The organism is Streptomyces sp. CLV115 (assembly GCF_038448545.1).
GTDB lineage: Bacteria > Actinomycetota > Actinomycetes > Streptomycetales > Streptomycetaceae > Streptomyces > Streptomyces sanglieri.
Map to the genome: position 1 here is coordinate 1 of NZ_JBCEWQ010000039.1, position 56,812 is coordinate 56,812.

At 71.8% G+C, this 56,812-nt stretch carries 50 protein-coding genes; 12 read left to right on the forward strand and 38 right to left on the reverse strand.

From position 1 onward, the window contains the following. Positions 1-56 precede the first annotated feature (56 nt). Together AADR41_RS16055 and AADR41_RS16060 are read right to left on the reverse strand one after the other, a co-directional pair. On the reverse strand, positions 57-1,667 hold the full coding sequence (locus tag AADR41_RS16055) for an FAD-dependent oxidoreductase (protein WP_342282068.1): 1,611 nt from the start codon (positions 1,665-1,667) through the stop codon (positions 57-59). Positions 1,668-1,705: 38 nt separating this feature from the next. Next, positions 1,706-2,812 carry a LacI family DNA-binding transcriptional regulator gene (locus AADR41_RS16060; RefSeq protein ID WP_342282069.1) on the reverse strand — a complete coding sequence of 369 codons (1,107 nt, stop codon included), beginning with the start codon at positions 2,810-2,812 and terminating at the stop codon, positions 1,706-1,708. A 152-nt stretch (positions 2,813-2,964) separates the two neighbouring features. On the opposite strand from AADR41_RS16060, the gene AADR41_RS16065 reads away from it, so the two are divergent. Further along, positions 2,965-3,939: an acetylxylan esterase gene (locus AADR41_RS16065; RefSeq protein WP_342282070.1), complete on the forward strand. Its 975-nt coding sequence runs from the start codon at positions 2,965-2,967 to the stop codon at positions 3,937-3,939. A gap of 16 nt (positions 3,940-3,955) precedes the next feature. Here AADR41_RS16065 and AADR41_RS16070 read toward each other — a convergent pair whose 3' ends face one another. The 14 genes from AADR41_RS16070 to AADR41_RS16135 all read right to left on the reverse strand — a co-directional run bounded on the left by AADR41_RS16070 (position 3,956) and on the right by AADR41_RS16135 (position 20,422). Next, complete coding sequence (locus AADR41_RS16070) at positions 3,956-4,906, reverse strand: ABC transporter substrate-binding protein (protein WP_342282071.1); 951 nt, start codon at positions 4,904-4,906, stop codon at positions 3,956-3,958. Continuing rightward, positions 4,903-5,598: an ABC transporter permease gene (locus tag AADR41_RS16075; RefSeq protein WP_446751056.1), complete on the reverse strand. Its 696-nt coding sequence runs from the start codon at positions 5,596-5,598 to the stop codon at positions 4,903-4,905. The genes AADR41_RS16070 and AADR41_RS16075 overlap by 4 nt, the downstream gene beginning before the upstream one ends. Then, positions 5,577-6,254 carry an ABC transporter permease gene (locus tag AADR41_RS16080; RefSeq protein ID WP_342282073.1) on the reverse strand — a complete coding sequence of 226 codons (678 nt, stop codon included), beginning with the start codon at positions 6,252-6,254 and terminating at the stop codon, positions 5,577-5,579. The genes AADR41_RS16075 and AADR41_RS16080 overlap by 22 nt, the downstream gene beginning before the upstream one ends. Before the next feature lie 130 nt (positions 6,255-6,384). Next, entirely contained in the window at positions 6,385-6,831 is a 447-nt protein-coding gene (locus AADR41_RS16085) for a nitroreductase family deazaflavin-dependent oxidoreductase (RefSeq protein ID WP_342282074.1), read from the reverse strand. A gap of 132 nt (positions 6,832-6,963) precedes the next feature. Continuing rightward, positions 6,964-8,562, reverse strand: coding sequence for a helix-turn-helix domain-containing protein (locus AADR41_RS16090; protein WP_342282075.1), 1,599 nt, complete (start codon positions 8,560-8,562; stop codon positions 6,964-6,966). A 118-nt stretch (positions 8,563-8,680) separates the two neighbouring features. Continuing rightward, the gene (menC, locus tag AADR41_RS16095; RefSeq protein WP_342282076.1) at positions 8,681-9,787 is read right to left on the reverse strand and encodes an o-succinylbenzoate synthase; all 1,107 of its coding nucleotides are present in this window, start codon (positions 9,785-9,787) and stop codon (positions 8,681-8,683) included. Further along, positions 9,784-10,641: a GNAT family N-acetyltransferase gene (locus tag AADR41_RS16100; protein WP_342282077.1), complete on the reverse strand. Its 858-nt coding sequence runs from the start codon at positions 10,639-10,641 to the stop codon at positions 9,784-9,786. The genes menC and AADR41_RS16100 overlap by 4 nt, the downstream gene beginning before the upstream one ends. After that, positions 10,638-11,783, reverse strand: coding sequence for a M20 family metallopeptidase (locus tag AADR41_RS16105; protein WP_342282078.1), 1,146 nt, complete (start codon positions 11,781-11,783; stop codon positions 10,638-10,640). The genes AADR41_RS16100 and AADR41_RS16105 overlap by 4 nt, the downstream gene beginning before the upstream one ends. A gap of 1 nt (position 11,784) precedes the next feature. Next, positions 11,785-13,155: a serine hydrolase domain-containing protein gene (locus AADR41_RS16110; protein ID WP_342282079.1), complete on the reverse strand. Its 1,371-nt coding sequence runs from the start codon at positions 13,153-13,155 to the stop codon at positions 11,785-11,787. A 23-nt stretch (positions 13,156-13,178) separates the two neighbouring features. Next, positions 13,179-15,095, reverse strand: coding sequence for a S9 family peptidase (locus AADR41_RS16115; RefSeq protein ID WP_342282080.1), 1,917 nt, complete (start codon positions 15,093-15,095; stop codon positions 13,179-13,181). Beyond that, entirely contained in the window at positions 15,092-15,910 is an 819-nt protein-coding gene (locus AADR41_RS16120; protein ID WP_342282081.1) for an ABC transporter ATP-binding protein, read from the reverse strand. The genes AADR41_RS16115 and AADR41_RS16120 overlap by 4 nt, the downstream gene beginning before the upstream one ends. Continuing rightward, positions 15,907-17,823 (reverse strand): dipeptide/oligopeptide/nickel ABC transporter permease/ATP-binding protein, encoded by a 1,917-nt coding sequence (locus AADR41_RS16125; protein ID WP_342282082.1) that lies wholly within the window; start codon positions 17,821-17,823, stop codon positions 15,907-15,909. Before AADR41_RS16125 ends, AADR41_RS16120 begins: the two co-directional genes overlap by 4 nt. 2 nt (positions 17,824-17,825) lie before the next feature. Next, complete coding sequence (locus AADR41_RS16130; protein ID WP_342282083.1) at positions 17,826-18,812, reverse strand: ABC transporter permease; 987 nt, start codon at positions 18,810-18,812, stop codon at positions 17,826-17,828. Beyond that, positions 18,812-20,422 (reverse strand): ABC transporter substrate-binding protein, encoded by a 1,611-nt coding sequence (locus tag AADR41_RS16135; RefSeq protein ID WP_342282084.1) that lies wholly within the window; start codon positions 20,420-20,422, stop codon positions 18,812-18,814. The genes AADR41_RS16130 and AADR41_RS16135 overlap by 1 nt, the downstream gene beginning before the upstream one ends. A 308-nt stretch (positions 20,423-20,730) precedes the next feature. Here AADR41_RS16135 and AADR41_RS16140 point away from each other — a divergent pair, with 308 nt between their 5' ends. After that, a complete protein-coding gene (locus AADR41_RS16140) occupies positions 20,731-21,297 on the forward strand; it encodes a DUF4291 domain-containing protein (RefSeq protein ID WP_342282085.1) in 567 nt (188 codons plus the stop codon). 2 nt (positions 21,298-21,299) lie between these two features. On the opposite strand, the gene AADR41_RS16145 is transcribed toward AADR41_RS16140, so the two are convergent. The 3 genes from AADR41_RS16145 to AADR41_RS16155 all read right to left on the reverse strand — a co-directional run bounded on the left by AADR41_RS16145 (position 21,300) and on the right by AADR41_RS16155 (position 24,057). Next, positions 21,300-22,316, reverse strand: coding sequence for a hypothetical protein (locus AADR41_RS16145; protein ID WP_342282086.1), 1,017 nt, complete (start codon positions 22,314-22,316; stop codon positions 21,300-21,302). A gap of 75 nt (positions 22,317-22,391) precedes the next feature. Continuing rightward, on the reverse strand, positions 22,392-23,408 hold the full coding sequence (locus tag AADR41_RS16150) for a phosphotransferase (RefSeq protein WP_342282087.1): 1,017 nt from the start codon (positions 23,406-23,408) through the stop codon (positions 22,392-22,394). Between the two features lie 139 nt (positions 23,409-23,547). Then, the gene (locus tag AADR41_RS16155; protein WP_342282088.1) at positions 23,548-24,057 is read right to left on the reverse strand and encodes a mycothiol transferase; all 510 of its coding nucleotides are present in this window, start codon (positions 24,055-24,057) and stop codon (positions 23,548-23,550) included. Between the two features lie 212 nt (positions 24,058-24,269). On the opposite strand from AADR41_RS16155, the gene AADR41_RS16160 reads away from it, so the two are divergent. Then, positions 24,270-25,211 (forward strand): aminoglycoside phosphotransferase family protein, encoded by a 942-nt coding sequence (locus tag AADR41_RS16160; RefSeq protein ID WP_342282089.1) that lies wholly within the window; start codon positions 24,270-24,272, stop codon positions 25,209-25,211. Here the strand turns inward: AADR41_RS16160 and AADR41_RS16165 are convergent. The 6 genes from AADR41_RS16165 to AADR41_RS16190 form a co-directional block, all read right to left on the reverse strand. Continuing rightward, positions 25,198-26,313 carry a hypothetical protein gene (locus AADR41_RS16165; protein WP_342282090.1) on the reverse strand — a complete coding sequence of 372 codons (1,116 nt, stop codon included), beginning with the start codon at positions 26,311-26,313 and terminating at the stop codon, positions 25,198-25,200. The genes AADR41_RS16160 and AADR41_RS16165 overlap by 14 nt on opposite strands. 137 nt (positions 26,314-26,450) lie before the next feature. Continuing rightward, a complete protein-coding gene (locus tag AADR41_RS16170; protein ID WP_342282091.1) occupies positions 26,451-27,488 on the reverse strand; it encodes an MsnO8 family LLM class oxidoreductase in 1,038 nt (345 codons plus the stop codon). Positions 27,489-27,575: 87 nt separating this feature from the next. Further along, a complete protein-coding gene (locus tag AADR41_RS16175) occupies positions 27,576-27,767 on the reverse strand; it encodes a DUF6381 family protein (RefSeq protein WP_342282092.1) in 192 nt (63 codons plus the stop codon). 69 nt (positions 27,768-27,836) lie between these two features. Next, positions 27,837-28,295 carry a hypothetical protein gene (locus AADR41_RS16180; protein ID WP_342282093.1) on the reverse strand — a complete coding sequence of 153 codons (459 nt, stop codon included), beginning with the start codon at positions 28,293-28,295 and terminating at the stop codon, positions 27,837-27,839. A 109-nt stretch (positions 28,296-28,404) separates the two neighbouring features. After that, positions 28,405-29,229 (reverse strand): hypothetical protein, encoded by an 825-nt coding sequence (locus tag AADR41_RS16185; RefSeq protein WP_342282094.1) that lies wholly within the window; start codon positions 29,227-29,229, stop codon positions 28,405-28,407. A 161-nt stretch (positions 29,230-29,390) separates the two neighbouring features. Then, positions 29,391-30,833, reverse strand: coding sequence for a M60 family metallopeptidase (locus AADR41_RS16190; RefSeq protein WP_342282095.1), 1,443 nt, complete (start codon positions 30,831-30,833; stop codon positions 29,391-29,393). A 493-nt stretch (positions 30,834-31,326) separates the two neighbouring features. Between AADR41_RS16190 and AADR41_RS16195 the strand changes: the two genes are divergently transcribed. Then, positions 31,327-32,379, forward strand: a complete 1,053-nt coding sequence (locus AADR41_RS16195; RefSeq protein ID WP_342282096.1) for a tetratricopeptide repeat protein — start codon at positions 31,327-31,329, stop codon at positions 32,377-32,379. A gap of 5 nt (positions 32,380-32,384) precedes the next feature. Beyond that, a complete protein-coding gene (locus tag AADR41_RS16200; RefSeq protein ID WP_342282097.1) occupies positions 32,385-33,437 on the forward strand; it encodes a polyprenyl synthetase family protein in 1,053 nt (350 codons plus the stop codon). A 639-nt stretch (positions 33,438-34,076) separates the two neighbouring features. On the opposite strand, the gene AADR41_RS16205 is transcribed toward AADR41_RS16200, so the two are convergent. Next, a complete protein-coding gene (locus AADR41_RS16205; RefSeq protein ID WP_342282098.1) occupies positions 34,077-34,808 on the reverse strand; it encodes a 2OG-Fe(II) oxygenase in 732 nt (243 codons plus the stop codon). Positions 34,809-35,086: 278 nt separating this feature from the next. Between AADR41_RS16205 and AADR41_RS16210 the strand changes: the two genes are divergently transcribed. Together AADR41_RS16210 and AADR41_RS16215 are read left to right on the forward strand one after the other, a co-directional pair. After that, positions 35,087-36,088, forward strand: a complete 1,002-nt coding sequence (locus AADR41_RS16210; RefSeq protein ID WP_342282099.1) for an Acg family FMN-binding oxidoreductase — start codon at positions 35,087-35,089, stop codon at positions 36,086-36,088. Positions 36,089-36,448: 360 nt separating this feature from the next. After that, positions 36,449-38,047, forward strand: coding sequence for a hypothetical protein (locus AADR41_RS16215; protein ID WP_342282100.1), 1,599 nt, complete (start codon positions 36,449-36,451; stop codon positions 38,045-38,047). A gap of 104 nt (positions 38,048-38,151) precedes the next feature. On the opposite strand, the gene AADR41_RS16220 is transcribed toward AADR41_RS16215, so the two are convergent. Continuing rightward, positions 38,152-39,774, reverse strand: a complete 1,623-nt coding sequence (locus AADR41_RS16220; RefSeq protein WP_342282101.1) for an amidohydrolase — start codon at positions 39,772-39,774, stop codon at positions 38,152-38,154. A 21-nt stretch (positions 39,775-39,795) separates the two neighbouring features. Continuing rightward, on the reverse strand, positions 39,796-40,173 hold the full coding sequence (locus AADR41_RS16225) for a hypothetical protein (RefSeq protein WP_342282102.1): 378 nt from the start codon (positions 40,171-40,173) through the stop codon (positions 39,796-39,798). A 271-nt stretch (positions 40,174-40,444) separates the two neighbouring features. Between AADR41_RS16225 and AADR41_RS16230 the strand changes: the two genes are divergently transcribed. Further along, a complete protein-coding gene (locus AADR41_RS16230) occupies positions 40,445-40,600 on the forward strand; it encodes a hypothetical protein (protein ID WP_266727286.1) in 156 nt (51 codons plus the stop codon). Between the two features lie 67 nt (positions 40,601-40,667). On the opposite strand, the gene AADR41_RS16235 is transcribed toward AADR41_RS16230, so the two are convergent. Then, a complete protein-coding gene (locus AADR41_RS16235; protein ID WP_342282103.1) occupies positions 40,668-41,291 on the reverse strand; it encodes a TetR/AcrR family transcriptional regulator in 624 nt (207 codons plus the stop codon). Positions 41,292-41,469: 178 nt separating this feature from the next. Here AADR41_RS16235 and AADR41_RS16240 point away from each other — a divergent pair, with 178 nt between their 5' ends. Next, positions 41,470-42,654, forward strand: coding sequence for a M20 family metallopeptidase (locus AADR41_RS16240; RefSeq protein WP_342282104.1), 1,185 nt, complete (start codon positions 41,470-41,472; stop codon positions 42,652-42,654). 189 nt (positions 42,655-42,843) lie between these two features. Next, the gene (locus AADR41_RS16245; protein WP_342282105.1) at positions 42,844-43,611 is read left to right on the forward strand and encodes a DUF6193 family natural product biosynthesis protein; all 768 of its coding nucleotides are present in this window, start codon (positions 42,844-42,846) and stop codon (positions 43,609-43,611) included. 75 nt (positions 43,612-43,686) lie between these two features. Here AADR41_RS16245 and AADR41_RS16250 read toward each other — a convergent pair whose 3' ends face one another. Further along, positions 43,687-45,093: an SMI1/KNR4 family protein gene (locus tag AADR41_RS16250; RefSeq protein WP_342282106.1), complete on the reverse strand. Its 1,407-nt coding sequence runs from the start codon at positions 45,091-45,093 to the stop codon at positions 43,687-43,689. Positions 45,094-45,424: 331 nt separating this feature from the next. Between AADR41_RS16250 and AADR41_RS16255 the strand changes: the two genes are divergently transcribed. Beyond that, positions 45,425-46,459, forward strand: coding sequence for a metallophosphoesterase family protein (locus AADR41_RS16255; protein ID WP_342282107.1), 1,035 nt, complete (start codon positions 45,425-45,427; stop codon positions 46,457-46,459). 315 nt (positions 46,460-46,774) lie between these two features. Further along, positions 46,775-47,095: a hypothetical protein gene (locus tag AADR41_RS16260; protein WP_342282108.1), complete on the forward strand. Its 321-nt coding sequence runs from the start codon at positions 46,775-46,777 to the stop codon at positions 47,093-47,095. 25 nt (positions 47,096-47,120) lie between these two features. Here the strand turns inward: AADR41_RS16260 and AADR41_RS16265 are convergent, their stop codons facing one another. The 8 genes from AADR41_RS16265 to AADR41_RS16300 form a co-directional block, all read right to left on the reverse strand. Then, positions 47,121-47,801, reverse strand: a complete 681-nt coding sequence (locus tag AADR41_RS16265; RefSeq protein ID WP_342282109.1) for an SGNH/GDSL hydrolase family protein — start codon at positions 47,799-47,801, stop codon at positions 47,121-47,123. Positions 47,802-47,837: 36 nt separating this feature from the next. Beyond that, positions 47,838-48,710, reverse strand: a complete 873-nt coding sequence (locus AADR41_RS16270; protein WP_342282110.1) for a sugar phosphate isomerase/epimerase family protein — start codon at positions 48,708-48,710, stop codon at positions 47,838-47,840. 144 nt (positions 48,711-48,854) lie between these two features. Next, positions 48,855-50,282, reverse strand: a complete 1,428-nt coding sequence (locus AADR41_RS16275; RefSeq protein WP_342282111.1) for a polysaccharide lyase 6 family protein — start codon at positions 50,280-50,282, stop codon at positions 48,855-48,857. A 137-nt stretch (positions 50,283-50,419) separates the two neighbouring features. Beyond that, positions 50,420-51,853, reverse strand: coding sequence for a polysaccharide lyase 6 family protein (locus AADR41_RS16280; protein ID WP_342282112.1), 1,434 nt, complete (start codon positions 51,851-51,853; stop codon positions 50,420-50,422). Positions 51,854-51,983: 130 nt separating this feature from the next. Beyond that, the gene (locus AADR41_RS16285) at positions 51,984-53,339 is read right to left on the reverse strand and encodes an alpha-L-fucosidase (protein ID WP_342282113.1); all 1,356 of its coding nucleotides are present in this window, start codon (positions 53,337-53,339) and stop codon (positions 51,984-51,986) included. A 99-nt stretch (positions 53,340-53,438) separates the two neighbouring features. After that, positions 53,439-54,305: a carbohydrate ABC transporter permease gene (locus AADR41_RS16290; protein ID WP_259928921.1), complete on the reverse strand. Its 867-nt coding sequence runs from the start codon at positions 54,303-54,305 to the stop codon at positions 53,439-53,441. After that, positions 54,302-55,273, reverse strand: a complete 972-nt coding sequence (locus tag AADR41_RS16295) for a carbohydrate ABC transporter permease (RefSeq protein ID WP_342282114.1) — start codon at positions 55,271-55,273, stop codon at positions 54,302-54,304. The genes AADR41_RS16290 and AADR41_RS16295 overlap by 4 nt, the downstream gene beginning before the upstream one ends. Continuing rightward, positions 55,270-56,517 (reverse strand): ABC transporter substrate-binding protein, encoded by a 1,248-nt coding sequence (locus AADR41_RS16300; RefSeq protein ID WP_342282115.1) that lies wholly within the window; start codon positions 56,515-56,517, stop codon positions 55,270-55,272. Before AADR41_RS16300 ends, AADR41_RS16295 begins: the two co-directional genes overlap by 4 nt. Positions 56,518-56,812: the final 295 nt, after the last annotated feature.

Below are 56,812 nucleotides of genomic sequence, written 5' to 3' on the forward strand. Positions count from 1 at the left end.
GGGTGGGACAGGTGGAGCTGTCCCACCCGGCGATTCACGGTTGCGGCGCCTTTCGGTCAGTAGCCGCGCACGTCGGGCCAGTGGCGCTGGACCCCGTCGCGGTCGAGGAGCCGCGCGAACGCCTCGTACCGCTTGTCCTCGGACTGGACCTGCCGCGGTTCGACGCCCTCGGTCAGGCAGTGGGCGGCCAGCGCACCGGCGACCTCGCCGATGTTCCACTCCACCGGGTGGAGCCGGTAGCAGCCGTTGGTGATGTGGGTGGTGCCGATGTTCTTGCCGGCGGGCAGCAGATTGCGCACGCGGCGCGGTACGAGGGCGCCGAGCGGGATCTCGAAGGGGACCGAGCCGATGTCGATGTAGTTGTCACCTCCGGTGGAGGGGTGCAGATCGATGCGGTAGCTGCCGACACCGACCGAGTCCCGGTGCCGCGTTCCGCCGTGCGGACCGACGATGTCGATCGAGACGTCGTGCTCGGTGACGGTGGTGACGGCCTTGATGCGGCGGGACTCGCGTACGTACGGGGCCTTGGCGAGGCCGTCCTCGGTGCCGGTGACGTCGGGGCGGATCCGCAGACCGGGGAATCCGGTGCCGCCGTCCTGGCGGGGGGCCTCGGTCTGGAGCCAGTACAGCAGCGAGAGGGACAACTGCCGTGCCTCGGCGACCGCTTGGGCGGACACCTCTTCACCGGCGCCGATCAGGGGCTTGAGCCAGTAGTCGTTGAGCGGCCAGTTGACGAGTGTGATGTCGGAGCCGAAGGCGCCGGGGCGGTGCATGCCCCGGGCGAGGATGCGGCGGAAGCCCCACAGTTCCTTGTCGCCCGCGTCGGCGCTCTGGTCGGCGCTGACGGCGAGCGGGTCGATGTCCGGGTTGGGGACGAAGGTGCGCGGTACGGATTCCAGCGAGCGGGGGTCGGGTGCCTGGAAGCCGAGGAGCGGGCCGGGCCAGAAGTCGGGGCGGTAGGAGCGCCAGAAGTCGTAGTCGGTGGGGCGGTCGACGGTGTGGTTCTCGCCCTCGTGGTGGGAGAGCGCAAAGCACACGGTGATGCCCTGCTGGTTGAGCGGCTGGGCCTGTTCGGGGGCGTGCGGTTCGTCGAACTCGCCGCGCGCCTCGGCGCCGATGGCGTGCTCGACGCCGCCGAGTTCGAGGAGTTCACCGGTCTCGGTGGCGTCGATGACGTAGCGGGCGGCGACGGTGTCGCGGTCGCCGGTGCGCAGGTTCTCCAGGGTCACGGCCCGGATGACATCGTTGTCGGCCTCGGCGGCCACGGCCCGGTGCCCGGTGAGCAGGGTGAGCCGGCCCGCCGCGCGGTGCGGTGCGAGCATCGCCTCCAGCACGGCGAGCGCGACGCGTGGCTCGTGGCAGAGCTTGCTGACGCGTCCCGCGCCCGGGTTGAGGTCGGTGAGGGCGAGGGCCTCGGAACGCATCGGGTACCACTGGCGGTAATGGGCGCGGATGCCTTCGCGCAGCCTGCGGTACGAGGCGGTGGTGCCGAACTGCTCGACCCACGGGTGCTCGTCCGGGGGGACGGCCTGGGAGGTGAGCTGGCCGCCCATCCAGTCGGTCTCCTCGGTGAGGACGACGGTGCGTCCGGCGCGGCAGGCGGCGAGCGCGGCGGCGACGCCGCCGAGTCCGGCGCCCACGACGAGGATGTCCGGTTCGGGTATCACGGGTCTCCTTGAGCTGTGCGTACGGGTGGTGCGGTCGGTCAGTGGTGTCCGGTGACGGGCGGCGGGCCCGAGGTGGCGCCGGGCCGGAAGGTGCAGGCGACCAGGGGTTCGGTGGCCTCCTCCCCCGCGACCAGCGCGGCGAGCATGCGCACCGCGGCCGCGCCGAGCCGGGTGCGGGGAACGTCGAAACCGGTGGGTTCGGGTCCGTCCGCGAGGTCGGCGGGCGGGCTGCCGAGCAGTGCCAGCGAGGCGTCGCGCGGGCACTCGATCCCGGCGCCGGCGGCGGCGCGGCGCAGGGCGCGCCAGGCGGCGCCGGTGTCGGTCTCCTCGGCGACGAACACGGTGACGCCGTCGGCGAGCCAGTCCCGCAGCCGCTGGGGGGTGAGTTCTCGTTCCGGGTCCGCGGAACGGAAGACGGCCTCGGGGCCGGCCGGGCCGGCCGCCGCCAGCCCTTCGAGGAATCCGCGCTCACGGTCGGTGGAGGCGGGCGCCTCGTCGTCCTCGCGGATCAGCACCATGCGGCGGTGCCCGAGACCGGCGAGATGACCGACGACCTCGCGGGCGGCGTCCGCGTAGTCGGCGCCGACCCAGTGCAGGCCCGCCGGCTCGTCCCGGCGGCCGAGGTGGACCACCGGGAAGCCGTCGGCGACCAGCCGGCCCAGTTCCTCGACGGGTGCGTGGCGGCCGAGGAACAGACAGCCGTCGGCGAGGCGGACCCGGTTCAGCGCGTCGGGTACGGCGGCCCCCGCGCCGCCGGTGCTCGACCCCGTGAACAGCACCAGGTCGTAGCCGCGCTCCGCGGCCTCGCGCTCCACGCCCACCAGGAACGGGTAGTACGAGTGCTGCACATCGGTGGGGAAGGTCGCGGTGAAGCTGAACACGCCCAGCAGGTTGTTGCGCGCCGCGGCGAGTCTGCGGGCCGCCGGGTCGGGTACGTATCCGAGGCTGCGGGCCGCCTCCAGCACCTTCTGCCGGGTCTCCTCCGAGATCGCGGGCCCCTGCCTCTTGTCCGCGAGGACCAGCGAGACCGTGGCCTGCGAGACCCCGGCGAGCCGTGCGACCTCCGCCTGGCGCGGACGCGCCGTACGGCCCGCCGGTGCGGGTGAACGGCCGGGCCTGGGCCGCTTCCTGGGTTCCTCCACCATGGCTCCTCATATCGATTAATGCGTATTACTAATGCGCATTAACGAGTACTGTGAGGGCCGGTCGGGCGCCGGTCAAGAGGCCGGGCCCAAATTCTTCACCGCGCACCCCCGTACGGTGTGATCAACCATCCCCGCGGAGAAGGCGGCCCCCCATGTCCCTGTTCGATCTGCCGCTCGACCGGCTGCGCGACTACCGCAGCGGTTCGGTCGAGCCGGAGGACTTCGACGCGTTCTGGACGAAGACGCTCGACGAGGCCCGGTCCCACGACCTCGACGCCCGTTTCGAGCCGCGCGCCGGCACCGGGCTGTCCACCGTGGACGTGTACGACGTGACGTTCGCGGGCTTCGGCGGTCATCCGGTGAAGGGCTGGTTCGTCGTCCCGGCGGGCGCCACGGAGCCGCTGCCGGTGGTGGTCGAGTTCATCGGCTACGGCGGCGGGCGGGGCCTGCCGCACACCCATCTGCTCTGGGCCTCGGCCGGTTTCGCCCATTTCGTGATGGACACCCGGGGCCAGGGCAGTGGCTGGCTCGTCGGCGACACCCCCGACCCGGTGGGCAGCGCCCCCGCGTACCCCGGTTTCATGACCCGCGGCATCGAGGACCCGGAGTCGTACTACTACCGGCGGGTGTTCACCGACGCGGTCCGTGCGGTGGAGGCGGCTCGCTCGCACCCGCTGGCCGACGCGGCGCGCACCGCGGCCGTCGGGGAGAGCCAGGGCGGCGGCATCACGCTCGCCGTCGGCGGGCTGATACCCGACCTCGTGGCGATCGCTCCGGACGTCCCGTTCCTGTGCGACTTCCCCCGCGCCCTCACCGTCACCGACCGGATTCCGTACCGCGAGGTGGGCAACTACCTCAAGACGCACCGCGGCCGGGCCGAGCGCGCGCGGGCCACCCTGTCGTACTTCGACGGCGTGCACTTCGCCGCGCGCGGGCGCGCTCCGGCGCTGTTCTCGACGGCCCTGGAGGACATGACCTGCCCGCCCTCCACCGTCTTCGCCGCCTTCAACGCGTACGCCCACCAGGACAAGACCATCGAGGTGTACGACTTCAACGATCACGAGGGCGGCGGGCCGTTCCAGCAGGCCGTGCAGCTGGGCTGGCTCCCGGGCAGGCTGCGGGCCTGACCGGGGGCGGCGGCGGTCAGTCGCGCGGGACGAGGTGTTCGGACTCCAGGTAGTTGCGTGCCACGTCCTCGGGCAGCCGCCGCCAGCTGTCCACCTGCTCGTTGAGCCGGGCCAGGTTGGCGGTGGTCAGCACGGTGTTGAGCCGGCCCAGCGCCTCGCGGACGCCCTCGCCGCCCGCCCGGGACCGGTTGACGACGGGGACGAGGTGGTCGGCGTTCTGCAGATGCCTGTCGTCGGCGAGCAGGACGAGGCCGAAGCTGTCGAGCGTGGCGTCGGTCGTGGTGGTCAGGACCATCTGGTCCCGGCCGTTCTGGACGGCCTGTTTGGCCTGGGTGGTGCCGACACCCTTGGGGTCCACGGCGGTGATGCGGATGCCGTACGTCTTCTTCAGTCCGGGCGCGCAGTAGGGGCGCCGCACGCATTCGTCGCCGGCGGCCAGCCTCACGGGCAGCCCGGATCCGCCCAGGTCGCCGAGGGTCTTGAGGTGGTGCTCGGCCGCGTAGCGGGCGGTGACCGCGAAGGCGTTCTGGTCGACGGCGCGCCCGGGGTCGAGCACGGTGAGGCCGCGGGGTGCGGCGAGGGCACGCAGCGCCTTCATGGTGGCGGCGAGGTCGGGCGAGCCGACGGGGGTGGCGTCGGCGCCGTTCTTCTTGGCGTTCAGCCAGTCGGCGAAGGTGGCCGCGTACTCCGGCACGACGTCGATCTGGCCGCTCTCCAGCGCCGGTTCGTAGATCTCCCGGTTGGTGACGGAGATGACCTTCGTGGAGTAGCCGGCCCGGTTCAGCAGCAGCGCGTACATCTGGGCGAGCAGATCGCTCTCGGTGAAGCCCGCGGAGCCGATGGTGAGATGTCTGCTGTCGCCCGGCGGTGCGGTGACCTCGCCCTGGTTCTCCAGGGAGGGGCCGGTGGCGCAGCCGGCCGCCGGGAGCAGCACCAGCAGGATCGGGACCGCGGTTCGTCGCCTCATCCGGACCCCTTGCTCCGGAGCCTGTCCGGGACGAGCAGCCGGCCCGCTTCGAAGAGCCCTTCGACGATCAGCGCGAAGACCGCGACGAGGACCGCCCCGGCGACCACCTGCGAGGTGGAGGCGAGGTTGAAGCCGGCCGTGATGATGCGGCCGAGTCCCCCGCCGCCGGCCAGTGCCGCGAGGGTCGCCGTCGCGACGAGCTGCACGGCGGCGATCCGCACGCCGGTGAGGATCAGCGGGAGGGCGAGCGGCACCTCGACGCCCAGCATCAGCTGGCTGCCCGTCATGCCCATTCCTCTGGCGGCGCGCACGATGTCGCGGTCGACCTCCCGCATGCCCACATAGGCGTTGGTGAGCAGTGGCGGCACGGCGAAGAGGACCAGGGCGATGATGGTCGGCCATTCGCCGTGCCCGCCGATCGGAGTGAGCAGGAGCAGCACCAGTACGGCGAAGGTGGGCACGGCCCGGCCGATGTTGGAGATGTTGACGGCGAGTGCGCCGCCCTTGCCGAGATGGCCGAGGACCAGGGCGACGGGCAGTGCGATCAGGCAGCTGATGAGCAGGCAGACGACGGTGAGGAAGAGGTGCTGGCCCAGCCGGTTCCAGATGCCGCCCTCGCCGGACCAGTTCGCGGCGGTGGTGAGCCAGGACCAGGCGTCTGCGAGGGTCTTCACGGCTGCCTCCGGGTCCATGGGGTCAGCATTCGCTGCGCGAGCAGGAGCAGCAGGTCCGCGGCGACGGCGATGACGACGCACAGGACGGAGGCGGTGAGCACCTGGGCCTTGAAGTAGGTGCTCATCCCGGAGTAGATGAGGTTGCCGAGCCCGCCGTAGCCGACGATCGCGCCGACCGTGACCAGGGAGACGGCGGAGACGGTGGCGATCCGCAGTCCGGCCATGGCCGCGGGCAGCGCGAGGGGCAGCTCCACCGTCAGCAGCAGCCGCAGCGGCCCGTATCCCATGCCGCGTGCGGCCTGCCGGGTCTCCTCGGGCACGGCACGCAGTCCGGCGAGGATGTTGCGTACCAGGAGGGTGAGCGAGTAGAGCACGAGCCCGGCGACGACGAGCGAGGCGGACAGTCCGTACACCGGCAGGAGGAGGGAGAACATGGCGAGCGACGGCACGGTGTACAGGACGGTCGTCACACCGAGCACGGGGCCCGCCGCCCAGCGCCGGTGCCGTGCCACGAGGGCGAGCGGAACGGCGACGACCAGCCCGATGAGCACGGAGGCCAGGGTGAGCTGGAGGTGCTGCACCACGGCGTCCCAGAGGATCTCGCGACGGCTGGAGAGATACGCCCGGCAGAGCCACTCGTTGCGTGCCAGGCAGTCGTCCGGGGGCGCGGTCACCCGTCAATTGGAGCGCGCGCAGCGGTGCGGGCGCACGTCCTGATCGGCTGTCCGGGGGGCCACGCCCCTTCCGGGAACGGGCCGGATGCGGGGGCGCGGGCCGGTGGGCCCGCGCCTCCCCAGGCGGCCGTCAGTGCTGCCCGGCCGCCGGTTCGAGGACGAAGACCGGGATCTGCCGGCCGGTCTTGCGCTGGTAGTCGGCGTAGTCGGGGAACGCCTCGACCGCGCGGCCCCACCACAGGTCCTTCTCCTCGCCGGTGGCCTCGCGCGCGTTCATGTCCTGGCGCAGTGGCCCGTCCTGGAGTTCCACCCGGGGGTCGGCCACGATGTTGTGGTACCAGACGGGGTGCTTGGGGGCACCGCCCTGCGAGGCGACCACCGCGTACTCGCCGTCGTGCTCGACCCTCATCAGAGGGGTCTTGCGGATCTTGCCGCTCTTGGCCCCGCGGGTGGTGAGGATGATGACGGGCATACCCCGCATCGTGGTTCCCTCGGTACCGCCGGAGCTCTCGAACAGCTCGACCTGGTCGCGGACCCACTGTTCGGGGCTCGGCTCGTACTCTCCCTGCAGAGGCATGTCATCTGTCCCATCGTCGGCTCACGGACACACGGGTTTCGTCGTGTCCCACTGCTCCGGGAAACTCTCGCACCATTCCGTCCGCCCGGCGCCCGGATCGATCCCAGTGCCACGGCGACGGAGTGAGCTGCATCAGGAGTGCGGTGGTCTCAGCCGCAGTTGCAGCATCGCTTCGAATCTCGCCTCCGGGTCGCCGAGGTCGATGCCCGCGACCACGGCCAGCCGCTTGAGCCGGTAGCGGAAGGTGTTGGGGTGGATGTGTACGGCGGCGGCGGCCGTGGGCACATCGCCGAAGGTGCTCAGCCAGGCGTCCAGGGTGTCCGTGAGGGCCGTGTTGTGCTCGGCGTCGTAGGCGCGCAGCCGTACGACCGGGCCGTCCGGAAGGTCGTCCTCGGCGGCCATCCGGTCCGTCAGCTCCTCCAGCAGCGAGGCGGCGTAGACGTCCGACAGCCGTGCGGCCCTGCGCTGGGTGCGGCCGGAGCCGAGGACCCGCAGCGCACGGTCCGCGTCGGCGCGCGAGCGGCGCAGCTCCACCGGGCGGGCGGCGAGCCGGCCGACCCCGATGACGGCGGGCACCCGGTCGCCGATCCGGCCGAGGAACGCCTCGGCGACCCGTAGCCCCTGCTCGTCCGAACCGGTGGGCAGGACCGCGTAGGTGACCCCGCCGATCGCGGCCGAGGCGGTGCGGGGGTGGATGGCGGACAGGTGCAGGGTGAGCGCCTCGGCGACCCGGTGGCCCGCGGCCACCCGGTCCGGCGCGTACTGCTCGCCGGTCACCGAGAGCGCCAGTACGCAGGCCGGCTGCGCGGACAGGCCGAGCCGGACGGCGGCCTGCGGGGCGTGCGTGCCGCCTTCGAGGACGGTGGCGAGCAGGTCCGCGCGCAGCCGGCGTTCGGCGTCCCCGCCGGTGCGGCGGCGCAGCAGGTGCAGGGCGGCCACCTTCGCCGCCTCCTGGAGCGCCTGGGTGCGGTCCGCGCTCAGCGGTGCGTCGACCACGACCCAGATCGAGCCGAGGATCTCGCCGCCGGCCCGGACGGCGATCGCGACCCGGGGCTTGTCCGAGACGCCGTCGATGTAGACGGGTTCCTCCTTCCGGTAGAGGGCCTGGAAGGCGCCGCGTTCCTCCAGGGCCCGCAGTTTCTCGGCGGGGACCTGACGGTCCAGTACGGTCGCGATCCTGGCCTCGTCGGCCTCGTCCTGTCTGCTGGAGAAGGCCAGCACCCGGCCGCCGCGGTCCTCCACGGTCACCGGACCGTCCAGCAGTCCGGCCGTCGCGTTGGCCAGGGCGAACAGGTCACCTGCGAGGGGTTCGGCGCCGTCGGCCTCTTCGGGGCCGCCCACCGTGCCCAGTTCGTCGACGGCGAGCAGCGACCGCAGCAGCGCGGCCACCTGGGCCCAGGACGCTCCGGGCGTCAGACCGAGCACGGTCACGCCGGTACGGGCGGCCGCCTCGGACACCGATCCGTACACCGGGACCGGGGACCGGACCACCACGGCCGCCGCGTCCAGCCCGGCCGCCCGGTCGACCAGGGCGGCCACCGGCCCGGCGCCGTACACCCCGACGCCGAGCACCACCGCGCCGGGCAGCCGCGCCGGCTCGTCCAGGGGGTCCTGGATCAGCACCCCGGTGACCGTGCGGGCCGGGTCCGCCTCCCCGGCCAGCACTTCGATCAAGGTCGATCCGAGATCGTTGAGGATCCGGCCGAGCACGGCCCGTGGCTGCTCCGTCATCTGCACAAGGTAATTGATCGGAGATCGTTCGCGACGGGGACGGCCGCCGCTCCGGCCCCCCGGCCCGCCCGGGGTTCGCGCAGGTCGGGCCGGGTGAGCGGGTCCTGTGCTCCGCGGGTCACCGGCCGATCCATTCCGTCGACTCGGTCACCTCGGCCAGCTGCCCGGGGATCGGGGAGATTCCGATGCCGGGTCCGGTGGGCACGTCGAGATGGCCGTCGCGCAGAGTGAACGGCTCGGTGATGTCGGTCCGGTAGTAGCGGTCGGAGGCGGAGGTGTCACCGGGCAGGGTGAAGCCGGGGAGTGCGGCGAGGGCGACGTTGGCGGCGCGGCCGAGGCCGGTCTCCAGCATCCCGCCGCACCAGACGGGGACACCGTTGGCGGCGCACACGTCGTGGATCCGCCGGGCCTCCAGATAGCCGCCGACCCGTCCCGGCTTGATGTTGACGACCGAGCAGGCGCCCATCGCGATGGCGTCGGCCGCCGAGCGGGCGGACACGACGGACTCGTCCAGGCAGATCGGGGTGCGCACCTGGCGGGCGAGTTCCGCGTGGCCCCGGATGTCCTCCTCGTCCAGGGGCTGTTCGATGAGCAGCAGTCCGTACGGGTCGAGCCGGGCCAGCTGGGCGGCGTCGGCGAGGGTGTACGCGGTGTTGGCGTCCACCTGGAGCTGTACGTCGTCGCCGAAGCGTTCCCGGACCGCGCGTACGGGGGCCACGTCCCAGCCGGGTTCGATCTTCAGCTTGATCCGGAGATAGCCCTCGTGGAGATAGCCGTCGACGGTGTCGAGCAGTGCGGGGATCGAGTCCATGATGCCCACGGACACCCCGGCCGGCACCCGTTCGGCCGTCGCCCCCAGCCACTGGCCCATCGACAGGTCGTGGGCGCGCAGCCAGGCGTCGAGGACGGCTGTCTCCAGTGCGGCCTTGGCCATCCGGTGGCCCTTGAAGGCGGCCAGTGCCGGGGCGACCGCCCACGGGTCGAGCGCCGGCAGGGCGGCGAGCGTGGGTACGAGATAGCTGCGCAGCACGTCCGCCGCGGCCGCGGTGTACTCCGAGGAGTACAGCGGATCGGCCATGGTGACGCACTCGCCGTAGCCCTCGTGGTCCTCCGTCTCGACCCTGACCAGCAGGATCTCCCGGGTGGTCATCGTGGCGAACGAGGTCCGGAACGGTGCGACCAGCGGCATCGCGATCCGGCGCAGTTCCACACCTGTGAGCTTCATGCCTGGCTCTCCTGACGTCTGTCGATCACGTACCAGCCGTCCCGGGTGAATCCGGTGACGGTGTGCCCCTCGGCCATCAGGCCGCCGAGTACCTCGCGCAGCGCGTGGCGCCATTCGCGGGCCAGGGGCGGGTCGGTCCGGCGCAGTTCCTCCGCCTCGGCGGGGATCCGGACCAGGACGGTGTCGCCGTCCCGGCGCCCGACGGCCGGGCGGCCGTCGGGTTTGGCGTCCAGGGCGACCACCGTGCGGGGGCCCGTGACGTCGGCGGTGACGGTGCGGGGGATGCCGGCGGCGGATCCGGCGGCGTGCTCGCCGGTCAGTTCCCAGCGGACCAGCAGCCGGTCGGTCTCGGTCCCGGCGTTGACCTCGTCCTGCATGGCACCGTAGAAGTCGGCGAGGTACTCGCTCGGTTCCGCGCCCAGTTTGGCGAGGTTGAAGTAGGCGTTGCGGCTGATCAGCGGGTCGAAGGTCCAGGTGACGGTGGTGATGTCGCGGGCGAGCGACCAGGCCCGCTGATGCTGCTTGACCGCGAAGCCGACGTTGCGGCCCCGGACGCTGTCGTCCACCCCGGCGATGTGCGAGTGCAGTCCGGCGCTGGCGAGGAAGCCCAGGCAGAAGCCGACCATCCGGCCGCCCCGGTCGACACCGACGACATAGCTGCCGGAGTGCGCGAAGACCCGCAGCAGCTCCGGGGTGATCAGCGGGTTTCCGGGATCGGGCCGCCAGATGCGGTCCAGCACCCGGCAGGCCTCGTGCATCTCGTCCAGCCCGTGCAGTTCCCTGAGGGTGACGCCCGCACGCTGTGCGGTCAGCTCCGCGGCTGTTGTCGCGGCGGACGCCTGCGTACCGTTCATGGTTCCACCCGGCCGGGGACGGCCGGCGGTCCGCTGATCAGCGAGGCCGTCAGGGCGGCGACGAGCGCCGTCCGCCGGGGCAGTTCGGCGACGACCACGTGCTCGTCGTCCGCGTGTGCCCCGCCGCCCACGGCCCCGAGGCCGTCGAGTGTGGGGGTGCCCACGCCGGCGGTGAGGTTGCCGTCGGAGGCGCCGCCGACGGCCACGCCGCGCAGCGGGCCGAAGCCGAGCTCCGCGTAGTGGCGGCGGGCCAGTTCGAACAGCTCGGCCGACGCTGTGGTCGGCAGCGGCGGCCGGTTCGGGCCTCCGGAGAAGGTGAGCGAGGCGCCCTCGACCACCGGGGGGAGGCCGTGCACGGCGCGGTCGACCCGGTCCTGTTCGGCGGCCGTCGCCACGCGTACGTCGACCAGCAGCCGGGCCGCGTCGGGCACCGTGTTGCGGGTGGTGCCCGAGGAGGCGACGGTCGGGGTCACCGTGGTGCCGGCCGCCGGATCGGCGAGGGCGGACAGCGCGAGCACCTGGTGGGCCAGTTCGGTGGTGGTGTTGACGCCCCGGTGGGGTTCCAGACCGGCGTGCGCGGCGCGTCCGGCGATGGTCAGCTCGTAGCCGGACATGCCCTTGCGCGCGGTCTTCAGCGCACCGCCCTCGCTCGCCTCCAGGACGAGCACGGCGCCGGTCCGGCGGGCCTCGTCCTCGATCAGGGTGCGCGAGGTCGGGGCGCCGATCTCCTCGTCCCCGGTGAGCAGGACCGAGACGCCGTCCAGGTCGTCGAGGACCGACAGGGCGTGGAACAGCTGCACCACACCGGCCTTCATGTCGAAGCAGCCGGGTCCGGTGAGCCGCCCGCCGGCCACCTCGAAGGGGTGACCGGCCAGGGAGCCCACCGGCCACACCGTGTCGAAGTGGCCGAGCAGCAGCACCCGGTCGCCGGCGCCGAAGCGCCAGCGCAGGGCGGGACGCCCCGAGCCGTCGATCCACTCGGGTGCCGCACCGGTCAGCCGGGTGCCGAGGCCGGCGACGACGCGGGCGCAGTCGGTGACCGCGGCCAGGTCGTCGCTGGGCGACTCGGTCCGGACCAGCTCCTCGATGTCGGTCAGCAGGGCCGGCAGCCCTGCCTGGAGGGCGGTGACGATCTCGGTCACGTCAGCCCACCTTGGGGGTGGCTCGGCCACCGTGGTGGATGTACGGGGTGCCGTCGGCGAGTGTGTAGAACACGACCGGGATCCAGAACTCGGATCCGGGCCGCTGCACGACGAACAGCCCGGGCTCGACGGGGTGCAGCTCGTACTCCTTCTCCGTGTCGGGGGTCAGTTCGGCCAGTGGTCCGGTGATCCGGTCCAGCATCACCAGAGCGCCGTCCCGCTCCACGATCTCCACCCGGCTGGAGAGCCGCTGGTACACGCCCACGTAGTCGGCGGGGTCCACCGCCACCGGTTCCGTGGCGGGCTCCAGGGTGGTGCGCATCGTCACCCCGGCCAGCTCCCGCACGATCTCGGCGTACAGGTCCCGGTAGAGGCCGGAGGTGTCGCCGCCGTTGGTGAGCAGGCAGATCGCCAGTTCGGCCTCGGGCAGCACCCGCAGGAAGGCGCTCTGTCCGATGGTGCCGCCGTCGTGTCCGTACACCCGGTGTCCGTCCCAGGTGTCGAGGAACCAGCCGAGCCCCCAGGCGTCGCCCAGGATATACGGGTCGGGGAGCTCGACCTGCGGGGCCTGCATGGCGGCGACGCCCTCGGCCGAGAGGATCTTGGTGCCGTCGGCGGTGACGCCGTTGTCGAGGTGCAGCCGGGCGAACTCCAGTACCTCGCGCGGCGTGGAGCAGATCAGCCCGGCCGGTCCGGCGGAGCGCATCAGACCCCAGATCGGGGCCTGCGCGGGAGGGCTCCCCAGGTGTCCGATGGCGGCGCGGTGGCGCAGCACCTCTTCCGGCAGGGTCGCGGTGTGCGTCAGGCCGAGCGGCCGGTACAGGCGCTCGCGCATCAGCTCGTCCCACTGGACGCCGGTGACGACCTCCAGCACCCGGCCGAGCAGGGTGAAGCCCGCGTTGCAGTACGACATGGTGGCGCCGAGCGGGTGGTTGGGGGTGGTGTCGCCCAGCAGCGCCACGTACTTCTCCAGGCAGTCGTCGCCCCGGCCGGTGTCGGTGAAGAGGTCGCCGTCGATGCCGCTGGTGTGGGTCAGGAGGTGCCGGAGCGTCAGCCCATCGGTCAACTCGTCGTTGGCGAGCCGCAGTTCGGTCAGTACGGAGGAGATGGGGGCGTCCAGTTCGAGGACGCCCTCGTCTACCAGGGCCATGGCCACCGTGGTGGTCCAGACCTTGGAGATGGAGCCGATCTGGAAGAGGGTGTCGGTGGTCGCCCCGATCCCGGCCTCCGTGTTGGCCAAGCCGATGGCGGTCTCCGCGACCAGTTCGCCGCGGTGCAGGATGCCGAGCGAGGCGCCGGGCACGGAGTGACGGGCGGCGAGTTCGGTGAGGCGGGTGGTCCAGCGGGCTGACAGTTCGGTGGTGTCGGTCATGTCGTACTCCGATTCCGTTTCGTTCAGCGGTTGGTGTGCGTGGTGACCCATTCGATCAGCCTGCGGGAGTAGTCCTCCCGGTGCGATGGCCGACCGTCGAGGAGGAAGAGGTGCGAGCTGCCGGGGTAGACGACCAGCCGGGCCGGTACGTCCCTGGTGCGCAGGGCGTGGAACCACTGTTCGGCCTGGCCGACCGGGCAGGTGTCGTCCGCGCCGCCGTGCAGGATCAGGGTGGGCGCGCGTACCGCGTCGGCGTGGCTGAGCGGGGAGAGTTCCGCCAGCCGGGCCGGGTCGCCGATCTCGTGCTCGGCGATCAGGTGTCCTTCTTCGGAGGTGCCGGCCATGCTCTTCAGGTCGACCAGGACGCCGCCCGGGACGACGGCGGCGAACAGGTCGGTGCGGGCGGAGAGCCAGCAGGTCAGGTAGCCGCCGTAGCTGTAGCCGGTGAGCGCGATCCGGCCGGGGTCGACGAGCCCCTCGGCGACGAGGGCGGCGACGGACTGCAGGACGTCCTGTTCGTCCGTCTCGCCCCAGGCGCCCACCGCACCGGTGTAGAACGCCTCGCCGTAGCCGTCGCTGGCGCGGACGTTCAGTGTCAGGATCGTCCAGCCCTGTGTGGCCAGTTCCTGGTGGTAGAGGTGGGCCGGGTCGGAGTGCGGGGCCCAGGCGTTGTGCGGGCCGCCGTGCACGTCCACCAGCAGCGGGCCGCCCGGGGGTGTGTCCGCGGCCCGGGTGATCATGCCGTGCACGACGGTGCCGTCCGCGATGCCGAACTCGCGTTCGGTGACCGGGTGGAGGGCGATCTCCGGAAGTGACCGGGCCATGTGGTCGGTGAGCCGCGCGGGCTGCTGCCCGGACGTCCAGTCGTCGAGGTCGAGCAGCACGACCTCGGCGAAGCGTGCCGCGTCGGAGACCACGACCGCCGCCCGTCCGGCCTTCGCGGCGACCGAGCAGCCGCTGACGCCGGTGCCGGCGGGCAGCGGGGAGGCGCTGATCCCGGCCGCGCCCACCCGGTAGAGGCGGGTGGCGCCCCGGTCGCGGGCGCAGAACACGATGTCGTCGCCGTGGAACTGCGGCAGCGCGCCCGGGTAGCCGGGCCCGCCGGGCAGGACGTTGCGGTCCAGGGCCGCGCCGACCTGGACGGGGGCGGAGCCGTCCAGCGGCTGACGCAGCAGCTCGGAGTGGCCGACGCCGAACGTGGTGCGGCCGACGACGAGCAGCGCGGATCCGTCGGGGTACCAGCTCACCGGGCCGGCGAGACCGTCGGCGGGGCCGATCCGGCGGGGCTCGGGCGCCTCCGTCCCGACCTCCACGACGTGGGCGGCCGAGGGGCCGTACGCCGCCGAGTCCGGGCCGGTCTGCGCGGGGTAGGCGAGCCGGGTGCCGTCGGGCGACCAGCTCGGGGAGCCGACGTGCCGGTCGTCCCGGGTGAGCTGTACGACCTCGCCCGATGCCACGTCCACCACGAACAGCTGCCTGCGGACCGAGCCGATCAGGCCCGCCCCGTCCGCCTTCCAGCCGAGGGCGTCGATGACGACGGGTGCGCTGTCCGCGCGCCGGCTCTCGGGGGCGGCGAAGGCGATGCGCGTCCCGTCCGGGCTCCAGACCGGGACGCCCGCCCCGGCGGGGCACCGCTCGGGGGTGATGAGCGGTACGGCCTCTCCGCCCTCGGCGGACAGCAGATGGAGCCGGCCGGCGCGCAGGAAGGCCAGTCGCGCCCCGTCCGGGGACCAGCGCGGCGCGGTGTCCGCCGGGCCGTGGGTGAGGCGCCGGGCCGGGCCGCCTCCGGCGCGTACCTCCCAGATGGAGCGGAGCGCCCGGTCGTTCCCGGCGTCCTGCGTGGTCAGGGTGTAGGCGACGCGTTCGCCGTCGGGGGACAGTGCGGGGTCGCCGGGGATCTCGAACCGGTACAGGTCTTCGATCTTGAGCGGTCGGGTCATGACGCCTCCTCGGCGAGGGCAAGGTCGGGTACGCAGGAGATGAGGTCGCGGGTCGTCGGGTGCTCCGGGTGGTCCAGCACCCGGTCGGTGGGGCCGCATTCGACCAGGTGTCCGCCGTCCAGGACGGCGACCTGGTCGCAGAGGTAGCGGACGACCGCGAGGTTGTGGGAGATGAAGAGCATCGCGAAGCCGAGTTCGCGCTGGAGCCGGCGGAGCAGGTTGAGCACCGCGCCCTGGACCGACACGTCGAGGGCCGAGGTGATCTCGTCCGCGATCAGCACGGCGGGCCGCGCGGCCAGGGCCCTGGCCAGGGCGACCCGTTGGCGCTGGCCGCCGGAGAGGGCGTCCGGGGTGAGGGCGGCCCGTGCGGGGTCCATGCCGACGAGCTCCAGGTAGTGCGCCACCTCGGCGTCGCGTGCGGCACGGCGTTCACGGGCCGGGGCCCGCCGTCCGCTCCGCGCCCCGCTCCCCGTGCCGGTTCCGCTTCCGCTTCCGCTTCCGCTTCCGCCGGACAGTGCCTCGGCCACGGAGGCGCCGACGGTCATACGGGGGTCGAGCGAGGCGTACGGGTTCTGGAACACCAGCTGTACGGGGCTTCGCCCGCGTCGGCGGGGAGCCTCGCTCCCGTCGATCAGTACCTGCCCGGACTGCTTCGGCGCCAGGCCGACGACGGCCTTGCCCAGGGTCGATTTCCCGGACCCCGACCCGCCGACCAGTCCGGTGACCGTGCCTTCCGGCACCAGCAGGTCGACGTTGTCCACGGCGGTGAAGCGGCCGTAGCGGACCGTGATCCCGCGCAGTTCGAGTGAGCTCATGAGGTGGCCCTTGCCGTGTGTGCCGTGGACGCGACGGGTCGGCCCGCCGCTGCCGTACCGACCGGGTACCAGCAGGCGACCTGCCGTCCCGGCCCGAGGTCCGTCAGTTCGGGGGTGTCTTCGTGGCAGCGTTCCCGGGCCCGTTCGCAGCGCGCCGCGAACGGGCACCCCGCGCCGGTCTCCCCCGGCTCCGGCGGCCGGCCCGGGATGGTGGCCAGCTCCGTGCCGCGGTCCGTGGTCATGGTCGGGACCGCCCCGACCAGTGCCCGGGTGTACGGGTGGGCGGCGCCGCCGAGGAGCTCGGTGACCGGGAGGTTCTCGACGACCAGACCCGCGTACATCACCAGGACCCGTTCGCAGACCTGGGAGACGACGGCGAGGTCGTGGGAGATCAGCAGCAGCGCGGCGCCGGAGTCCGCGCGCACCTCGGCGAGCAGGTCGAGCACCTGTTGCTGGACCGCCACGTCGAGCGCCGTGGTGGGCTCGTCGGCGATGATCAGTTTCGGCTTCCCCATCAGTCCCATCGCGATGACGGCGCGCTGCCGCATCCCGCCCGAGTACTCGTGCGGCCGCTGCCGGGCACGGCGTCCGGGGGTGGCGATACGGACGGCGCCGAGCCGGTCGACGGCACGCGCCGTGGCCTCGGCGCGGCTCGCTCCCAGGTGCACCTCGGCCACCTCGGCGAGCTGTCGGCCCACCCGCAGGGCGGGGTTCAGCGAGGCCATCGGGTCCTGGAAGACCATGGCGAGTTCGGTGCCGAGCCGTGGGTCCGCCCGCAGGTCGTGCCCGTCGAAGCCGAGGGCTCCGGCCGAGACCCGGCCCGGGTGCGGCACCAGGTCCGCGAGCGCCAGCGCGCTCAGGCTCTTGCCGGATCCGGATTCGCCGACCAGGCCGACGGCCTCGCCCCTGCCGATGTCCAGCGAGATCCCGCGTACCGCCTGCCGCCCGCCGGGGAACGTCACCCGCAGGTCGCGCGCCCGGACCAGAGCACCGCCGTCGTGCTCGCCGGCCGTTTCGTCCGGTGTCCCCGGCTGCTCCTGCGGTGCCGTCTCCGGTGCCTGTGGCGCCCGTCGGCCACCGGCCTGTGCGAGCACCTCGCCGACCAGCCCGAACATCAGCCCCGTCAGGACGACGGCCGCGCCGGGCGCCAGGGCGGCCGCCGGATTCACGAAGATGCGGTTCAGCTGTTCGTTGAGCAGCCGCCCCCAGTCGTACTGCGGCGGCTGTACGCCCAGCCCGAGGAAGGAGAGGCCGGAGAAGGCGACCAGGATGCCACCTGTCGCCTGGGTGGCGAACAGCACCGACGGTTCGGCGATGTTGGGCAGCAGATGACGTACCACCATCCGGAACCGGCCCACGCCGAGGATCCGGGCGGCCGCGACGTAGTCGGAACCCGCGATCGACGCCGTCAGGTTCTGTACCAGCCGCGCCATGGGCGGGACCATGGCCAGCCCCACCGCGAACACCGCGCCGGTGCTGCCCACCCCGAAGATCGTGGCGAGGAAGAGCAGGAACAGCAGCCCCGGAAAGGCCACCAGCACGCCCACGGTCGCGGTGATCAGCCGTCCGAGGCGCCGGCCCACGACCGCCGGGGCGACACCCAGCAGCAGCCCGCCGCCGACTCCGATCACGGTGGCCATCAGGGTGAGCCGCAGGGTCAGCCGGGTGGCCACCACGACACGGGCGGCGATGTCCCGCCCGAGCTGGTCCGTGCCCAGCAGATGGGCGGCGCTGCTGCCCTGGTTGATCGCGTCGGTGTCGACCTGCGCGGCCCGGTCGCCGAGCAGCACGGGGCCGAGTACGGCGACCAGCGCGACCAGCAGGCAGGCGGTGAGCGCGGCGGCTCCGATCGGTGTCCGGAGGGTACGCCCTAGCCGGTACCGCAGCGAGCTGTCATGGTCGTGATGAGGCATCGTCAACTCCCGCGGACGGTGGACTGGGGGTCGGCGACGGCCACGGCCACGTCGACGGCGAAGGTGATCAGCAGTGCGGCCGCCCCGTAGACCAGCACCACACCCTGGACCAGCGGATAGTCCTTCTCGGTGATCGCCTGGACGATCGTGGTGCCGAGGCCGGGCCAGGCGAAGACGTTCTCGACCAGGACGGTGCCGGCGAGCAGCGAGCTGAAGAGCAGGCCGCCCAGGGTGAGCGAGGAGGTCAGCAGATTGGGCAGCGCGTGCCGCAGGTAGCGCAGCCGGGCCGGAAGCCGTTTCGCCCGCGCGGTCCGCATGTAGTCCTCGCCGAGCACCCGCAGCGTCTCCACCCGGACGATGCGCGAGAGCGATGCCGCCGGTACGACGGTCAGGGCCAGCACCGGCAGTACGTAGGAGTCCACGCCGCCCCGGGAGGCGACCGGGAAGAGCGGCCAGGCCACCGCGAACGCCGCGATCAGGCCCACCGCCAGCAGGAATTCGGGCACCGCGCCCAGAAGTCCGGTGACCCCGGTGAAGGCGAGTTCACCGCGCCGCCTGCGGCCGTCCTTGGTCAGCACCGCGGCCGTCATGCCGACGGGTACGGCGATCAGCAGGATCAGCGCGAACGCCGGAACGGCGATCTGCAGGGTGGCCGGGAGCCGGCCGGAGATGATGTCGGAGACCGGCATCTGCGCGCCGATCGACTCCCCGAGCCTGCCCTGGAGGAGATTGCCGACGAAGTCGGCGTACTGCTTCAGCAGCGACTGGTCCAGGCCCAGCGACTCCCTGCGGGCCGCGACCATGGCCGGGTCGGCCGTGGTGCCGAGCGCGGCCCGGACCGGATCGCCCGGAATCAGGTGGATCATCGCGAACGCGGCCGTGACCAGCGCCGCGAGCGACACCAGCAGCCGCCAGACGCGGCGCAGGAGGAATCCGACCCAGGGGTTGCGGGCCCTCGCGCCCAGGGAGTTCATGGTGATCGTCGCCATCAGCCGGCGCTCCGGCGCAGGGTGCTCGGCACGATGCCGCTGCCGTCCACCTCGAAGGTGACGCCCTTTCCGTAGTACCGGTTGGCCTTGCTGACGATCGGCGCGATGTCGACGTGCTTGACCAGGGCGGCGTCGGCCGCTTCCCACAGGGGACAGCCGGAGTCGCCGGGCTTGGCGGCGGCGCGGGCGATGAGCCGGTGGTAGTCGGGGTTGGCCACGGAGCCGAAGTTGTTGCCCTTCGGCGGCGGCGGACCGTCGTAGAACTGGGTGAGCTGGTCGGGGAGGGTGACTCCGATGGGCGCCCAGGCGATGTCCCAGTCGCCGCCGCCGAGCGTGCTGATGATGCTGCCGGAGCCGACGGGCTTCGCCGTCGCCTTCACACCGAAGGACGTCCACTGCTGGACGGCGAGTTCGACCGCCGAGCCGACCTGGGGCCCCTGGTTGGTCGCGTAGCTGAGCCCGACGGCGAGCGGCTTGCCGTCCTTGGTCCAGGTACCGGCGCTCTTCTTCCAGCCGGCCGCGGTGAGTGCGGCGGCGGCCTGCGCCGTGTCGTGGGCGGGGAGGTTGCCCGTCACCGTGTCGCCGGTACAGGGGGTGGGGGCGATCTCGCCGATGCCGGTGGCCGGCTTGCCCTTCCCGCCGGTGGCGACGCTCCCCAGCTGCTTCAGGTCCAGTACGGAGACCAGGGCCTTGCGCACCGCGAGATCGGCGGTCGGACGGCCGGCGGCCTGGTTGAACAGGAACTGTCCGAACAGCGCCGTGGAGCTGCGGTACTTCACCTTGGCCGCGTCCAGCCGGTCCTGGTCGGCGCCGTTGATGAGGGCGACATTGATCTGACCGGCCATCAGGAGGTTGGCCGCGGTCGACTCGTTGGCGACCACCTTGACCACCACCTTGCCGGGCATGCCCGCACCGGTGGACCCGCGGGGCCCCCAGCTGTATTTGTCCCGCTTGACGTATGTGTAGTGGTCGCCCGGAACCGCTTCGGTCAGCCGGTAGGGGCCGCTCGCGTTGGTGGCCCTGGCCAGTGCGGCCGGTTTCGCCAGGCTGTTCTTGCAGAGCAGCGGCAGCAGCCGGGACATCTGCACGATGAACGGCGCGGGCTTCGTGGTGGTGACGCTGACCGTCCGGGTCGCCTTGTCGGCCTTCGCCACGGCGGTGACGGGGACCGAGAGGCCGAGCATCGGCGACTGGTTCTTCGGATCGGCGATGTGGTTGTACTCGGCTGCCACGTCCTCGGCGGTCAGCGGCGAGCCGTCCTCGCAGGTGACACCGGAACGGATGGTGAACTTCGCCGAGGTGGTCGTGGAGGACCACTTCTCCGCCACTCCCGGCACCAGCGAGCCGTCGGCACCGATGTGCACGAGCGTGTCGTACGCGAAGGAGTTCATCGCCAGTGCGGTACTGACCAGTGCCGTCGTGGGGCTGAGGCTGCCGGGGTCACCGGCGACGGCGACAACCACCGTCGACCCGTCTCCGCCACCGGCGGACGTGTCGCCGCCGCACGCGGCCGCGGTGCCGACGAGGCCGAGCACCGTGACCACCGCGGCCGCCGTCCGGGTCCTGCGGGCCGTTCTGCTGCTGGTCTCCGTGCCTGCGGTGCTGGCCATGGTCACCTCCGAGGGAGCGGCACTCCGCCGCCGAGTGAGGGAACAGTAGGCAGCGGCGAACCGTCTCCGAATGGTGGCGCCGCACAAAAAACCGGCTCCCCGACGGTGCTCCGCACCGAAGACGTACGCCCGGGTACAAGGACGGAGAGGTTCCGTCGGATTCCCGGACAGGGGGCCGGCGCCCGGACCTACGGTGGATCACCCGGTCGCCCCGGCGGTCGACCCGGCGGTCGGGGAGTCCCCGAGTACGGATTCGGGGGCACGGAAACCGGTCGTGGTGGAGTCCGGTGCCTGGCAGCCTGTGCCGCATGACCCCCCAGCACCAGATACGGGCCGACCACGACGCCCGGACGATCGTCGTCTACCAGGCGTACTCACCGGCGGTGGCCGGCCCGGCCCTGCGGGCGAAGCGCTTCGTCCCGCCGTTCTCGTTCAACCGGATGACCTGGATCAAGCCGTCGTTCCTCTGGCTCATGCACCGCAGCAACTGGGCGCAGAAGTCCGGCCAGGAACGGATTCTCGCGGTTCGGATCACCCGGGCCGGATGGGAGGAGGCCCTGTCGCAGGCGGTGCTGACGACGTCCGATCCGTCAGCTGTCGCCCAGGCCCCGGTGCACGTCCAGTGGGATCCCGAGCGCTCGCTGCGGGGAGCCGCGCTCAACCACTACAGCATCCAGGTCGGGATCGGGCGCGGTCTGATCCGCACGTTCGCCGAGGAGTGGGTCGTCGACATCACCGATGTCACGCCCACGGTCCAGAAGATCGCGGCGCTCCGGCAGGGCGGCCGGAGCGCCCAGGCCCAACGGCTGCTCCCGCCCGAGCGGATCTGTCCGGTGCCGGCGCCCGTCGCGAAGCGCCTCGGCATCGATGGGTAGAGCTACTGCATCACCTGGAGCGGGGTGTGCCCGAAGGACCGCTCGCAGGAGTAGACCTGCATGGTGTAGCCGCGGCCGATGGTGATCCGGGTGGGCTCCTGCGGCTGCGGGTGGACCACGCCCGGCGCCGCGCAGGCGGCTTCGTCCTCGACGGGCCGCCAGCTCTGCTCGTTGTCCCATTCGCAGCTGTCGACGGTCAGCAGCGGGCGGACCGGGCCGCCGCAGTCCGGGCACCCCATGGGCCACGGATCGCAGAAGCTCCAGTTTCCCCAGCCGCCGATCTTCCATCCGGGTGCCACGGACAGGGCGTACTGGTACAGGTGGTCGCGCGTCTCCTCCCAGGCCCCGACCCGTTCGGCGAGTTCCTCGTCCAGTTCGTGGGGTGCCGGGTACTCGGTGACCGTCTCCGGGTGCAGGACGCAGGGGCCGGGCAGATAGTTCTCGTCCCCGATCACCGATGGCTCGGGAGGCGTGGACAGCGCCGGTCCGGCTTCCGCGGTGTTCCGCCACACGAGACGCACCTGGGGAAGGCAGTCGTCGCCGTGGTCGAACGGGCACCACAGCACCTGGAGCAGATCGGTCCCCCGCGGGCCCGGCCACAGGCTGTCGCCCTCGGCGGCCGGGAGGTCACGTGCGTACAGCTGGGCGACTGCCAGGAGGGGAACCGGCCCGTTCTGCGCGATGCGCCGGCCGCTGTGGCCGACCCGGTCCACCACTTCCCGCTCCTGCGGGGTGAGGGTCAGGCGGTTTCCCTCCGCGCGTGCCCAGCCCGCGTCCAGGACACGGCGGCTGTCCCGCACCTCGTCGGGTGCGAAGCCGACGTGCCACGGGCCCGCGTGCTCGGGGCAGGTGGGCCATGGTTCTTCGCGCGGCCACGACAACGGTCCACCGACGGAGCTGTCCCCGGCGGCCGGCTCCCCGGGGCGCGGGTGCAGCCGCACGGCCGTGCGTGCCAGTGGCACGAGCGCCGGGAACTCCTGGGTGATGTCGACCGGTCGAGGGGGCGTCGTACGGTGCATCGGAGCAGCGTAATTGCCGGTCCTCCGGCCGGGCACACCGCCCGGCCGGCCCGGTTCGCCGCCGTGGCTCCGCCCCTACAGCGGTGGCTCGGTGAAGAGCTTCAGCAGCCAGCGCGCGCTCTGCGCGTCGCCGGTCCCACCGACAGCGCCGCACGCTCCGGGGAAGAGCCGTTCCCAGGAGCAGGCCCGTCCGATCGCCCCGAGGCGCCAGGCCAGGCTCAGCGCGCGCCGCAGTTCGGCCGTCGTGCGGCCGTCGCCCGTCCACTGTTCCAGGTAGGCGTCCCGCAGCCGGGGCAGAGCCTCGGCCCCGAAGCGCTCGCGGGCCGCGAGGGCGGGGACGAGAAAGCTGCCGAAGGGGTGCCCGACGGCCGCGTCGCCCCAGTCGAAGAACGTGAAGCGGCCCGGCTCCGGCGCGAAGAGCTGACCGTCGTGCAGGTCGGCGTGGTCGAGCGTATCGGGGATCCCCACGCCCGCGAGCTCCTCGCACCACCCCACGAGCCGGGGCCGCAACTCCTCCAGGGCCCTGCGGTCGGCGGGCTCCAGTGCGGTGTTCGCGCCGACGAGCCGGTCGAAGGTCTCCGGGAGCGCGACCGTGCGCGCGCCGGGCACTCCGAGCCGCTCGATCTCCCCGACGTGCGGAACGAGCGCGCGTTGCATCGCGGCGTACTGCCGCAGCGGCTCCTCCCAGGCGCGCGGGTCGATCGCGGCCGGGGCCACCGAGTCGAGTGCGTCGTGCAGGAGGGTGCCGCCGTCCGGCAGCAGCGACCAGCCCCGGCCCGCGTCCACGGCGAGCGGCCGGAGTACGTGTCCGGGAACCCAGCGGGCCAGCGCCTCGGTCAGCCCCGCCTCGAAGGCGCCGGCGGGCGAGTTGGCCTTGAACCACACGGGGTCGCCTCCCGCCGCGGACAGCCGCACCAGCACGGACCAGGGCCGCAGCCTCACCTTCCGTGGCCCGGTCGCCCGCAGCCCATGAGCGGCGAGCCCGCGCTCCGCCCACGCGAGGGCATCCTCCCGCCAGGTCTCCTGCTCCCAGGGCGTCACCGCGTCCGGGTACCGGCCTCGGTCCACCGAAACCGGTGCGTCGCTTCGCATCGCGCCATCCCATCACCGTGGGGGTGCGGCCTTCATCCGAATTTCCGGTGCGGCGGGCCCAGGACCGTACTCTCTCCGCACCCTCCGCTCCGCGCGTCGCACGCGGCCGGGGCCCGGGCCCGCTGCCCGAAGGCCCGGTCTACCGGCGCTCCAGCGCTCCCCGGACGAAGGCGGCCTGGCCGGCGTGCTGCAGATCGTCCGAGACGACGCTGATCAGCCGGACCCCGAGGGTGACCGGCGGCGACCACGCCTCGTCGACGATGCGGTCGAGCGCCTTGTTGTCGAGCCCACGCACGAAGGCGAGGGTCCGCTCGTGGACCGCGTCGTGGTAGCCGAGCAGCAGCTCCGCCGAGCCCACCCGCACGGCCGCGACATCCGCGCTGCTGTGTCCGTAGCCGGTGGCCCCCTTCGGGAAGGGAAGATCGAAGCGGGCGGCCCAGTCCTCGGAGAACCAGACCTGCTCGACACCGGACGCGTCGGAGACGTGGTCGTCCTGAATGCGGGTCAGGTGCCAGACGAGCCAGCCGATGGAGTTCGCCCCGTCGTCGAGACGGGTCTGGAGGTCGGCACTCGAAAGGCCCTCGACCGCCGAGTGCACCGTCTCCCGGACGCGGGTGAACGCGTCGGTCAAAAGGTCAGCGCTTTTCATGCCCTCACCATCCCCGCTGCCGGTCCCCTCCCCCGCCATCGACACGCGCCGCGCACCGCACCGCGCCCCGCCCCGGTCGCGGACGGCGGCCTCCCGCACCGCTTCGGTGTTCGCATAGGGTGGCGGCATGCTTTGACGCCTGCCCGGCAGCCGGGCACCACCGTGACCTCCGTCGTACCCGACCGTTTCCGGATCCGACGAAGGAGAGACACATGAGTGCTTCCCACCCCATCGACGTCCCCGACGCGTTCGCCGCGTCCTACAGCGGCAACGGCGGTGCGTCCGCCCGTGCCTGGATCGCCGCACTGCCCGGGCTGGCCACGGACTTCCTGGACCGGTGGAGCCTGCGGCTGGACGGCCCCTCGGCGCACGGCATGGCCTCGCTGGTGCTGCCGGTGACCCGGGCGGACGGCACGCCCGCCGTGCTGAAGCTCCAGGAGGCCACCGAGGAGAACATCGACGCCGTGCCGGGTCTGCGGGTGTGGAACGGCGACGGCATGGTGCATCTGCTCGACCACGACCCGGACACCGGCACCATGCTGCTGGAACGGCTGGACGCCGCACGTCCGTTGTCGGCGGTGGCCGACGAGACGGACGCCGTACAGATTCTCGCCGAGTTGCTGGCACGCCTGGTCGCGGTGCCCGCGCCGCCGGGCTTCCGGCGACTGGCCGACATCGCGGCGGCCATGCTCGACGAGGTGCCCGGCAGCGTGCCGCGGCTGCACGACCCCGCCGAACGGCGGCTGGTGCGTACATGCGCGTCCACCGTCGCCGAACTCGTCGGCGAACCCGGTGACCGCCTGCTGCACTGGGACCTGCATTACGACAATGTCCTCGCGGCCGAGCGCGAGCCATGGCTGGCCATCGATCCGGAGCCCCTGGCCGGTGACCCCGGGTTCGACCTGATGCCGGCGATGCACAACCGCTGGGACGAGATCGTGGCCACCGGCGATGTGCCCCGCGCGGTGCTCCGCCGCTTCGACCGGCTGACCGAGGTGCTCGGCCTGGACCGGCAGCGGGCGACCGGCTGGACACTGGGCCGCGTCCTGCAGAACGCGCTGTGGGACATCGAGGACGGCAGGACCGTGCTGGAGCCGGCCCAGGTCGCCATCGCCACCGCCCTGTTGGCCCGGCCACGCCCTACGGCAGGCTGAACCGGCGCCGCACCTCGTCGAACAGGCGGGGGTGGTCGCTGCCGTACGTGGCCGCCGCGGCGTACAGCGCGTCGAGCGCGGCGCGCAACGGCACCGGCCCCATCGCGTCGAACAGGGCGGGCACCGCCATGGCCTGCTTCAGGAACCCTTCCCGGCTGCCGTCGATCGAGTCCACGAGGGTGTGCGGGACGGCCGGATCGGCGAAGAAGCGGTCCCAGTCGTGCCGGAGTTCGTCGAACGGCGCGGGCAACTCGTCTCCGCGGTCCATGGCTTCGAGCGCGGGCGCGATCCATTCGACGCCGTTCAGACCCGCTTCCGTGTACGCACGGTGGGCGGCCCAGCGGGCGATGGACCGCTGGGCCGCCGGTCCCGCCGCGTCCACCGCGTGCGGGAGGTCGCAGTCCAGGGCCCGCAGCCCCGCCACATTGCCGCCGACGTCCCGAAGTGCCTGGCTGGGCAATCGCCCGCCCCATTCCAGGGCTTCGAGACGCTGCTGTTCGGCCGCCTCGGCCCGCGCCTGCTCCTGCGCCCGCAGGCGCCGGGCCTCGGCGCGCTCCGCCGGCGACGGGGGCGGCGGCAGAGTGCGTGCCCACTGGTGCCAGTACTCCGCGGCGCCCGCCGTCCGCTTGACGATCTCGTCGGGGCGGGGCGCCGCCGGCCAGAACTGCAGGAGGTACTGATCGGCTGCGGCCTCACCGGAGAGAATGGCGAGCTCCTCCTCGCGGGCCCGGTCCATGTCGCGTCCGCAGTACCGGACCCGGTGGTCGGTCACGGGCAGGTCGAGCGACACGAGCGGGCCGTCTCCCCACGGCATGACGACCGTGGACCCGGAAGCGGGCCGGAACGCGGCCTCCACCACGTCCTCCCAGCTGTCGTCGAGCGGAGGGGCGGTGTCGTGCACCTCGACGGTCAGCCCCACCTCCCCGGTGTGCAGGCTCGTGATCAGAAACAGATGTCCCGGCACGGCGGCCCCGCAGAGCCCGCCGGCCTGCCCGGCGAAGCTCTCCGGCAGCCCGACGGACTCCGCTTCCCCCTCGGGCCTGCTCTCCACGTAGAACTGCCCGTAAGCGACGTGCAGTTCCCCGCTGTACACCGTTCGCATGCCCGCCCCTCCACCGTCACGACATGTCCGCTCCAGCGTATGCGGGCCGGTTCACCGTGCGGTTCGAGAACCCCCGGTGACGGACCACCGGTGTCCGGTTCGAGAACCCCGGGTGACGGACCACCGGTCGCAGACCGTCACCGGGTTGCGGCGGGCGCTGTCCGGTGCGGGGTCAATCCTGCGATGCGAGCCAGACGACGCAACGAGCCGAGCAGGGCGACCCGGTCGTACGTACTGGTCGTGACGAGCACCTCGTCGGCTCCGGTCTCCTCAATGACCGATCCGAGCCCGGCGGCCACCTCGTCCTGCGTGCCGTACAGGTGGCCGCGCATCCCCTTCTCGTAGAGGACTCGTTCCTTCTCCGTCATGGTCCGCGCCTCGATCCGGTCGGCGGGGGCGAGCGGCGGGAAGGAGCCATGGGTCCTGGAATGGGCCATGGACCATGCTTCCGGGATCAGGATCCGACGGGCCTCCTCCCTGCTCCCGGCCACCGCGATCGTCCCCGCCACGACGACGTACGGCTCCGCGGCCCAGGTGGAGGGGCGGAATTCGCTGCGGTAGCGCTCGACCGCGCGCAGCAGCTTCTCCCGGCCCCGGAGGTCGCCGACCACCAGCGGCAGCCCGGCAGCGGCCGCGATGCCCGCGCCCTCGCCGGTGGCCAGCAGGAACGGCGGGATGCGCAGCCCCTCGGCGGGGAGGGCATGGACCTGCGGGTGGGAGCGCTGTGTGCCGTCCAGCCAGCCGAGCAGTTCGGTGAGCTGTCCGGGGAAGTCCTCGGCAGCCGTCCTGTCCCGTCCCAGCGCCTTGCGGATGCCGTCGGTGAAGCCCACCGAACGGCCCAGACCCATGTCGATCCGGCCGGGGAACAGGGACTCCAGCACACCGAACTGCTCGGCCACCAGCAGCGGTTGGTGGTTGGGCAGCATGACGCCGCCGGTGCCGACCCTGATGGTGGCGGTGGCGGCCGCGACTGCTGCGGCCAGCACGGTCGGCGCGGAACCGGCGACGCCCGGCACGCTGTGGTGCTCGGCCACCCAGAACCGGTGGTAGCCGAGCGCCTCGGCCTCCTGCGCGAGGCGTACCGAGTCGCGCAGTGCCTGCGGGCCGTCGTGCCCCGTACGGATGCGGGAGCGGTCGAGGACGGAGAACCGGGTGGATGCGATCGCTGAGCTCACATCGTTGTTCAACGTCCGGGGCGCGGCGGCATTCCCCCGGGTTCCCGCACGGGTGCGGGAACCCGGGGGCGCCGGGCTCTCCCGGCCTCACTTCATGGGGTAGATGTCCCCACTCGCCATGCCGCTGACCTGCTCGCTCTCCGATTCGATCCTGCGGGCCTTCTCCTTCAGGCGCCGGCGCTCCTCGGGGTCGGTGGCGCGCTCGGCCTCGTTGTTCAGGTCCTTCGCCTTGGCTCGCATCTGCTGCACGCGCTTGCGCAGCTCGTCCGACTCACTCATGATCACTCCTTGGATGTGCGGGCCCCGCCACGGAGCCGGGCGTCGTCCGTACGCTCCCGGGCCGTCGGGTCAGCCCCGGGACCGGTGCCATGGACATCTGGACGCGGCCGGGCGCGGCCGGTGGGCACGGGCCCCCAGGAAACCGAGGCCGATGCCGAGCATCCAGAAGTCCTTGGCGAGCGGGATGCCGTTCTGGGTGGGGCGAAGGCTCCCGGGCTCCCGCATCCCGGGAACCCGGAGGTACAGGCCGACCAGCCCGCCGGAGAACCCTGTCAGCGCCAGCCCGGCCAGCCGGGTCGGCACGAAGGGGGCGAGCAGCGTTCCGCCGACCGCGATCTCCGTCCACGCGAGCAGCCGGGTGAAGCGCTCCGGGTCGATCTTCTTCAGGAACGGATAGGCGACACAGGCCATGCCATGCACACCCTGGGCCGTCTCCGCGTCGGCCTTCAGTTTGCCCAGACCGGAGTTCAGGAAGAACGCACCGGTGGCGAGGCGAGGGGGGACATCGCGTGGTTCGAGAGTCGTCATGGGAGCCTCCGTCCCGTTCTGTGCCCCTCGTCGAGCTTAGCCAGTGGGAGCGGGTAGCGCTTCACAGGAGAAGGGGACCCGGCCCGGACACGGTTCTGGATTCAAGGATTCAGCCCCCTGCGGGCCCGGGAGCGGCCGGGGCCGCGTTGCCCGTGACCGCGACCTGCTGCCCCCGGCCCGTGGTCTGCGAGGCGGTGCTCAGGCAGCTTCCGGACGACGGGTCGGTGACCGTGGGAAGGCTGCCCGTATGGGCGACGCCGGCCTCGGTGCCGACCGGTCTGCCGTACGTCACCGTGATCCGCTGGCCGCAGCCCGCGGAGAGGTAGGGCTCGACGAATCCCTGATCGGCGTTCTTGAACCGGCCCGAGGCCGATGGCAGCCCGAAACTGCCGATGTGCGCCACCGCCGCCCCGGTCGCCGTCTCGACGACGTCTCCCGTCATCAGCTGCGTCGCCCCGGTCACGCCGGCCCGCTTGAGCACCAGGGAGTACATCGTCCCCGGTGTGTAGCGGAACCGGACGGCACAGCTCACTCCGGCCCCGCCGTCGGCTCCGTAGGTGCAGTGGTCGTCCGTCGTCGTGGCATCGGCGTTGAAGGAGCTGAAGACCGCCTGGAGCACGCGGTTGCCGTTCGCGTCCACGGGCTTCGGCTGGAATCCGGCGTAGGGGCGGGTGCCGCTCTCCAGGGTGGTGTAGTACGCGAAGTAGACGCCGGAGGCGTCCGGTGCGGAGTCCACGGACATCGGCAGTGTCAGTGTGGACACGGGTGTGGGCGCGTTCGTGGTCCAGCGGAGGACCGGTGTCGAGGCCCAGGACTGTCCCGCCGCGCCGACCGCGAGCAGTGCGGTGGCGGCGAGGACCGTGCCCGACCTCGTCAGGCGGCGCAGATGCCTGCGGGCGGGCGCGGCGGAGCGGGATATCAATGGCGTGTTCATGTCATCTCCTTGGCTGGTCCACTGGACTGACGACGCGCTCTCTCGTTGTGTACGGCGGTGCGGCCCCTTGCCGTGTCGGGCGTTGCGGTCCCTCGTTGTGCACGGCCGGAGCCTTCGGACCGGTGCCCCGCGGTCCACCGGGGCCGCAGGGCCGGCACCGGTCAGTCGGTGAGGCTGCTGGGGTCGACGGGCGGCTTCGGCAGCCCCAGTGCCGCGAGCGCGGCGACGCCCGCGGAGTCGATCGGGAGCGCCCACTTGTGGACGAAGAAGTCGGTGAGGTCGTATCCGGCGGTCCGGCCGGCGTAGCTCGCCAGGGCCAGGTACTGGCGGGCGTTGATGACGGGGTCGTGCGTGTAGTCGTCGACCGGGGCGTCGTGCTGGTGCTCGGCGCGTACGAGCCGGTGCAGTCTCGGCCAGAAGTCCTCGCCGAAGGCCAGCTCCAACTGCCGGAGCGGGACGAGCTTCTCGTACGCGCCGAAGCTCTGTTCATAGCCGATTCCATCGGCGCCGAGCTTGGGCAGCGCGGTCTGGAAGTGATTCAGCCCGGTCTTCGGGTCGACGGTCAGCAGGTTGGAGGCCCGACCGAGGGTGCGCTGCGCGGCCAGTGAGTAGATGTTGACGGTGACCTCGGTCAACTGGTCGGCCTGGTAGGCACCTTGCTGATGGAGGTGGCCGAGCTCGTGGTACAGACCCCAGCCACGCGTACTGAGTCCGTCCACCGTGCACAGCCGGTCCATGTAGGCGCGCGGGAAGCCGTTGTACCCGTGCCAGGCGTAGGCCCCCACCCCGCTGGGCACGACGCCGACCTCGTTGAAGTGGTAGCGGCCCGCCTTGGGACGGTTGAGCCGCCCCCTGCCGTCCAGACCGCTGATGCGCGTATGACTGTCGATGACGGTGTCGAACAGTCCCATCAGCTTCGCATGGTCCTCGTCCCGGTAGAGCAGTGCGCCTTCGCGAGTGAGGGTGAGAATCGCCCGACCGGTGATCAGCTCGACCCAGGGGATGTCGGTCTTCTCGTCGAGCTGCCGCTGGAAGGCGGCCTCATCGGTGCGGCCGAGTTCGAAGACCGCCATGCGCGGGGTGCCGGGGCCGAAGGTCACGGCGGCACGCTCACCCTCCCCCGCGAAGCTCAGATGGATCGGACCGCCGTGGACGTCCCCGACCGTGTTGCGGCCCGGGCGCAGCGGGACGGCACGCGGCTCCCGGAGCGCGGCGTCCGCGTTGTAGTAGTCGAAGGTGCCGATGTGCAACACCGGTACGCGGCCGTCGGCCGGACGGACCGTCACCGAGACGGACCTGCCCGCCGGGGCGTACCGGCCGGTGGGAATGAAGTCGCTGGACCGCAGGGCCCGGGCCAGTCGCATGCGTTCCTTCTCAGCGTCCGCAAACGCCTTGACCAGGAGCGTGTCCCCCGATCCGTTCCCGGCCCGCCGTCCGCCCCACTGCTCGGTCTGCCGGGCGGCGGCCGGGCCCGCGCCCAGCAGGGTCGCCGCGCCGGCCCCGGCGAGGGAGCCGAGAACGGTCCGGCGGCTCACGGCACGCGGGACGGAGCCCTCCGGCGTACCGGGGGCCGGGGTGGTGAACGGTGATCGGGCAGGACGCATCCGGGAACTCCCTTGAGGATCAATGGAATCGGAGGGTCGCGGGGGCTGCGCGTCAGCATGTAAGCGATTGCCATGAGGCGCAAGGGGCTCTCAAATGTTTCTGTCTTTTACTATGGCCAGGGCATGTGGCGGCGACAGTAACCGCTCACACCCGTCGGCATCGCGGGCGGAGTCGGCGAGTCGGGCGGTTCCGGCCCGACGGCCACGTTCCGGACATGGGACGGCAGCCCCGCCGCAGTGGCGATGTCGACTTCCGTTGATCGCGGAGCAACCTCGGACGCGCGACCGCCGTCTTGACCCATAGCAAGCTTGATCCACAGCAACGCGGTCGCCATGAGCGACCGTCACGAGCACAGCCACTCAGTCACGCCCGACAGCCCCGACCGACCCCCACGAGCACCCGGGTTAGCCGACCAGGCAACTATGCACCGTATGTATACACGGAGCGTATAGTCATGCCTCGTTCCGATCCGGTCATGCACGAAAGGCCCCCATGCACAGCAAGGCACTGGCGCCCGAGTACCAAGGCGCCCTCACCAAGATGTCGGTGAACTCCTCTCTCGCAGACGTACTGGCGGAAGGGGTACGCCACTTGAGGGAGGCCGAACTCTCCGGTTCACAACAGGAGGTGGCCCGGTGCGGGCTCGCCGTCGCCGAGGCGCACCGCCGGCTCGGCAACGTGACGGAAGCCGATCGGGCCTGGAAGGCCAGCTACCGGTCCGCCCGCTCGGCCGGCGACCTCGGGGCGATGGCCTGGGCGCTCTGGAGCGGCGGGACTCTGGCCCGGCAGCGTGGTGAACTCAGGCTGGCCTTCCGGCTGTTGGGGCTCGCCGCCGACATGGGCAAGCGCGGCGGGGACATAGTCGCCCGCGGCTACTCCCTCGCGGGCCTCGCGGAGACCGGCCGGATCCAGGGCGACTACCGCACCGTCGCGGCCCTGCACGAGCAGCTGCTCGCCGAGGCACGTGCGCGCGGCGAGGCGCGTCACACCGTGTGGGCGCTGGAAGGGATCGCGCAGATCCACCGCAACACGGGCTCCCTCGACACCGCCCTGGCCATGTTCGAGGAGGCGGCCGAGCTGGCCGGCAACGCTGACGACCGGCGCGGCCGGGCGTGGGCCCTGCGCGGCATGGCCGACATCATCTCGCTGCGGAACGACCCGGAGCGTGCCCTGGCGCTGCTCGCGGAGGCCGAACTCACCTGCCGGGAAATGAAGTTGTCCAGCTCCCTCGCCTACAACCACAAGATGCGCGCCAACGTCCTCTTCCGAGCCGAGCGGTACGAGGAGGCGCGCGGGATGTACGAGGAGGCGCTCGCGGAGTTCCGTGCCATGACCGAGCCCCGGGGTGAGGCGCTGGCCCGGCTCGGGCTCGTCAAGTCACTGGCCCGGCTCGGCCGCGACCGCGACGACACCGCGGCGGACCTGCACGAGCTGCGCCGCACACTCAGCCGGATCGGTCTGCTCAACGCCCGGGACATGGTGGACAAGGCGTACGCCGAGCTGGGTGTGACGCCGGTCGACGGCGGCACGGACGGGGAGAGCTGACGACGATGACGCCACTGCCCGCAACCCGGCAGGCCGCGCCGCCGGAGGTGCTCGCCCGCTGCCGCGACCAGGTGCGCCCGGCGCTCGCGCAGGCCGTGCGGCAGCTGCATCCGTGGCATGCGGAGATGGCCGCCTTCTCCCTCGGGTGGGCCACGACGGACGGCACTCCCGCCCCGGGCTCGCAGGGCAAGGGGATCCGCCAGGCGCTCACCCTGCTCAGCGCCGAGGCCGCCGGTGCGCCGGCGCGGGACGCGGTCGTCGGTGCGGTCGCCGTGGAGCTGATCCATGTCTTCTCACTCCTCCACGACGACATCATGGACGGCGACGAGACCCGCCGGCAGCGCGCCACCGTGTGGAAGGCGTACGGGACCGGCCCGGCGATCCTCGCGGGCGACGCGCTCTTCGCGCTGGCCGTGCGGACCCTGGCCGAAGCGCCCGGAAGGCACAGTGCGGCGGCGGTCCGGGAGCTCGCCGGGACGCTGACCGACCTGGTGCGCGGCCAGGCCGACGACCTGCTCTTCGAGTCCAGGCCGTGGAGCGGGCCCGAAGCGGTCCAGCCGCACGAGTACCGGTGGATGGCCGAGAACAAGACGGGTGCGCTGCTGGGCTGCGCGGCCGGCCTGGGCGCCGTGCTCGCGGGTGCCCCGGCCGCGACCGTGGAGGCGCTCGCCCGGGCGGGCCGGCATCTCGGGGTGGCGTTCCAGGCGGTGGACGATCTCCTGGGGACGTGGGGAGACCCCGAGGTCACGGGCAAGCCCGTGCACAGTGATCTTCGCCGGCTGAAGAAGACGTATCCCGTCCTCTCGGCGCTGGCCACGGACGGTCCCGCCGCCCGTCGGCTCGCCCTGCTGCTCGGCACCGGAAGCCCGCTCGACGACGCGGATGCCCGGCGGGCGGCCGAACTCGTCGAGGAGGCGGGCGGACGCGCCGCCACCCTGGCCGAGGCCCACCGGCAGGCGGACATCGCCCGCCGCAGCCTGGAGACCGTACCGCTCGCGCCGGCCGCGCTGGGGGAGATCCTGGCGCTCTTCCCGTACCTCATCGACCGCACCGGCTGACCCGGACCGGCCACCTCCCGCCCCGCCTCTCCCCCGCGCAGGTCAGCCGGTGAGCGTGGCGACGAGTGCCCGAGCGACGGCCGACGGCCGACGGGTCCTGGGTCGGAGCACTCCGGTGCGGTGAAACGTGCGAGGGACGGAGAGCCGGATCCCGGCGGTGCCCGGCGGGACTGCAACGGCGGTGCCCGGCGAGACTGCAACGGCCGTGCCCGGCAGGGCTGGGACGGCGGTGCCCGGCAGGGCTGGGACGAGGGAGGGGCAGGGCCGCTCCGCCGTCGATCAGGCCCGGGTCCGCGGCGCCGGTGATCGCCGCCTGCGCCACCGCCGCCCGTCCGAGCACCTGGACGCCCACCGCGAGCCCCGCCGTGTCGGTGGGCAGGCGGGCCGGGTCACCGGCGACGCGGGAGGTGAGGGCGGCGGGGCTGTGGGAAGCACGCCACGGCCGTGGCAGCCGCCTGTCTGCGGACCTGTACGGTCCCCGGTTCGTACGCCACCGGCCCCCCGTGCCGGTTTCGGACACCCGTCCGGCCTCCGGCCGTACCGACCCGCCGCGGCATCACGGCCTCCGGCCCGGGGGCGCGGAGGCGCGGGGCCGTTCGGTGCAAAGCCGTGTCGCTGGGGCCGTGTCGCTGGGGGCGCTCACTGCGCGTCGTGGAAGACGAGGCCGAGGGTGCGGCGCCGGCCCGAGCGGACGGTACTGACCCCGTGGCGCATGGGCGCCGTCGACCAGCCACGCTTGGAGGCGACCGGCCGATCACGGGTGGTGAAGACCAGTCCGTGACCCTGGAGAAGGGTGGCGGCCGATCCGCGGGACTGCGCACGGGGCCGCTGTTCGGTCATGAGGAACTCGCCACCGGTGTAGTCGGCGCCGGGCACGTCGAGGCCGATGACGACCTGGAGCGGGAAGAGCATGTCGCCGAATACGTCGCGGTGCAGGGCGTTCCAGTCTCCGGCACCGTAACGCAGCAGGATCTGGGCGGACTTGGACTGCCCCGCCGCGTGGCACATGCCGATCCATTCGGCCAGCTCGTCGGGCCACGGCGCGGATGTGCCCAGCTTCGCGGACCAGTCACGGGCGATGGGCAGCAGGCGGGGATAGAAGGCCTCCCGCAACTCCCGTACCACCGCGGGCAGATCGTGGGTGAAGTAGCGGTACTGGCCGGAGCCGAACCGGTGGCGGGCCATGTCGACGGTGGTGCGGAAGCGTTCGGTCTCGTCGTACAGAGCGGCGATCTCACGGCACCGGGCGGGGCTGAGCAGCGGCCCGGTCGGTGCGCTGCCATATGCGGCGATCTCGTCGGTGAGTGCGGACCAGTCGGTGGCATCGACCTGATCGCGCACGGATCCGGCCGGATGTGTCATATCGATCATGGGCCTGATTCCTGATTCGGGGCTCTTGATTCCTGGCTCCGGGTTGCTGGCCCCGGGTTCTCGATTCCGGGTGCTCGATTCCGGGTTCATGGGTCCGCAGGGTCCGGTGCCGTGGCGAACGGGTGACCGGTGGCCCCCCGAGGTCGATACTGGCTCGCCCGGGGCATCGGATCCGGCGCTATTCGGACATCACGCTGCGCGATCGGGCCGCTCGCGCCGGGCCCGCCGGACGTGGGACGGTGGAAGGACACCGTGCGCTGCGCCGCGGGAGGTGCCGGATGCCTGCACAGCCGCTCGACGACACGATGCTGAAGGAGCTGGTCGCCGATGCCACCGCCGCCCCGTCCATGCACAATGCCCAGCCCTGGCGGTTCCGGTACGGGCGGGCCGGTCGGACGCTCACGCTCCGGGCGGAGTTCGACCGCGAGATGCCGGAGGCGGACCCCTCCACGCGTGGCCTGCACGTGGGGTGTGGCGCGGCGCTGCTGAATCTGCGGGTGTCGGCGTCGTACCGGGGCCTGGACGCGCTGACAACGCTGCTTCCGGTTCCCATCGATCCGGCTGTCATGGCGACCGTCCGGCTGGCGGAGCGCCGCGGCGTTCCCGCGCAGCCGCCGGACGCGGCCCTCGTCGCTCTGCATCCCGCGATCCGGGACCGCCACACGAGCCGCTTTCCGTTCGGCGACCGGGAGATCCCCGACGACGTCCGTGCGCGCCTCGTCGACGCGGCCCTCGCCGAGGACGCCGACCTGTCGTTTCTGCCGCCGGAGCACCTGGAGCGGGTGCTCGTACTGATCCGGGACGCCGAGGGGTTCGACCTGAGCGATCCGGCGAGGGACGCGGAGCAGCGCTACTGGACCCGGGACACCAAGGTGGAGGCGGCGGTCGACGGTGTCCCCGACTACGCCTTCGGCCCCACCGACGCGTCGGGCAGGGCGATCAACCGGGATTTCGCCGGTACGGACGTCATTCCGGGCCGGGCGCACGCCCTTTTCGAGGACCGGCCGCAGCTCGCCCTGCTCCGTACCGTGCGCGACCGCCCGGTGAACTGGCTGTGTGCCGGACAGGCCCTGGAGCGCGTCCTGCTCACCGCCGTACAGCACGGGCTCGTCTCCTCCTTCGCGACGCAGCCCCTGGAATGGCCGGAGCTCAGGCACCTGCTGCGCGACCCGGTTCTCGGCACGGGGCATCCGCAGATGATCGTGCGTCTCGGATACGGGCCCGCGGGGCCGTGCACGCCTCGTCGACCCGTGTCCGAGGTACTGAAGATTCGGCCCTGAGCCCGCACGCACGGCCCCGATCGATCAGCGAACTCTCCGAACTCGGCTGCTGTCGGTCGAAGTTGTGTGCCCTGTCGGTCTCCGGCGGTCCGGAGCCGGCCGCGGCCGACGTCCGCCACCGTGGCCCGGCGCGACGTCCGCCACCACACCGGTCTCCCCCGTGGTCGCATCACCGCCGCACGTCCTCCCGCGAGTCCGGAGCCATGCCCCGAGACCAGTAGCCGCCTGTGACCACCGGCCCCTGCCTGGCAGAGCCCACGCACCCCGAAGCTCCCCCTCCTGCCGCTACTAATTCGTATTAGCACCTTGACTTCCTCCATCGGCGGGTTCGAAGCTGAGCGCCACCCACAGTGAGCACGCATGAGTGAGGACGCCATGAGTGAGATCACCCGCAGAGGGTTCGGCCGCATGGCCGGGCTGGCAGTACTGGCCGCAGGAATCACCACCGGGGCGGGAGGCGTGGGCACGGCCGTCGCCGCCACCGCCCCGGAACCGTTCGAGTTGCGCCACCTCAGTACGTTCGACCAGCGGCGCTACTTCACATACCCCACGCACAACGGATTCGTGGATGCCGACCGCATCGTGCTCGGGCAGCGGGAGACCGGGGCCACGAGTCTGTGGGAGGTGAATGTGCGGTCCGGCAAGGAGCGGTTCCTGGCACGGTTCGCCACCCCGGCGGGCGACCGGAATCCGTTCGTCTGGTGGAACATCCACTCCGGGCGCCTCGTCACCTGCGCCGAGAACGCGGTCTGGCTGATCGATCTGGCCGCCCCCGCGCCCGTGAAGCTCTACTCGCCGCCGCCGGGCCGGGATCTCAGTGTCGTGGTCAATCTGCATCCGGCGGGCGACCGGGTGCTGTGCAGCCACTACCCGGCACCGATCACCGCCGGTCCCACCACGGCGGTCGAGATCGAGCTCACGAGCGGCCGGGTGCGAGAGGTCTTCACCGGGAGCGTGTTCGCCACCCATTTCCAGTACAGCGCCCACGATCCCGAATGGATCGGCTATTCGCTCGGTGGCAACATCCTCGCCTGGGCGCTGCATCCGGTGCACGCGCCGCACGGCAGGATGATCTGGGACCAGGCCGCCTCGGGCGTACCGGTCGGGACGCACAACGTATGGAATTCCCGTGCCGACACCGGCTGCCTCGCCGTGGCCATCGGCGGCAGCGCCGCAGGACTGTGGATGGTTCACCCGGACGACCGGCCGGACCGGCTGCTGGCGCCGGGCCCCTCGAACACGAACGGCGCGTACAACCACTGCGCCATCTCCGCCGACGGCCGCTGGGCGGTCGCCGACACCAACGGTCGCAACGGTTCGGCTCGCGGGCAGGTGGGCGCGGTGGCCCTGGTGGACCTGACCGGGGTACACCCGCCGCGCACACTCGGCCTGGTGGGCTGGGGTTCCGCCCATCCCGGCCATCCCCATCCGGCCTTCTCGCCCGACGGCCGCCTGGTCGCCTACACCGACACGGAGGCCGCCACCGACCGTACCCGCGTGGTGCTCTGCGACTCGCGCGGCAGTTGGACGCCGCGCCCCCTGGACCAGGTGGCGGAGGCGGAAGAACTCGCGTTCTCCACGTCGGGCGGGCGCGCCGAGGTCTTCACCGACCCCCAGTGCGGCGCCGGCCACGGCGTGTTGTTCACACCGGCCGCAGCCGGTTCCGCGCTGACCTTCACATTCCAGTCGCCGGAAGCCGGGCTGCGAACCCTGCGGCTGCGGGTGAAGCGGCACGACTCCCGGGGCATCTACCGGCTGTCGCTGAACGACGCGACGGTCGGAGCACCCCTCGATCTCTACAGCCCGGTGATGGCCTACGCCGAGCCGGAGTTCAGCCAGGTGTCCGTACGGGCAGGAACCAACACGCTCCGGCTGACCCACGTCGGGCAGCACGCCGACAGCACCGGAAACCCCGGGACATGCGCCATCGACCGCATCGGCCTGCGGCGCGCCGGCTAGCGGCTCTCGCGGGGGGCGCCACGCCGTTCGGCCCCTGCCGGGGCCGCGCCGGGCGGCGGGGCGGAGTGGGGCGAGGCGTCCCCGGATGCCTCGCCCTCATTCCGTCACAGGCCGGCGTCGCGGTGGGTGGTGCGGCCGTCGACCACGGTGAGCACGACGGGAAGGCCGGCCAGGTCGGTGGCGGGTGTGGCGAGCGGGTTCTCCGCGAACACGGTGAGGTCCGCGCGGTGGCCGATGGCCAGCCGCCCCGACTCGTGTTCCGCTCCTGCCGCGCGGGCCGGATTGAGGGTCATGCCCTGGAGCGCTTCGAGGGCGGTGAGGGCCTGACCGGGGTTGTGCGGGGGCTGGGTGAGGTCGCGGCCGGGGCGGCGGTGGCGGGCACCCGCCATCACCGCGAGCGGTGGGTAGGGGGCGACGGGCCAGTCGGATCCGAGTACGACGGTGGCTCCCGAGTCCCACAGGTCGCGGCAGCGCCAGGCGTGCGCGGCGCGCTCCTCGCCGAGCCGCCGGGACCAGTTGTCGGTGTGGTCGGCGCGGGTGAAGTCGCAGCAGTGGGTGGGCTGCATGGACGCGATGACGCCGAGCTCCGCGAACCGGCGCAGGGTGTCGTCCGGGACGGTCTCGATGTGTTCGACCCGGTGCCGTACGCCTCGGTACTCCTCACTCGTGGCCGCCTCCACCGCGTCGAGGACATGGCGCACCGCGGCATCGCCGATGGCGTGGGTGGCGGTGGGCACGCCGGCCCGGTGGAGTTCGCCGATGATCCTGGTGAAGGCCGCGGGGTCTGGCCAGAAGGCGTGCGTGGACTCGCCGTGGCAGTCGGGCCGCTCCAGCCAGGCGGTGCCGTTGTCGATGGTGCCGTCCATGAACAGCTTGACGCCCGCCACCTCCCACAGCCGGCCGCCCGTGCCCTGCTGGGCGATGAGGCCGGCCACGGTCCGTCCGTCGGCTCCGGGCTGGAGCCAGGGCGCGACCCGCAGGCGCAGCGGAAGTTCACCCGCCTCGTCGAGCTCGGCGTAGAGCGACAGGCTCTCCCCGTTGGCGTCCATGGCGTGCCCGCCGGTGAGCCCGGAGGCGGCCACTTCGCGCAGCGCCGAGGCGAGGCGGGCGCGGCGCTCGGCGGGGGCGACCGGCGGGGCGGCCCGCTCGACCAGCTCGCAGGCGGCGTCCTCCAGCAGCAGACCGGTGGGGCGGCCCGCCTCGTCGCACACGATCTCGGCGTACTGCTCGAATCGGCGGGGCCCGTCGACACCGGCGAGTTCCAGCGCGCGGGGGCCGGCGATCATGGAGTGTGCGTCGAAGAGCAGCAGAAGGGCCGGGATGCCGTCCAGGACCGGTCCGATGGTGGCGGACGCGACGGGCCGGTCGCCGAAGACGTTCGGGTCCAGGCCCCAGCCGCGCAGCCACGCTCCGGGGGCCAGCGTTCTGGTCTCCCGCGCCAGGGCCTGACGTACCTCGTCGAGGGTGGCGCATCCGGACAGGTCCAGGCCGTGGGTGAGCTCGGCGCCCATGAGGGGGTGGATGTGGCCGTCGACGAGGCCGGGCGTCACGACCGCGCCCTTGAGGTCGATCACCGTGGTCGCCGGTCCCGCGAGGGCGCGGATCCGCCGGTCGTCGTCGAGTGCGGAGATCCGTCCGCCGGACACGGCCAGGGCGGTCTGCGGCAGCGGTTCGCCGGTGACGACGTCGAGGAGACGGGCGGAGAGAAGGACGAGGCCGGGATGCACTGGCGGACTCCTTGAGGGGGGTCAGTGGGTGGCGGGAAGAGCTGCGGTCCGGGGTGCCGGACGGGCCTTGCGGGCCTGGTGGGCCTGGTGGGCCCGACGGACCTGGTGGGCCTGGTGGGCCTGGTGGGCCTGGTGGGCCTGACCGGTCTGTCCGGGCGGTACAAGGGTGTCCAGCCCGGCACCGAGAACCTGGCCGAACGCCTCCGCCACCGGTTCGTCCACCGCGGGGTAGTAGTGACTCACCAGTCCCGGACGTACGCCGGGGCGCTCGCCGATCCGGCGCAGTGAGATGCCCTCCAGCCCCTCGGTCAGGGCGACCAAGGCGGCCGCGTCGACCATTTCCGCACGTCGGTCGGCCGGCGACTTCCGAATTCGTCGCCGATGAACTCCTGGCGTCATGAATCCAATGCTATTGAGTGCTCGACCAATAGACAAATACGTGGGTACTCCGACCACGCGGAGGCGCGGGAGACTTTCACGGCCCCCGGCCTCGCGGCGGACACTCCGGTCCGGACGGCGGCAGCCACCGCGTCCACACCTTCGGGATGCACCGCCGGAGCGGCCCGCTCACCCGGCGTCCGCGCCGACCGGCCGGATCCGGCCCGGCGGCCGGCCGGGCGGACGCGATACGCTCGATCTGTAGGCAGGCGTTCCGACCACGGAGGCTGCCATGAAGGAGAACATCGAGTACCCGACTCCGTCGCAGGCCGAGGGCGAGAGGCTGGACGAGGACAGGGATCCGGCCGAGGAGCGGCACCCCGCCACCATGCGCACTCAGCCGTCCCAGGCGGAGGGCGAGCGCCGCGCGGAGGACGAGGAGACCTGACGCGGGCGACGGCCTCCCGGAATCGGCCGCACCGGCGCACAGCTTCGGGCACCGGCTCGCACGTCGGTCAGCCGGCCGGGCGGCCGCCGGTCCGGCCTTCGGCGGGCAGGCGCGGCACCTGTCCCGCCAGGGCGAGATCGACCAGCTGCCGCACCGTGTCGTCGTGCACGGGAGCGGGCCGGAAGGACCGCCGGTAGACGAAGAACCCGTTCCAGAGGTCGAGCAGCGCGTCGGCGTCGATGTCCGCGGGGAGGTCGCCGCGGGCGATTCCGCGCTGCATGACGGCCCGGACCTGGTCCCGGCGCCGCAGCACGACATCGAGGAAGGACCGGAGGACGCCCGATTCGTCGACTGCCGCCTCGGTCAGGCACAACCGCGTGAAGGTGTCCCGGGCGCGGGTGAATTCGTCGATGTGGTCGAAGACGACGAGCAGTTCGGCGCGGGTGTCACCGAGGTCGGGAACGGCGCGTACGTCGGCACGGGCGACGAGCACTTCGGCAGTCACCGCCGCCTTGTGCGGCCACCACCGGTAGAGGGTCTTCTTCGACACTTTCGCGCGGACCGCGACCTCGTCCATGGTCATGCCTAGATACCCGACCTCGGCAAGCAGCTCGTCGGCCGCGCCGATGACCCGGTCCCGGACGTCCTCGCTACGGGGCCGGCCGACCGGTCGCTGAGTGATCTTAGCCATGACATCCCATTTCGGGGCATGCGGCGCCGCACGTCAATGGGAAACGGATGGTTTCCCCGAGGCTGCGCCAACACCGCCACCCTCTGGCTATTTTCCGGACGGGCGAGTAGACATGAGAGCGATTAAGGAAACGGATAGTTTCTATTTTCGCACGCCTACTTCAGTGGAGGGGATCCCCATGCCCGCAGCCGACTCATCGCTCCGCGACCGCGTCTCCGCCCGCCTCGACACGTACAAGGACCGGCTTCTGGAGCTCAGCCACGCCCTGCACGGCGATCCGGAGATCTCGTTCACCGAGACCCGGGCCGCCGAACGGCTCGCGGTACTGCTGGAGGACGCCGGCTTCGCCGTGAATCGCGCGGTGTGCGACCTGCCGACCGCGCTGACCGCCGAGTACGGCAGTGGCGACCTGACGATCGGGGTGTGTGCGGAGTACGACGCGCTGCCCGAGATCGGCCATGCCTGCGGACACAACATCATCTGCGCTGCCGGTGCGGGCGCGGCGATCGCGCTCGCCTCGGTCGCCGACGAACTCGGCTTCCGGGTGAAGCTGCTCGGCACCCCGGCCGAGGAGGAAGGAGGCGGCAAGGTGCTGATGCTCGAACGCGGCGCCTTCGACGACGTGACGGTGGCGATGATGGTCCACCCCTTCCCCGTGGACATCACGGACCCACGCGGCTCCAGCAACGCGGTCGGTCGCTTCGAGGTCACCTTCACCGGCCGGGCCTCGCACGCCGCGGCGGCCCCCGAGGGCGGGCTCAACGCCGCCGACGCGGCAGTCGTCGCCCAGGTCGCGGTGGGCCAGCTCCGCCAGCAGCTGCGGGACGGGTACCGGGTGTCCGGGATCGTCCGTCTCGGCGGGGAACGCACGAACATCATCCCCGAGCGGTCGGTGCTCGAATACGAGGTGCGCACCCCCACCGGCGGGGAGCTCACCGATCTGCGGGAGCGGGTGCTGAACTGCTTCCGCGGCGCCGCGCTCGCCACCGGAACGACCGTGTCCGTACGGCAGATCCAGCCCGACTACCTCGATCTGCGCCATGACCCTGCGCTGATGGCCTCCTACGCCCGCAATCTGCGCGCGACCGGGCGGGAGGTGCCCGAGCCCGGTCCGGTACCGCAGGGCACGGGCGGCTCCACGGACATGGGCAACGTCACCCACGCCCTGCCCGCCATCCACCCCGGCCTCGGGGTGCTGGGCGCCGGTGGCATGCCGCACACCCGGCAGTTCGCCGAAGAGACCGCGAGCCCGGCCGCCGACGACGCGGTGCTCGACGGAGCACTCGCGATGGCATGGACCGGCCTGGACCTGGCCTCCGATACCGAGTGGCGGGCCCGCTGCGTCACCGCTCGGCACGGCTGACGCACGGTGACCGACGGGCGCCGTCGCTCTCCATGAACGGCTCGGCTTCGTCGTCACCGCGCCGTGGGACGGGCGGGACGGACCGGTGCGCATACAGAGCAGTGTGTCCCCGCCGGCCGAGAACCGGGACAGGAACGAGACCGGCGGGACTCCCCCTTTCCCCCAGGGCCTGCGGCACAATCACGGGCTGTGGCCACGCACCCTGATCCAGCCGTTCTCCATCCCGACGTCGCGGCACGCGGCAGCCTCGCCGCGGCGCTGGAAGCCGTCGCGGAGGAGCTCGGCATCGCCGTCTCCATGACGTCCTCGGGCTCGTTGTCCCATGCCGCCGCCGAGAGCAGACTGCCGTACCGCAAGGCGCTGCTCGTCAGTTCGTGGGCGGTCGAGCGGCGGTGGTCGATCCGCGGCGAGGAGACGTTCGCGGGCAGCGCGCTCGTCGAAGGGGATACCGACGACCTGGCGCAGGTCGCCATGGCCGTACACGCCTGGCAGGACGGCGCGGCATTGGGCGACATTCGACATGCGGCACCGTTCGTCCGCCTGCCCGGCCGCTTCGAGGTGCCCGACCACGATCCCCTGCGCCTGACCGAGTCCGAGTGGCAGTTCATGCGCACGGAGGCGGAAGAACACGGCCGGCCCACGTACCGGGCGCTCGTCGAGGCGGCGTACGCCGAGCCGGCACTGCGGCGCCTCTATCCGTTCACCAGTCACTGGACGCTGCGCTTCTCGACCACCACCCGCCCGTCCCTGACACTCATCGGGCCGTGCCTGCTCGCGGCTGACGCCGACCGGGGCTACAGGGTGAGCACAGGTTTCACAGGAACGGGCCTGCTGGCCGAGGCCGCCACGGCACAGGAGGCGGTGGCGGTCGCGGTACATCATCTGCCCGATCATCCAGGCCCTGTCACGCTCGGAGTGATCCGCGACGTCGGGCATCGCGGTGACTTCGGAGCATGAACCCCGGGCCATGAACTCCGGAGCATGAACCCCGGGGCATGAACCCCGGGGGCTGAATTCCGTGGCCGGCAACGCTCACCGCTGTGCGGGGCCGACATCGCCTTCGAGGACGGTCTGGGTGATCCGGGGCCGGTCCCACAGGGCCAGGAGTTCGTTGGCGATGCCCACGATGGGCAGGGGGTCCTGGATGCCGTGCGCCGTGATGGCCGCGGCCGACAGGCTGCGCGGGACGGCTCCCGCATCGAGGAGGATCCGCCATTCCTCCGGGCCCAGCTCCAGGAACTCCAGTGTGGTGAGCCCTGCGATCTCCAGGGGATCGGCGAGTGTGCCGGGGTAGGCGGCCAGGGTCCGCAGGCGTGGCAGTCCGGTGACCGGGGCGAGGCTGAGCGGCTCGTCCTCCCACACCCCGATGGACAGGACCTCCAGACCGGGATGCACAGCGGCCTCGATGCTCGGCAGACTCCGGATGTTGACATGGGCCACGGCCGACGGCCCGTCTCCGCCCGAGCCGTCACCCCGCTCGCCGGACCGGCGCATCACCAGGTCGGTGAGCGAGTCGGCGACCAGGCAGGCGCCGATGTTCTCCTCGTGGCCGAGGATGATGATCTGCCCCGTGTGCCCGCGCGGTCCGGGCGTCAGGTCGACCGCCAGCCGGTCGCCGCCGCCGTTGTCCCCGAAGACGATCCAGCCGGGTGAGCCGACCAGTCCCTGCACCGCGGCGTCGGGCGGGGTGACGACCGCTTCCATCGCCGCGAACTTCCAGAGGCAATGGCGTGACGACGCCTCCGCGATATACAGGTCGTCCAGGGCGAAGAGCTCACAGCCGACCGCCCGGCATTCGCGTTCCGCCGCCGTGTGGTCGCCGACCCGGTCCTCCCACCGCGACCGCGTCACCCGGTAGAGCGCCTTGAGTTCCTCGGGCAGGGCGACGCCGAGGCGGGTTTCCGCAGCGGCGATCTCCGCCTCCGTGGCACCAATGGCGTCCGGCAGCCGCTCGTGGAGCGTCCGCCCGAGCAGCGCCGGGTCCGCCGAGGGGGCCGGCACCGCGCCGGGGACCGGATCGGGAAGACGGAGCCAGGGCCGGGGAACGGCGCCCTCGACCAGGACGAGCGACCCCGGGTGCGGGTCGCCCAGGCCGGGCTCCACGGCGGGGCTCGACCCGAACAGGCGGAGCCGGGTCTTTCCCGTCGGTGACATCTCCGCCGTGAACGGGACGTCGTCGACGCCTGCGTCCACGAGTGCACTGCGCACCCGCTCCACCGCCCGCATCTCCTCCTGCATGTCCTCGGCCAGGGCGGCCCGATCGGACCGGGGCAGCCGGCGTTGCCGGGGCAGGCTCCAGCTCCCCCGGCCGATGCGCCCCGCAACGCGCATGGCGGAGGCCGCCTGCTCCGCCTCTGCGCCGCCCCGCAGCAATCGCAGTACGGGCTTCCAGGTCGCGAAGTCGTGCAGCGACGACGGACAGGATCTCTGATCAACCATGCGCAGACCCTATGCGCCGCCACTGACACCGGAGTTCGCCACGCCCCCTGCCCCGCTGCCGGACGCGACGTTGTCCCGGCGCCGGGAAACACACTCCCCCGGACCGATGTCGACGCCTGCCGCACGAGGTGACTCGGCCGGGGCCCGCGCCCCGGACGGCCGGGCGGCCGCCGAAGAACACCGCGCCGAGTCCCGACAGAATCCCACCGCAGGAATCAGCCAGTACGAACAGTTCAGGCCACAGTCATCCGTGATACCCCACCGGGCCATCCCGAGCAGCGACACTCCCCCTGTCCCATTCGCACGGGGGCGCACAGACAAGGAAGTTCCGATGGATCGCAGATCGTTCATGGCCACCACAGGCACCGCATCCCTGGTGGGCGGTGCTCTCGCCGCCGGGGCCGGGATCGCGGCACCGGCCGCCGAGGCCGCGCCGCACCGGCCCGGCAAGGGCCGGACGGTCCGGTTCAACATCATCAGTGACATCCAGGGCGACCTGACCGACTTCGGCAAGGCCCTCGACGACCTGCACCGCATCAACCCCGACAGCGCGGGCCTCGGCATAGCCGGCGACATCACCCCGCGCGGCTACGACTTCGAGTACGCGGCGGTCCGCCAGACCCTTCAGCGGCACCCGCACCCCCGGAACGTCGCCTGGGCCATCGGCAACCACGAGTTCTACGTACCGAAGTACAGCGACCCCAACACGCTCGCCGAGGCGACCTGGCCCAACGGCACCACGGAGGACTCGCTCTTCCGAAGCTTCTACAACTTCGCGGGCCGCAACAAGGTCTACTCGGAGACCTCGTTCGGCGGGGTTCCCGTGCTCAGTCTCGGGACCGAGCGCTACTCGCACTACCACGACGCGAAGCTGTGGGACGAGGTGTGGATCAGCGACGAGCAGTTCGCCTGGCTGGAGGACCGTCTCGCGTACTGGGCCCGCCGTCGCAGGCCCGTCATGGTGATGACCCACCACCCGCTGCCCAACACCGTGTCGGGCACCCACAACAAGCTCTACCTCAACGACTACCTCCAGCCCGACCGGCTCCTGTCGGTCCTCGGTCGCCACAAGGACGTGTTCCTCTTCTCGGGGCACACCCACTGGGACCTGAACCTGTCCGACTGGGTGGTGCGCCGGGTCGTCCCCGGCACCGGCAACCTCGAAGGGTTCACCGTCGTCAACACCTCGGCCGTCCAGGTGGGCTGGATGGACGACGGCAAGGGCGGCGAGGTCTCCCTCGGCGACGCCTTCAACCAGGGGCTCCAGATCGAGGTCGGACCCCACTCCGTCGTCATCAAGGCCCGTGACTTCACGACGGGGACCTGGCTCAAGCAGCTGACCGTCCCGCTGCACACCAGCGCCTGACGGGTGGCTTTTCGCGCCGGTCACACCCCGGCGATCCGGCCGCCTGTCCCCGGTCCGAAAAACCATGCCCCGCCGCGTACGGGAAGTGCCTCTCCTCACGCGGCCGCGTCGGCCGCCGGGCCGTGCAGCCGGGCACGCCGCGCCGGAGAGGGCCTGCTCTGCCATGATGGCAACCGGTCACCGCACCGCACCACGCCACACCGGCCGCTCCTGGGGGTTCCACCGTGGACAGATTCGTCCTGGGCGACACGGACTTCGCCGTCGACCGATCGGAGTCGTCGGTCCGGACGGCACCGGACGGCACCGGACGGCACGGTGTCGATCGAGGTGTGGGGCACCACCGAGGCCCTCGACGCCCAGCCCGGCACCGGCCGGTACGCGTGGGCGATCCATCCGCCGCGCCTCTACCTCACGGAGGTTCCCCTCGCCCGGTCCGGCGCTGTGGCGACCGTGCGGCTCGACGACAGCATGGCCGACCGCTACGACATCGGTCTCTACCTCCACGAGCACGGTGACGTCATCGGCGAGCTGATCCTCGATCCGGCGCGCTTTCTGCGCATCAGCGGCTCGGCACAGGTCAACGGGCGGACCGAACCGATCGATGTCGAGGTGCGGCTCCCCCTGCCACCCGGGTAGGGGGAGCCTTCCGCGGCCCGCCGCCCTACCCCCGCGGCACCGGGGTGGCTGCGGAGCCCACAGCGGCGAGCCAGGCATCGGCGATGATCCGGTGGCCGACGGGACTCGGGTGGACGCCGTCCCGGGCCAGCTCCGCTGCCTCGTACCGCTCCCGGGCATCCCGCATCGCGAGGTCCGCGCGGACCAGCCGGGCCCCGTTGGCCTTCGCGGCACGGAGCACGGCCTCCGTACGGGGTGTCAGGTCCTCGAACCAGCCCTCCTGTTCGGTGGTGACCGGGAGCAGGAACGGGGTGATGACGACCAGCCGGGCCGACAGCTCCCGCGTGGTGCCGGCGAGCAGGCCGTCGAGGCAGGCCTCGAACTCGTCGATGGGGCTGGCGAGCCCGCTGTCGTAACGCCGCCACGTGTCGTTGATACCGATCTTCACCGTGACCGTGGTGGGCCGGTGGGCGATGACGTCGGTGCTCCAGCGGGCTTCCAGGTCGTACACACGGTTGCCGCTGATGCCCCTGTTGACGACGGCAGGACCGGGTCCGCCGTTCGTCCGCTCGTGCAGGGTGCGTGCGATCTCGTTCACGTACCCGCTGCCGAGCGATGCGGAGTCCGTACGGTCGCGGCCCGCGTCGGTGATGGAGTCACCGACGAACAGGAGTGTGTCCGTCTCCTTGAAGTACATGTCTTCTCCGTGCGTGCCTTCGGTGTGCATGTCTGCCGTCCTGACGGTGGGGTGGTCGGTGCTGGGTCAGAAGCTGCTGGTCGAGTGTGCCCCGTACCCCGGGGTGCCCGGCCGAAGCGCGCCCCGGGACAGCGCTCCTTCGCGGTGGGCCGCCACCCGCCGCAGTGTCGCGGCCTCGCGCGCCAGTACGGCGGGGTCGTCGCCGGGCACGAACTCCAGCAGCGCCTCCATCGGGACGTGGCGGGCGTTCAGCAAATCGAATACTCCGGCCCACAGTTCGTCGCGATCGGCCAGCGGCAGTCGATGGTTTCCCGGCCACCACGAAAAGACATGCACCGCACTGACCCGGTCGACGAGCCGGGAGAGCCCCGCCAGTGCCTCCTCGTCGGAAGCGTCGAGCGGTGGCTGCCAGTAGGTGCGCAGATTGTCCGCGCCGACCTCGTCCAGCAGCCGGAGCGTCGATGCGACGGTGTCGGTGAGGGTCTTCGAGTGGAACTCCAGCGCGAGTTCCAGCCCGTGGTCCGCGGCGATCCGGGCCGCCTCCCGCAGTCCTGCCACCGTTTCTCCGCGTTCGCGCGGTGTGGCGGCCGCCGACCCGGTTCCGCCCGCCCAGACCCGTATCCGGGGCGCCCCCAGCAGGACCGCGGCGCGGGCGATCCAGGGGAACGCGGCCCGCTCGTCCTGCGTGGCGCGGAAGTAGGAGCCGTACGAGCAGCAGATCAGCCCGTACCTGTCGCAGGCCTCGCGGGCCTCGCGGAGCGCGTCGGGGTCCGTCGGAGGGGCGTGTACGTCAGCTCCCCACTCGATCGCCTCCAGGCCCGCGTCCGCGGCCCGGCGTGCTGCCTCGGCCGCCGGCAGCTGCCGGAAGGTGACCGAGCACAGTCCCGGGGTGGTCACGGTGGTGCCCGGGTCACGGTCCCGGTTTTCCCTGCCTGTCACGGCGTTCCTCTCCTTCGGCCGCCTCGCGGCGACTCTTTCCTGCCGGGCGGCGTCCCGCCCTGTCCGGGGAGCCCGGCTGCCTTCGGCCGGCGGGCTCCCCTGCCCCTCTCACCGGCGGCGCGTCACATCACCACCGGTGTCGCCTCACGACGCGTTGGGGCCGACGTCCGCGGCCGTGAGGGGGTGACGGAGCGCGGGCGCGGTCGAGTACTCGTCGGCGCCGACGTCCCGCGCGCTGCCCCGCGCGTCACCGTCGATGTCGTCGGCCACGACCGTGCCGGTGAACGTGGCCGCGCCGATCGCCGGGCTCCCCGCCGACAGCCGGGCGACGCCGTCCGTGCCGGTCACCAGCTTCGGGTCGACGCGGGTGTAACCACCGGAAGGGATGTTGCCGTTGGCGGCCGCCCCCCACAACAGGTTGCTCTTCCAGGTGAAGCCGGTGGTCGCGCCCATCGACACGAGGCTGCCGTTGTCGCCGACGATCAGGTTGTCCGCGACGACCACGTCCTTGGGCTCGTACGTCCGGGTCTCGCCCGAGAGCGAACCGGAGTTGCCGAGCAGGGTGTTGTGCACGATCACCGCGCGGTCGCAGGCATCGTTGCCGCGCCGCTCGTCCTCGGTCTCCCCCGAGTTGTGGTCGCGGGTGGTTCCGCTGCCGACCACCAGGGCCCGGGCGGACAGTCCGCTGAGGTAGTTGTTGACGATCAGGTGGTCGTTGCCATAGAGACGTACGCCCTCGCTGCCACCGATCAGGTAGTTGCCCTCCACCCTGGAGCGGTTGCCGTGGCGCAGCACGATCCCGCCGCGGCTGTCACGGATGGTGTTGTAACGGATGATGTTGTCGGAGGACTTCACCGAGATCGCCTCGGGGTCTCCGTCCGCGTGCTCGAACAGGTTGTACTCCACCACCGCGTGGGCGCTGGACAGTGCGCGCCCGCTGACGCCGAGCCGGATCGACTCGCCGCCGTTGGACCCGGCGAAGCTGTGGTCGGAGAAGTGGTTTCGCAGGATCTGGAGGTTCTGGGCCATGCCGGTCGAGCCGGGGCCGTCGACGACCAGGAAGATTCCGGCGGTGGTCTTGTCGTGGAAGTGGTTCCGGTCGACCTTCGAGTCGTCGGACCGCACCAGGAGCCAGTACGGGTCGCCGGTGTCCGCGAACTGGAAGTCGTTGCGGGTCATGCGGATCGACGAGCAGTTCGCCGGGAGCTCCAGCGTGGTGCTCTGCCGGAAGGCGAAACCGCTGATGGTGATGTTGCTCGAATTGGAGAGGACGAAGCTGCGTTCGCCGCGCAGCACCGCGCCGCCGCGGGTCCTGGAGACGATGGTGATCGGCGCGGCGCTGGTGCCGTTCCTGCCGGACACGTTGATCGCGCCCCCGGACGGAACGGTGTACGTGCCGTCGGCCACGATGATCCGGTCGCCGGGTACGGCGGCGTTGATCGCGCTCTGGAGTTCGGCCAGGGAGCCGACCGGCTTGTCGGCCGCCGAAGCGTCGATCGACATCGAGGTGCTGAGCGGCACGGCGGCGAGTGCTGCCACCGCGGTGCCCCTGAGGAACGTGCGTCGTTGCATGGTGCCTCCTGTGGCGACGAGATCATGACGGGCCCGGTCCGTACAGCCCCCGCGGCTGGACGTGCCGGTGCCGGGTGACCGGCGGCGGGGACAGCCGGGGGCGGACCGGGCCGGCTGTCCCGCTCGGGCGGACGTGGTCAGCGGGCGTCGGGGCCGACGTCTGCCGTGGTCAGTGGCCCGCGCCGGGGCGGCCGGTGCGAGTACTCGTCTGCGCCCACGTCGGCATGCCGGCCGCGCCGCTCTCCGTCGATGTCGTGGGTGACCGGTGGCCGCCGGAGCGTGCCCGCGTCGATCACCGGGCTGCCGGCGGCAGGCCGGGCGATGCCGTCCGCGCCGGTCACCAGCTTCGGGTCGGCCCGGGTGCGTCCGTCGGCGGGGATGTTGCCGTCGGTCCCGGCACCCCACAGGATGTTTCCGGACCAGGTGAAGCGGACGGTGTCGGCCATCGCGACCAGCTCGCCCGTGTCCCCGACGAGCAGATTGTCCGCGACGGTCACGTCGCGCGGCTCGTGGGGGCGCTGGCTCTCGCCGGAGAGGGTGCCCTTGTTGTTCACCAGGGTGTTGTAGGCGATGAGGACCCGGTCGGGCGCGTCGTTGCCGCGGCGGTCGTCGGGCGACTCGCCCGGCAGGTGGTCGCGCTCCGAGCCACTGCCGATGACCATGGCCCGCCCGGACAGACCGGCCAGGTGGTTGTTGACGACTACATGGTCGTTGCCGTAGATCCGGACGCCTTCCGTGCCCGCGACGAGGTAGTTGCCCTCCACCCGGTTCCGGTTTCCGTGCCGCAGGACGATTCCGCCGAAGCTGTTGCGGATCGTGTTGTGCCGGATGACGTTGTCCGAGCTCTTCACGGAGATGGCCTCCGGGTCGCCGTTGGCGCGCTCGAACAGGTTGTACTCCACGACCGCGTGGGCGCTGGACAGTGCCCGGGGGCTGACGCCGAGCCGGATCGGCTCGCCGCCGTTGGACCCGGCGAAGGTGTGGTCGGAGAAGTAGTTGCGGAACACATGGACGCGCTGGGCCATCTCCTCGGTGCCCGCGCCCTCGATCCCGAGGTAGATGCCCAGTGTGGATTTGCCGTGGAAGTGGTTGTGGTCGACCTTGCTGTCGTCGGCGCGCACCATCACCCAGTGCAGGCCCTCGATGTCGGCGAGCCGGAAGTCGTTGCGGGTCAGCCTGATGTGCGAACAGTTCGGGGGGATGTCCAGGGTGCTGCTCTGGCGGAAGGCGAAGCCACTGAGTGTGATGTGGCTGGACGCGTCGAGGACGAAGCCCTGTTCGCCTTCGAGGACGACGCCGCCGCGGGAGGCGGCGACGACGGTGATGGGCGCGCGCTCGGTGCCCTGTTTGTTCCGGATCGTGATGGGCCGTTCCGACGGCACGGTGTATGTACCGTCGGCCACGACGATGCGGGCGCCCGGGCGTGCCCGGTCGATCGCGGACTGGAGCTCTTCGAGCGAACGGACGGCGGCCGGGGCCGTCGTGGCGCTCGCGGTCACGAGACCGCCGGTGGCGGCGACGGCGAGTGTCGCCCCTGCCGCGGAAGCCATGAGGAACGTGCGGCGTTGCATGGTGCCTCCGTGAGTGTGGTGGTGGATCGGTGGGGCGGGGTCCGGGTTCTTTCGTCCGGATCGGGCCGGACCGGGCCGGATCAGGGAGCGGGGCACGCGGCCCGGCACGATCCGGACGAGAGCCGCCGGGTCAGCCGTCGGCCCCGTCGGCCGGGGTGTCCAGGAACAGCTCGATGACGGGCACCGGAGTGTCGGGGCGCTGGACGGGGATCTCCAGGGTGAGGGTTCCGGCCGGCTGCCCGCCCATCTCCGTGTTCATCGCGGGCCGGTCCGGGTCGATGTGGACCTGGATGATCTCGGAGGCGTCGTTCAGCAACTGGGCGTAGCGCACCCGCCCTGCGAGTCCCGGCAGGTGCAGATGGCGCAGCGGCCAGGCGAGGAGGTGGACGTAGAGCCGGTCGCCGCGCCGGGTGTACCGGCACTCGGGCGGGGCGGTGTACGGGGCCGGGCCGCAGCCGCGGACCGAGCGCTCGTGCAGGTCCATCCACCGGCCGATCTCTTCGAGGACGGCGGCGGCGCGCGGTTCGAGGTCGCCGCGTCCGTTCGGGCCGACGTTGAGCAGCAGGTTGCCGCCCTTGGACACTCCGTCGACGAGCATGCGGATCAGCAGGTCGGCGCTCTTGTGGTCCAGGTTGTCGCGGTCGTAGCCCCAGCTGCCGTTGAGCGTCTGGCACGCCTCCCACAGCACGGGCCGGCCGTCCTTGGTCATGGGACCGGAGGGCTGGTACTGCTCGGGGGTGATGAAGTCGCCGGGCAGGCCGGTCCGGTCGTTGACGAGGATGTGCGGCTGGAGTTCGCGGACCGTCTCCAGCAGCTTCGGGGAGTCCCAGTCGTCCGGCCCCTTGCCGCCCCACCAGATGCGGCCCGCGTAGGAGAAGTCGAAGAACAGATAGTCGATGCGGCCGAAGGAGGTCAGCAGTTCACGGACCTGGCCGTGCAGATAGCTCCGGTACTCGCGGATGTCGCGGTCGGCAGCCGCGGCCTTGAACTCCTCGTCGTCACGCTGCGGATGGGTGCCGTCCACGGGGAAGGAGGGGTGGTGCCAGTCGATCAGGGAGTAGTAGAGCCCGACCTTGAGCCCTTCGGCCCGGCAGGCCTCGACGAACGGTCCGACGAGGTCCCGGCCGTACGGGGTGTTGGTGACCTTGTACTCGGTGAGGGCGCTGTCCCAGAGGCAGAAGCCGTCGTGGTGCTTGGTGGTGAGAACGACGTACCGCATGCCCGCCGCTCTGGCGGCCCTGGCCCACTGGACCGGATCGTAGCGGTCGGGGTCGAAGTGGTCGAAGTAGACCTGGTACTGCTCGTCGGTCAGCTTCTCCCGGTTCTTGACCCATTCGTGCCGGGCGGCGAGGGAGTACAGGCCCCAGTGGACGAACATGCCGAACCGGTCGTCGGTGAACCAGGTGGTCTCCGGGGCCGGCGCGGGGGCCGGGTTCGCGGCGGGTGCGGAGGGGGACGCCGACGGGGTCTCAGCGCTCGGGGTCATGGGGCATCGTTCCTTGTCGTCGGCGTCCGGGCTCGCCGGTGCGCGTCCGGAGGGCTGGGCTGGTCGTACGGGGGTTTCGGGTGCGGACGGGGTGCCGGGTCAGCCCTTCAGGGCGCCGGAGGACAGTCCGTGCACGAAGGAGCGCTGGAAGAACAGGAAGACGATCACGGAGGGAAGCAGGGCCAGCAGGGAGGCGGCCATCACCACTCCGGGGGTGACGGCGGGGTCGATCCGCAGGGTCCGCAGCGCCAGCGGGAGGGTGTACGAGGAGGAGTCCGTGGAGACCAGGAGGGGCAGCAGGTACTGGTCCCAGATCATGGTGAAGCCGAAGACTCCGATGACCCCGAGCGCGGGCTTGCACATCGGCAGAATGATCTGGGCGAAGATGCGCAGGTCACCGGCGCCGTCGATACGGGCGGCCTCTTCGAGCTCCCGGGGCACGTCCTTCATGAACTCGGTCATCACGAGGATGGAGAAGCCCCAGGCGCCCAGCGGGACGATCATTCCGGCCAGGGTGCCGATGAGGTTGAAGTGGACGACCGGCAGGTCGGAGAGGATCACGGACAGCGGGAGGGCCAGGATCTCCTCGGGCAGCATCAGCGTCGCGAGGATGGCGACGAGCACCAGGGTCATCCCGGGGAAGCGCTTCCTGGCCAGTGCATACCCGGCCAGGACGGAGACGGCCACCTGGAGCAGCAGCCCGAAGCCGACCACGAAGAACGAGTTCAGCAGGTACGCGAGCACGCCCTGGTCGAAGGCGATCCGGAAGTTGTCCAGGGTGGCGCCCGAGGGGATGACGCTGAGCTGGGTCGGGTCCTTGACGTGGCTGAAGGCGCTGACCAGCAGGGCCAGCAGGGGCCCGGCGAAGACGATCAGGACCAGCAGGTAGGTGACGGCCTTCAGGATCCGCCCGCCGGGACTGCGGCTCTCCGTCAGACCCAGCGCGGTCTCGGTCGGCGCGTTCATTTGCTCTCTCTCCGTCGCAGCAGGTGGACGACGACTGTCAGGATCAGCGTCGCGATGAACAGCAGGACGGCTCCCGCCGCGCCGACGCCGAGCCGGTTCTGCTCAAGACCGAGCTTGTAGATCAAGGTCATCACGACCTCGGTGGAGCCGTCGGGCCCACCGTTGGTGAGCAGGAACACCTCGGTGAAGACACGCAGTCCGCGGATCGCGGCGAGGATGAACAGGATCGAGAACACCGACCGCAGGCCGGGCACCGTCACGTGCCAGACCCGTTGCAGCCGGGAGGCGCCGTCGACCTTCGCGGCCTCGTACAGGCCGCGGTCCACGCTGGTGAGGCCGGCGAGGAAGATCATCATGTCGTAGGGGGCGCCCCGCCAGATGCCGGTGACCATGATGGAGGCCATCGACGAGTCGGGGTCGTTGATGAATCCCGAGGGGCCGAATCCCACCAGGCCGAGGATCGAGTTGAGCATGCCGTCGGAGGTGGGGTGGTACATGATCCGCCACAGCTCGGCGACGACCGCGATCGGCACCACCACCGGCAGGAACGCGGCGGAGCGCACGAACCCGAGCCGGCGGCCCTGTCCCTCCATCAGCAGGGCGAGTGCGAGACCGAGGACCATCGAACCGGCCGTCTGCCCGGCGGCGAGGACCACGGTGTGCCAGGCGGCCTCGCGGAAGCCGTCGGACTGGAGCACCGTGGCGTAGTTCTCGGTACCGACCCACCTGTTGCCGAGGTAGGGCTGGACGTCCTGGAAGGACATGGTCAGCGCGCTGACCATGGGGATGAACTTGAAGTACAGGAAGAGGAGCAGTGCAGGTGCCAGGAACAGCCAGGGCGTCCACCACCGGCCCGCCCGGCGGTCGCGCCCGCGGCGGCCGGCGGCCCCGTCGGCCGCGCGGCCCGTTTTCCGGGAGGCGGGCCCGGCCGCCGGGAGGGCGGCCGGATCCGCCTGGTCAAGACTCATGACGCGGCGATTCCCTGTTCCTTGAGGATGTCGGCGAGCTGCTTGTCGAGCTCCTTGAGCTTGGTGCCGGTGTCCAGGTCGCAGTCGGCCAGCAGGGCGTTGACGGCCTCCGCGGTCGTCTGCCGGACGGGGGTCCAGTTCGGGATGGACGGCGCGTACCGGCCGGCGCTCCGGTAGATGTCGGCGTAGGTCTTCCACCGGGGGTCGGGGCGGACCTGGGAGATGTCCACCGTCTCGTTGACGGGCAGCTGCACGGTGAAGCCGGTTTCGCCGGCCATCCCGGTCTTCTGGCCCTCGGCGGAGATGGCGAAGTCGGCGAAGGCGTCCTGGCCGGCCATGTTCTCGGAGCCGGCCATCAGGTAGACGGATCCGCCCTCGGCGAGCACGGTGGCGTCCTTCGGGCCCTTGGGCATCGGGACGACCTCGTACTTGTCCTTGCCGAGGGTCTCGTCGAAGCGGGGCAGCAGATACGGGCCGACGACGAACATGCCGGTCCGGCCGGCCTCGAACGTCTCGTTGGTGGGCGGGGTCTCCATGGTCACGGCGCCGGGCTGGATGACCTTGCTCTTGCAGCCGAGGTCGCGGAACCACTCCACGGCCTGAACCGATTCCTTCGTGGTCATCGAGGGCTTGTACTTGCCGTCCCCGGCCCCGGTGATGAAGTCACCGCCCGCGGCCCAGAGGAAGTTGGAGAAGTACCAGGAGGCGTATCCGCGCTTGGTGGACAGCGGGGCGGCGAGGCCGTAGGTGTTCTTCTTGCCGTCGCCGTCGGGGTCCTTGGTGGTGAAGGCGTCGGCCATCGCGGCGAACTCGTCCCAGCTCTGCGGGACTTCGAGCTTCAGCTTCTCGCGCCAGTCCTTGCGGATGAGCAGCGCGGAGGCCTGCGCCGAGTACGGCAGGCCGAACTGCTTGCCGTCCACGCTCTTTCCGGAGTCCAGCCCCTGGCCGACGATCTGCTTGCTGTTCTTGAGCTTGGCCAGGTCGATCTCCCGGAGCAGGCCCTGGCTGTGCATGGCGCCGAGCTGCGTCACATCGTTCATGACGATGTCGGGCAGCTTCTTCTGTGCGGCCCGCTGCTGGAGCTTGGTCTCGAAGTCGTCGAAGATCGCCGTGACCTTGACCTTGAAGCCCGTGGACTTCTCGAAGGCGGCGGCGAGCTTGAGGGCTCCCTGCTCTCCCGGGCCGCCCGGCGTCGTCCGGGTCCACAGTTCGAGCGGTGCCTTCGAGTTCTGCTTGGCGTCCACTCCCGCAGGCCCTGATGTACAGCTGGTGAGGACAAGTGCGGACGCGAGAACACCCGCACCGATCCACCGCGTTCTCTGCATGACAACTCCTGTTTCGCCGCATCACAGCTGGCCTGGAAGCGCTTGGTCACAACTGGGCTGGAAAGCGCTCGATCACAGCTGGCCTGGAAAGCGCTTGCTGGGACGCTAACGGGGTCCGAATCCTTGGTCAATAGTCCGATGAATACAAAAGCTTCGCGTTGGCTCGCGAGAGCCTTGCCGGGCTCGCCCCCACACCCCTCCCCCACTGCCCGCC

Bases quoted from the DNA above. Each gene is read 5' to 3' on its own strand.
- AADR41_RS16145 (WP_342282086.1), bottom strand. From the start codon at position 22,316: ATGCACCGTACGACGCCCCCTCGACCGGTCGACATCACCCAGGAGTTC.
- AADR41_RS16070 (WP_342282071.1), bottom strand. From the start codon at position 4,906: ATGAGGCGACGAACCGCGGTCCCGATCCTGCTGGTGCTGCTCCCGGCG.
- AADR41_RS16235 (WP_342282103.1), bottom strand. From the start codon at position 41,291: ATGGCTAAGATCACTCAGCGACCGGTCGGCCGGCCCCGTAGCGAGGAC.
- AADR41_RS16290 (WP_259928921.1), bottom strand. From the start codon at position 54,305: ATGAACGCGCCGACCGAGACCGCGCTGGGTCTGACGGAGAGCCGCAGT.
- AADR41_RS16175 (WP_342282092.1), bottom strand. From the start codon at position 27,767: ATGAGTGAGTCGGACGAGCTGCGCAAGCGCGTGCAGCAGATGCGAGCC.
- AADR41_RS16120 (WP_342282081.1), bottom strand. From the start codon at position 15,910: ATGAGCTCACTCGAACTGCGCGGGATCACGGTCCGCTACGGCCGCTTC.
- AADR41_RS16265 (WP_342282109.1), bottom strand. From the start codon at position 47,801: ATGCACACCGAAGGCACGCACGGAGAAGACATGTACTTCAAGGAGACG.
- AADR41_RS16130 (WP_342282083.1), bottom strand. From the start codon at position 18,812: ATGGCGACGATCACCATGAACTCCCTGGGCGCGAGGGCCCGCAACCCC.
- AADR41_RS16140 (WP_342282085.1), top strand. From the start codon at position 20,731: ATGACCCCCCAGCACCAGATACGGGCCGACCACGACGCCCGGACGATC.
- AADR41_RS16075 (WP_446751056.1), bottom strand. From the start codon at position 5,598: ATGGACCCGGAGGCAGCCGTGAAGACCCTCGCAGACGCCTGGTCCTGG.
- AADR41_RS16250 (WP_342282106.1), bottom strand. From the start codon at position 45,093: ATGGTTGATCAGAGATCCTGTCCGTCGTCGCTGCACGACTTCGCGACC.
- AADR41_RS16160 (WP_342282089.1), top strand. From the start codon at position 24,270: ATGAGTGCTTCCCACCCCATCGACGTCCCCGACGCGTTCGCCGCGTCC.
- AADR41_RS16125 (WP_342282082.1), bottom strand. From the start codon at position 17,823: ATGCCTCATCACGACCATGACAGCTCGCTGCGGTACCGGCTAGGGCGT.
- AADR41_RS16100 (WP_342282077.1), bottom strand. From the start codon at position 10,641: ATGAACGGTACGCAGGCGTCCGCCGCGACAACAGCCGCGGAGCTGACC.
- AADR41_RS16275 (WP_342282111.1), bottom strand. From the start codon at position 50,282: ATGCAACGACGCACGTTCCTCAGGGGCACCGCGGTGGCAGCACTCGCC.
- AADR41_RS16280 (WP_342282112.1), bottom strand. From the start codon at position 51,853: ATGCAACGCCGCACGTTCCTCATGGCTTCCGCGGCAGGGGCGACACTC.
- AADR41_RS16155 (WP_342282088.1), bottom strand. From the start codon at position 24,057: ATGAAAAGCGCTGACCTTTTGACCGACGCGTTCACCCGCGTCCGGGAG.
- AADR41_RS16205 (WP_342282098.1), bottom strand. From the start codon at position 34,808: ATGATCGATATGACACATCCGGCCGGATCCGTGCGCGATCAGGTCGAT.
- AADR41_RS16065 (WP_342282070.1), top strand. From the start codon at position 2,965: ATGTCCCTGTTCGATCTGCCGCTCGACCGGCTGCGCGACTACCGCAGC.
- AADR41_RS16185 (WP_342282094.1), bottom strand. From the start codon at position 29,229: ATGAACACGCCATTGATATCCCGCTCCGCCGCGCCCGCCCGCAGGCAT.
- AADR41_RS16225 (WP_342282102.1), bottom strand. From the start codon at position 40,173: ATGACGCCAGGAGTTCATCGGCGACGAATTCGGAAGTCGCCGGCCGAC.
- AADR41_RS16060 (WP_342282069.1), bottom strand. From the start codon at position 2,812: ATGGTGGAGGAACCCAGGAAGCGGCCCAGGCCCGGCCGTTCACCCGCA.
- AADR41_RS16115 (WP_342282080.1), bottom strand. From the start codon at position 15,095: ATGACCCGACCGCTCAAGATCGAAGACCTGTACCGGTTCGAGATCCCC.
- AADR41_RS16295 (WP_342282114.1), bottom strand. From the start codon at position 55,273: ATGAGTCTTGACCAGGCGGATCCGGCCGCCCTCCCGGCGGCCGGGCCC.
- AADR41_RS16150 (WP_342282087.1), bottom strand. From the start codon at position 23,408: ATGCGAAGCGACGCACCGGTTTCGGTGGACCGAGGCCGGTACCCGGAC.
- AADR41_RS16135 (WP_342282084.1), bottom strand. From the start codon at position 20,422: ATGGCCAGCACCGCAGGCACGGAGACCAGCAGCAGAACGGCCCGCAGG.
- AADR41_RS16210 (WP_342282099.1), top strand. From the start codon at position 35,087: ATGCCTGCACAGCCGCTCGACGACACGATGCTGAAGGAGCTGGTCGCC.
- AADR41_RS16215 (WP_342282100.1), top strand. From the start codon at position 36,449: ATGAGTGAGGACGCCATGAGTGAGATCACCCGCAGAGGGTTCGGCCGC.
- AADR41_RS16190 (WP_342282095.1), bottom strand. From the start codon at position 30,833: ATGCGTCCTGCCCGATCACCGTTCACCACCCCGGCCCCCGGTACGCCG.
- AADR41_RS16165 (WP_342282090.1), bottom strand. From the start codon at position 26,313: ATGCGAACGGTGTACAGCGGGGAACTGCACGTCGCTTACGGGCAGTTC.
- AADR41_RS16230 (WP_266727286.1), top strand. From the start codon at position 40,445: ATGAAGGAGAACATCGAGTACCCGACTCCGTCGCAGGCCGAGGGCGAG.
- menC (WP_342282076.1), bottom strand. From the start codon at position 9,787: ATGAAGCTCACAGGTGTGGAACTGCGCCGGATCGCGATGCCGCTGGTC.
- AADR41_RS16240 (WP_342282104.1), top strand. From the start codon at position 41,470: ATGCCCGCAGCCGACTCATCGCTCCGCGACCGCGTCTCCGCCCGCCTC.
- AADR41_RS16180 (WP_342282093.1), bottom strand. From the start codon at position 28,295: ATGACGACTCTCGAACCACGCGATGTCCCCCCTCGCCTCGCCACCGGT.
- AADR41_RS16085 (WP_342282074.1), bottom strand. From the start codon at position 6,831: ATGCCTCTGCAGGGAGAGTACGAGCCGAGCCCCGAACAGTGGGTCCGC.
- AADR41_RS16195 (WP_342282096.1), top strand. From the start codon at position 31,327: ATGCACAGCAAGGCACTGGCGCCCGAGTACCAAGGCGCCCTCACCAAG.
- AADR41_RS16200 (WP_342282097.1), top strand. From the start codon at position 32,385: ATGACGCCACTGCCCGCAACCCGGCAGGCCGCGCCGCCGGAGGTGCTC.
- AADR41_RS16255 (WP_342282107.1), top strand. From the start codon at position 45,425: ATGGATCGCAGATCGTTCATGGCCACCACAGGCACCGCATCCCTGGTG.
- AADR41_RS16110 (WP_342282079.1), bottom strand. From the start codon at position 13,155: ATGACCGACACCACCGAACTGTCAGCCCGCTGGACCACCCGCCTCACC.
- AADR41_RS16285 (WP_342282113.1), bottom strand. From the start codon at position 53,339: ATGACCCCGAGCGCTGAGACCCCGTCGGCGTCCCCCTCCGCACCCGCC.
- AADR41_RS16090 (WP_342282075.1), bottom strand. From the start codon at position 8,562: ATGACGGAGCAGCCACGGGCCGTGCTCGGCCGGATCCTCAACGATCTC.